This window comes from Serratia grimesii NBRC 13537, from assembly GCF_001590905.1.
GTDB classification, from domain to species: domain Bacteria; phylum Pseudomonadota; class Gammaproteobacteria; order Enterobacterales; family Enterobacteriaceae; genus Serratia; species Serratia grimesii.
The window spans coordinates 57,672-115,342 of record NZ_BCTT01000002.1 but is presented as its reverse complement, the minus strand read 5'-3'; the positions used below and the strand labels follow the sequence as shown (position 1 = coordinate 115,342).

At 52.4% G+C, this 57,671-nt stretch carries 49 protein-coding genes and 1 riboswitch (2 of these 50 cut by a window edge); of the genes, 32 read left to right on the top strand and 17 right to left on the bottom strand.

The features are described from left to right. The 4 genes in view from SGR01S_RS01445 to SGR01S_RS01430 are tightly spaced (at most 8 nt apart) and all read right to left on the bottom strand, a layout consistent with a single transcriptional unit that may run on beyond the window. Window positions 1–504 carry the 5' portion of an ABC transporter ATP-binding protein gene (locus SGR01S_RS01445; protein ID WP_061806325.1) on the bottom strand. The gene continues 210 nt to the left of window position 1, outside the view, so 504 of the gene's 714 nt are visible here — the first part of the coding sequence; the start codon lies at window positions 502–504; its stop codon lies off the left edge, out of view. Continuing rightward, window positions 497–1,267: an ABC transporter ATP-binding protein gene (locus SGR01S_RS01440; protein ID WP_061806324.1), complete on the bottom strand. Its 771-nt coding sequence runs from the start codon at window positions 1,265–1,267 to the stop codon at window positions 497–499. The genes SGR01S_RS01445 and SGR01S_RS01440 overlap by 8 nt, the downstream gene beginning before the upstream one ends. After that, window positions 1,264–2,376: an ABC transporter permease subunit gene (locus SGR01S_RS01435; protein WP_061806323.1), complete on the bottom strand. Its 1,113-nt coding sequence runs from the start codon at window positions 2,374–2,376 to the stop codon at window positions 1,264–1,266. The genes SGR01S_RS01440 and SGR01S_RS01435 overlap by 4 nt, the downstream gene beginning before the upstream one ends. An 8-nt stretch (window positions 2,377–2,384) precedes the next feature. Beyond that, window positions 2,385–3,335 carry a branched-chain amino acid ABC transporter permease gene (locus tag SGR01S_RS01430; protein ID WP_061806322.1) on the bottom strand — a complete coding sequence of 317 codons (951 nt, stop codon included), beginning with the start codon at window positions 3,333–3,335 and terminating at the stop codon, window positions 2,385–2,387. Window positions 3,336–3,507: 172 nt separating this feature from the next. Here SGR01S_RS01430 and SGR01S_RS01425 point away from each other — a divergent pair, with 172 nt between their 5' ends. Further along, window positions 3,508–4,416 carry a LysR substrate-binding domain-containing protein gene (locus SGR01S_RS01425; RefSeq protein ID WP_037415516.1) on the top strand — a complete coding sequence of 303 codons (909 nt, stop codon included), beginning with the start codon at window positions 3,508–3,510 and terminating at the stop codon, window positions 4,414–4,416. Between the two features lie 21 nt (window positions 4,417–4,437). Here SGR01S_RS01425 and SGR01S_RS01420 read toward each other — a convergent pair whose 3' ends face one another. Both SGR01S_RS01420 and SGR01S_RS01415 read right to left on the bottom strand, forming a co-directional pair. Continuing rightward, window positions 4,438–5,754: an ABC transporter ATP-binding protein gene (locus SGR01S_RS01420; RefSeq protein WP_061806321.1), complete on the bottom strand. Its 1,317-nt coding sequence runs from the start codon at window positions 5,752–5,754 to the stop codon at window positions 4,438–4,440. A 12-nt stretch (window positions 5,755–5,766) separates the two neighbouring features. After that, entirely contained in the window at window positions 5,767–7,506 is a 1,740-nt protein-coding gene (locus SGR01S_RS01415) for an ABC transporter permease (RefSeq protein ID WP_061806320.1), read from the bottom strand. Between the two features lie 254 nt (window positions 7,507–7,760). On the opposite strand from SGR01S_RS01415, the gene SGR01S_RS01410 reads away from it, so the two are divergent. Both SGR01S_RS01410 and SGR01S_RS01405 read left to right on the top strand, forming a co-directional pair. After that, window positions 7,761–9,641 (top strand): potassium transporter Kup, encoded by a 1,881-nt coding sequence (locus SGR01S_RS01410; protein ID WP_037415512.1) that lies wholly within the window; start codon window positions 7,761–7,763, stop codon window positions 9,639–9,641. Between the two features lie 101 nt (window positions 9,642–9,742). Next, on the top strand, window positions 9,743–10,045 hold the full coding sequence (locus SGR01S_RS01405; RefSeq protein ID WP_061806319.1) for a cupin domain-containing protein: 303 nt from the start codon (window positions 9,743–9,745) through the stop codon (window positions 10,043–10,045). Here the strand turns inward: SGR01S_RS01405 and SGR01S_RS01400 are convergent, their stop codons facing one another. Further along, window positions 10,046–10,639 carry a TetR/AcrR family transcriptional regulator gene (locus tag SGR01S_RS01400; RefSeq protein ID WP_037415507.1) on the bottom strand — a complete coding sequence of 198 codons (594 nt, stop codon included), beginning with the start codon at window positions 10,637–10,639 and terminating at the stop codon, window positions 10,046–10,048. Window positions 10,640–10,780: 141 nt separating this feature from the next. Here SGR01S_RS01400 and SGR01S_RS01395 point away from each other — a divergent pair, with 141 nt between their 5' ends. From SGR01S_RS01395 to SGR01S_RS01385, 3 genes are read left to right on the top strand one after another with little or no spacing between them, the layout of a single operon-like run. Then, window positions 10,781–11,836 carry a sugar phosphate isomerase/epimerase family protein gene (locus SGR01S_RS01395; RefSeq protein ID WP_061806318.1) on the top strand — a complete coding sequence of 352 codons (1,056 nt, stop codon included), beginning with the start codon at window positions 10,781–10,783 and terminating at the stop codon, window positions 11,834–11,836. A 29-nt stretch (window positions 11,837–11,865) separates the two neighbouring features. Further along, a complete protein-coding gene (locus tag SGR01S_RS01390; protein ID WP_061806317.1) occupies window positions 11,866–12,762 on the top strand; it encodes an alpha/beta fold hydrolase in 897 nt (298 codons plus the stop codon). Further along, window positions 12,752–13,660 carry an alpha/beta hydrolase gene (locus SGR01S_RS01385; RefSeq protein WP_061806316.1) on the top strand — a complete coding sequence of 303 codons (909 nt, stop codon included), beginning with the start codon at window positions 12,752–12,754 and terminating at the stop codon, window positions 13,658–13,660. The genes SGR01S_RS01390 and SGR01S_RS01385 overlap by 11 nt, the downstream gene beginning before the upstream one ends. Before the next feature lie 47 nt (window positions 13,661–13,707). On the opposite strand, the gene SGR01S_RS01380 is transcribed toward SGR01S_RS01385, so the two are convergent. Continuing rightward, window positions 13,708–15,141, bottom strand: a complete 1,434-nt coding sequence (locus SGR01S_RS01380) for an NAD-dependent succinate-semialdehyde dehydrogenase (protein WP_061806315.1) — start codon at window positions 15,139–15,141, stop codon at window positions 13,708–13,710. 213 nt (window positions 15,142–15,354) lie between these two features. Between SGR01S_RS01380 and SGR01S_RS01375 the strand changes: the two genes are divergently transcribed. Next, window positions 15,355–16,182, top strand: a complete 828-nt coding sequence (locus tag SGR01S_RS01375) for an AraC family transcriptional regulator (RefSeq protein WP_061806314.1) — start codon at window positions 15,355–15,357, stop codon at window positions 16,180–16,182. 102 nt (window positions 16,183–16,284) lie between these two features. Continuing rightward, window positions 16,285–17,250 carry a DMT family transporter gene (locus SGR01S_RS01370; protein ID WP_061806313.1) on the top strand — a complete coding sequence of 322 codons (966 nt, stop codon included), beginning with the start codon at window positions 16,285–16,287 and terminating at the stop codon, window positions 17,248–17,250. 32 nt (window positions 17,251–17,282) lie between these two features. Here SGR01S_RS01370 and fusA read toward each other — a convergent pair whose 3' ends face one another. From fusA to SGR01S_RS01350, 4 genes are all read right to left on the bottom strand, one after another. After that, window positions 17,283–19,388 carry an elongation factor G gene (fusA, locus tag SGR01S_RS01365; RefSeq protein ID WP_061806312.1) on the bottom strand — a complete coding sequence of 702 codons (2,106 nt, stop codon included), beginning with the start codon at window positions 19,386–19,388 and terminating at the stop codon, window positions 17,283–17,285. A 225-nt stretch (window positions 19,389–19,613) separates the two neighbouring features. Beyond that, the gene (locus tag SGR01S_RS01360; RefSeq protein WP_061806311.1) at window positions 19,614–20,651 is read right to left on the bottom strand and encodes an ABC transporter ATP-binding protein; all 1,038 of its coding nucleotides are present in this window, start codon (window positions 20,649–20,651) and stop codon (window positions 19,614–19,616) included. Then, window positions 20,648–22,231 (bottom strand): ABC transporter permease, encoded by a 1,584-nt coding sequence (locus SGR01S_RS01355; protein ID WP_061806310.1) that lies wholly within the window; start codon window positions 22,229–22,231, stop codon window positions 20,648–20,650. The genes SGR01S_RS01360 and SGR01S_RS01355 overlap by 4 nt, the downstream gene beginning before the upstream one ends. A 33-nt stretch (window positions 22,232–22,264) precedes the next feature. Next, the gene (locus SGR01S_RS01350; RefSeq protein ID WP_037415484.1) at window positions 22,265–23,281 is read right to left on the bottom strand and encodes an iron ABC transporter substrate-binding protein; all 1,017 of its coding nucleotides are present in this window, start codon (window positions 23,279–23,281) and stop codon (window positions 22,265–22,267) included. A gap of 362 nt (window positions 23,282–23,643) precedes the next feature. Here SGR01S_RS01350 and SGR01S_RS01345 point away from each other — a divergent pair, with 362 nt between their 5' ends. The 11 genes from SGR01S_RS01345 (at window position 23,644) to SGR01S_RS01300 (ending at window position 36,228) form a co-directional block, all read left to right on the top strand. Further along, window positions 23,644–24,414: a COG4705 family protein gene (locus SGR01S_RS01345; protein WP_051922519.1), complete on the top strand. Its 771-nt coding sequence runs from the start codon at window positions 23,644–23,646 to the stop codon at window positions 24,412–24,414. A 22-nt stretch (window positions 24,415–24,436) separates the two neighbouring features. Further along, complete coding sequence (locus tag SGR01S_RS01340) at window positions 24,437–25,105, top strand: response regulator (RefSeq protein WP_061806309.1); 669 nt, start codon at window positions 24,437–24,439, stop codon at window positions 25,103–25,105. Further along, on the top strand, window positions 25,081–26,406 hold the full coding sequence (locus SGR01S_RS01335) for an ATP-binding protein (RefSeq protein ID WP_061806308.1): 1,326 nt from the start codon (window positions 25,081–25,083) through the stop codon (window positions 26,404–26,406). Before SGR01S_RS01340 ends, SGR01S_RS01335 begins: the two co-directional genes overlap by 25 nt. Before the next feature lie 190 nt (window positions 26,407–26,596). Beyond that, complete coding sequence (locus tag SGR01S_RS01330) at window positions 26,597–26,992, top strand: VOC family protein (protein WP_037415479.1); 396 nt, start codon at window positions 26,597–26,599, stop codon at window positions 26,990–26,992. Window positions 26,993–27,153: 161 nt separating this feature from the next. Further along, a complete protein-coding gene (locus SGR01S_RS01325) occupies window positions 27,154–28,776 on the top strand; it encodes an ABC transporter substrate-binding protein (RefSeq protein ID WP_061806307.1) in 1,623 nt (540 codons plus the stop codon). A 147-nt stretch (window positions 28,777–28,923) separates the two neighbouring features. Continuing rightward, window positions 28,924–29,097, top strand: a riboswitch (M-box (ykoK) riboswitch). A 30-nt stretch (window positions 29,098–29,127) separates the two neighbouring features. After that, on the top strand, window positions 29,128–30,192 hold the full coding sequence (gene mgtE / locus SGR01S_RS01320) for a magnesium transporter (protein WP_073963398.1): 1,065 nt from the start codon (window positions 29,128–29,130) through the stop codon (window positions 30,190–30,192). A gap of 142 nt (window positions 30,193–30,334) precedes the next feature. After that, on the top strand, window positions 30,335–30,427 hold the full coding sequence (gene mgtS, locus SGR01S_RS24120) for a protein MgtS (RefSeq protein WP_147284273.1): 93 nt from the start codon (window positions 30,335–30,337) through the stop codon (window positions 30,425–30,427). Between the two features lie 110 nt (window positions 30,428–30,537). Continuing rightward, window positions 30,538–30,717 (top strand): hypothetical protein, encoded by a 180-nt coding sequence (locus SGR01S_RS01315; protein ID WP_037415475.1) that lies wholly within the window; start codon window positions 30,538–30,540, stop codon window positions 30,715–30,717. Between the two features lie 27 nt (window positions 30,718–30,744). After that, entirely contained in the window at window positions 30,745–32,127 is a 1,383-nt protein-coding gene (locus SGR01S_RS01310; RefSeq protein ID WP_061806306.1) for a cation diffusion facilitator family transporter, read from the top strand. A 307-nt stretch (window positions 32,128–32,434) separates the two neighbouring features. Continuing rightward, a complete protein-coding gene (locus SGR01S_RS01305; RefSeq protein ID WP_061806305.1) occupies window positions 32,435–35,539 on the top strand; it encodes an efflux RND transporter permease subunit in 3,105 nt (1,034 codons plus the stop codon). 41 nt (window positions 35,540–35,580) lie between these two features. After that, on the top strand, window positions 35,581–36,228 hold the full coding sequence (locus tag SGR01S_RS01300) for a TetR/AcrR family transcriptional regulator (RefSeq protein ID WP_061806304.1): 648 nt from the start codon (window positions 35,581–35,583) through the stop codon (window positions 36,226–36,228). Here the strand turns inward: SGR01S_RS01300 and SGR01S_RS01295 are convergent. Together SGR01S_RS01295 and SGR01S_RS01290 are read right to left on the bottom strand one after the other, a co-directional pair. Further along, the gene (locus SGR01S_RS01295; protein ID WP_061806303.1) at window positions 36,189–36,641 is read right to left on the bottom strand and encodes a GNAT family N-acetyltransferase; all 453 of its coding nucleotides are present in this window, start codon (window positions 36,639–36,641) and stop codon (window positions 36,189–36,191) included. The two genes, SGR01S_RS01300 and SGR01S_RS01295, sit on opposite strands and share 40 nt — an antisense overlap. Before the next feature lie 46 nt (window positions 36,642–36,687). Continuing rightward, a complete protein-coding gene (locus SGR01S_RS01290; protein ID WP_061806302.1) occupies window positions 36,688–38,415 on the bottom strand; it encodes an ABC-F family ATP-binding cassette domain-containing protein in 1,728 nt (575 codons plus the stop codon). A gap of 500 nt (window positions 38,416–38,915) precedes the next feature. On the opposite strand from SGR01S_RS01290, the gene SGR01S_RS01285 reads away from it, so the two are divergent. Beyond that, a complete protein-coding gene (locus tag SGR01S_RS01285; RefSeq protein WP_172479783.1) occupies window positions 38,916–41,342 on the top strand; it encodes a DUF3772 domain-containing protein in 2,427 nt (808 codons plus the stop codon). Between the two features lie 47 nt (window positions 41,343–41,389). Here the strand turns inward: SGR01S_RS01285 and SGR01S_RS24320 are convergent, their stop codons facing one another. Beyond that, window positions 41,390–41,563 carry a hypothetical protein gene (locus tag SGR01S_RS24320; protein WP_165392866.1) on the bottom strand — a complete coding sequence of 58 codons (174 nt, stop codon included), beginning with the start codon at window positions 41,561–41,563 and terminating at the stop codon, window positions 41,390–41,392. A gap of 174 nt (window positions 41,564–41,737) precedes the next feature. On the opposite strand from SGR01S_RS24320, the gene SGR01S_RS01280 reads away from it, so the two are divergent. Continuing rightward, window positions 41,738–42,007 (top strand): PTS sugar transporter subunit IIB, encoded by a 270-nt coding sequence (locus SGR01S_RS01280; protein ID WP_061806300.1) that lies wholly within the window; start codon window positions 41,738–41,740, stop codon window positions 42,005–42,007. On the opposite strand, the gene SGR01S_RS01275 is transcribed toward SGR01S_RS01280, so the two are convergent. Beyond that, window positions 42,008–42,943, bottom strand: a complete 936-nt coding sequence (locus tag SGR01S_RS01275) for a LysR family transcriptional regulator (RefSeq protein ID WP_061806299.1) — start codon at window positions 42,941–42,943, stop codon at window positions 42,008–42,010. Window positions 42,944–43,066: 123 nt separating this feature from the next. Between SGR01S_RS01275 and SGR01S_RS01270 the strand changes: the two genes are divergently transcribed. The 9 genes from SGR01S_RS01270 to SGR01S_RS01235 all read left to right on the top strand — a co-directional run bounded on the left by SGR01S_RS01270 (window position 43,067) and on the right by SGR01S_RS01235 (window position 53,858). Then, complete coding sequence (locus SGR01S_RS01270) at window positions 43,067–44,332, top strand: ABC transporter substrate-binding protein (RefSeq protein ID WP_061806298.1); 1,266 nt, start codon at window positions 43,067–43,069, stop codon at window positions 44,330–44,332. A 39-nt stretch (window positions 44,333–44,371) separates the two neighbouring features. Continuing rightward, the gene (locus SGR01S_RS01265) at window positions 44,372–45,364 is read left to right on the top strand and encodes a carbohydrate ABC transporter permease (RefSeq protein WP_061806297.1); all 993 of its coding nucleotides are present in this window, start codon (window positions 44,372–44,374) and stop codon (window positions 45,362–45,364) included. Then, window positions 45,361–46,206, top strand: coding sequence for a carbohydrate ABC transporter permease (locus SGR01S_RS01260; RefSeq protein WP_061806296.1), 846 nt, complete (start codon window positions 45,361–45,363; stop codon window positions 46,204–46,206). Before SGR01S_RS01265 ends, SGR01S_RS01260 begins: the two co-directional genes overlap by 4 nt. 32 nt (window positions 46,207–46,238) lie before the next feature. Next, the gene (locus tag SGR01S_RS01255; protein WP_037415442.1) at window positions 46,239–47,600 is read left to right on the top strand and encodes a family 4 glycosyl hydrolase; all 1,362 of its coding nucleotides are present in this window, start codon (window positions 46,239–46,241) and stop codon (window positions 47,598–47,600) included. A gap of 64 nt (window positions 47,601–47,664) precedes the next feature. Further along, window positions 47,665–48,780 (top strand): ABC transporter ATP-binding protein, encoded by a 1,116-nt coding sequence (locus SGR01S_RS01250; protein WP_061806295.1) that lies wholly within the window; start codon window positions 47,665–47,667, stop codon window positions 48,778–48,780. A 19-nt stretch (window positions 48,781–48,799) separates the two neighbouring features. Next, window positions 48,800–50,494 carry a glycoside hydrolase family 13 protein gene (locus tag SGR01S_RS01245; protein ID WP_061806294.1) on the top strand — a complete coding sequence of 565 codons (1,695 nt, stop codon included), beginning with the start codon at window positions 48,800–48,802 and terminating at the stop codon, window positions 50,492–50,494. A 1,130-nt stretch (window positions 50,495–51,624) separates the two neighbouring features. After that, window positions 51,625–52,902 (top strand): lysine N(6)-hydroxylase/L-ornithine N(5)-oxygenase family protein, encoded by a 1,278-nt coding sequence (locus SGR01S_RS01240; RefSeq protein WP_061806293.1) that lies wholly within the window; start codon window positions 51,625–51,627, stop codon window positions 52,900–52,902. Next, entirely contained in the window at window positions 52,899–52,958 is a 60-nt protein-coding gene (locus SGR01S_RS24635; RefSeq protein WP_370452812.1) for a hypothetical protein, read from the top strand. The genes SGR01S_RS01240 and SGR01S_RS24635 overlap by 4 nt, the downstream gene beginning before the upstream one ends. A gap of 21 nt (window positions 52,959–52,979) precedes the next feature. Further along, window positions 52,980–53,858 carry an ATP-grasp fold amidoligase family protein gene (locus SGR01S_RS01235; RefSeq protein WP_061806292.1) on the top strand — a complete coding sequence of 293 codons (879 nt, stop codon included), beginning with the start codon at window positions 52,980–52,982 and terminating at the stop codon, window positions 53,856–53,858. A 106-nt stretch (window positions 53,859–53,964) separates the two neighbouring features. On the opposite strand, the gene SGR01S_RS01230 is transcribed toward SGR01S_RS01235, so the two are convergent. After that, the gene (locus SGR01S_RS01230; protein WP_082797589.1) at window positions 53,965–56,097 is read right to left on the bottom strand and encodes a TonB-dependent siderophore receptor; all 2,133 of its coding nucleotides are present in this window, start codon (window positions 56,095–56,097) and stop codon (window positions 53,965–53,967) included. A gap of 203 nt (window positions 56,098–56,300) precedes the next feature. Here SGR01S_RS01230 and SGR01S_RS01225 point away from each other — a divergent pair, with 203 nt between their 5' ends. Further along, window positions 56,301–56,762, top strand: coding sequence for a GNAT family N-acetyltransferase (locus SGR01S_RS01225; RefSeq protein WP_037415430.1), 462 nt, complete (start codon window positions 56,301–56,303; stop codon window positions 56,760–56,762). 299 nt (window positions 56,763–57,061) lie between these two features. Beyond that, on the top strand, window positions 57,062–57,671 hold the 5' portion of the coding sequence (locus SGR01S_RS01220) for a GGDEF domain-containing protein (protein ID WP_061806291.1). 833 nt of this gene lie beyond the right edge of the window; 610 of the gene's 1,443 nt are visible here — the first part of the coding sequence; the start codon lies at window positions 57,062–57,064; its stop codon lies beyond the right edge, outside the window.

Sequence of the window (57,671 nt, the reverse complement as noted above, 5' to 3'; positions counted from 1 at the left end):
CAAGCCCATCGAGGGTTCATCCAACACCAACAGCCGGGGACGGCTGAGCAAAGCTCGGCCCATGGCGACCATCTGCTGTTCGCCGCCGGAAAGAAGTCCGGCCTGCTGTTGAAGCCGTTCACGCAGGCGTGGAAAAAGAGTGCAAACTTGCTCCAGATCTTGTCGTACCGCTGCTTTGTCGCGCCGCGAATAGCTACCAAGTTGCAAGTTTTCCAGCACCGTCATGCGAGCGAAAATACCGCGTCCTTCCGGCACCATGACGAGCCCTTGTTGCAATAACTGATGCGGTGGCACACCACGAATAGAGCGGCCATCAAACAAGATTTCACCGTCGAAGGGCTGTAGGCCTGTTAGTGCACGCAGGCTGGAGGTTTTTCCGGCACCGTTAGCACCGATCAAGGTCACCTGTTCGCCGCTGTTTACCGTAAAATCGATGCCTTTAACGGCATGAATGCCACCGTAGGACACCTTTAACTGTTTGACTGACAGTAAAGATTCAGACATGGGCTGCGCCTCCCAGATAAGCGCGAATCACGGCAGGTTCGCGTCGGACCTGCGCCGGTTCGCCTTCAGCAATGACTTTGCCGTAGTCGAGCACGGTCAGGCGGTCACACAATCCCATTACCAGCTTGACGTCATGTTCGATCAACAGCAGGGTTTTGCCGCTTTCACGGATACGTTGCAACAGCTCGCGTAGGGCGACTTTCTCTGCGGCATTCATACCGGCTGCCGGTTCATCCAGTGCCAGCAATTTGGGTTCGGTGGCCAAGGCGCGGGCGATTTCCAACCGACGCTGATGGCCATAGGACAGATCGCCGGCGCGATAATCGGCGAATTGGCTGATGCCGACGTACTCCAGCAGCGCGTAGGATTTCTCCCGTGTTGCCTGTTCTTCCTGCCGGGCGCGACGGTGGCGTGAAATTGCCGCCCAGAGCCCATTGTGAGTACGCAGATGGCAGCCGACCATCACGTTTTCCAATACGCTCATCTCATTGAACAACCGCAGGTTCTGGAAGGTGCGTGCAATACCGGCTTGCGCCACTTTATCTATGGCCTGTGGTTTGTAGCGGCGATCCTGTAAGCGGAACTCGCCACTGTCAGCGCGATACAGACCGGTGATCAGGTTAAAACAGGTGGTTTTTCCCGCACCGTTCGGCCCAATCAAACCGTAAATCTCCCCCTGGTGAATACTGATGCTGACGTCATCAACAGCGGTGAGCCCGCCAAAGCGTTTACTGACGTGGCTGAGTGTAAGGAGTGGCGTCATGATGTTGCCCCCTGTTGATGACGTGCCGGCCATAAGCCCGCAGGGCGATACAACATCACCAGAATCAATGCCAGCCCGTAAAACAGTTGGCGGATAATTTCTGGATCGATCCACACCTGTCCAAACAACGCCTGTTGCAGAGGTCCCATGGTGCTACGCAGTAATTCAGGCAGGGCAGCCAGCAGCAAAGCGCCGAGGATCACACCGGGTATGTGGCCCATACCGCCTAATACCACCATGGCCAAAACGGCGATCGACTCTTGCAAGGTAAAGGACTCTGGCGAGACAAAGCCTTGAAACGCGGCAAACAGCGCCCCAGCTATACCGCCAAAGGTGGCACCGATGGCAAATGCCAACAGTTTGAAGTTACGTGTGTTTATCCCCATTGCCCGTGCTGCATCTTCATCCTCGCGAATGGCGGTCCAGGCACGGCCAACCCGTGAATGTTGCAGACGGAGGCAGATAAACAGGATCAACAACAATAAAGCGGCGAACAGGTAGTAATAGAGGTACAGCGACGAAAAGCGGATACCAAACCATTGGTGCATGCCGGAAAACTTTAGGCCAAACAAAGAGACCGGATCGATGCCGGAAATCCCTTTCGGGCCGTTGGTTATGTTAAGTGGGCGGTCCAGGTTGCGCATCAGAATACGGACGATTTCGCCAAAACCCAGTGTGACTATGGCTAAATAGTCACCGCGTAGTCGCAGCGTTGGTGCACCCAACAAAATGCCACACAACGCCGCCAGCAGTGCGGCTAAGGGGATCAGCAACAGGATCGACAGATGCAGGCCATCCGGGAACCATTGCAATAACAATGGGAACTGCTCGGTCAGGTGTGGGGATGACAACAGCGCGGTCAGATAGGCCCCCACCGCATAAAAGGCGATAAACCCCATGTCCAGCAGGCCGGTGAGGCCGACCACGATGTTCAGTCCCAGAGCCAACATCAGGTACAACAGCGCGAAATCGATCACCCGCACCCAGTAGTTACCGCCTGCAGCACCCGCCACCCAAGGCGCCAGCAGTAGGCCGAGCATAAACAATACTACGCCGAGTTTGGCGCGGTGTGGGCTTTCGGTGTTGATCGTTGTGGTTAGAATAGTCATTTTTGTCCTCAGGCGCGGGTAGCGACGCGTTCGCCTAACAGCCCGGATGGGCGGAATACCAACACGGCAATCAAAATCAGGAAGGCAAAAACATCCTGATAGTTGCTACCGAAGGTCCCGCCGGTCAGTTCACCGAGATATCCGGTGCCCAGGGATTCAAACAGCCCTAACAGTAATCCGCCGAGCATCGCACCACGCAGATTGCCGATCCCACCCAGTACAGCAGCTGTAAAGGCCTTGATACCGGGCAAGAAGCCCATGGAAAAACCGGCATTGCCATAGTTACTGGCCATCATGATGCCTGCCACTGCCGCCAGTGCACCGCCAAGGGCAAAGGTCAGAATGATGATGCGGTTGGGATCGATACCCATCAGGCTGGCGACCTGTGGGTTTTCCGCGGTTGCGCGCATGGCGCGACCAAAGCGTGAATGTTCAACCAATAAGAGCAGCCCGATCATCACCAGCACGGCAACGACCAATGTGGCGATACCCGTCCCGGTGATCACGGCCGGTGCGTGCTCGGCGCTACCTTGAGTGAGGGCGATAGGTGACATGGGTAACAGTTGTGGGAACATCAACGGATTACGCGACCAAATTAGCATCGCCAACGTTTGCAGCAGCAGCGAAACCCCAATTCCGCTGATCAGCGGCGCCAGGCGTGGCGCATTACGCAGGCGACGATAAGCCAGACGTTCAATACTCATCGATACCAAGGCGCATACCGCCATGGCGATAAGTGCCGCCAGCAGCAACACGACGTACGGTGACAGACCAGGGAAATGGTGCTGCAACACACCGATGGCGGACAGTGCGCTAAGTGCACCAACCATCAACACATCGCCGTGGGCAAAATTGATAATGCGCAGGATGCCGTAAACCATGGTGTAACCCAGGGCGATCAGCGCATAAATGCTGCCGAGCATCAGGCCGTTGACGGTCTGCTGTATCAGCGTATCCATAGGGGAGAGTCCCGAAAAATAATGATTCAGGACGCTCACAGTAGAGAATTAAAAAAAATTGTAAAATACGGAAAAATAATTTCTTATACAAAAAACGTGTGTTTTTAATTGTTTGATTTATTTGTATATTAAATTATAACCCTTACAGAATTTTCACCAAAATTATCAATATATGAAAAAAACAGAACAATATGCAGTGTCGTTACCGAATGATCCTCCGCTTCGTGCTGTACGGGCGTTTGAGGCTATTGCTCGCTTGGGCAGCGTTACCGGTGCTGCGAAAGAACTGGGGATTTCTCCCTCGGCGGTGAGCCATCAGCTCAAAACACTGGAAGCATTTCTGCAGATGCCACTGACCGAGCGCCAAGGGCGTAAGCTGATCCTGCGTAATGAAGGGCGGGAATATTACCGTTCGATCCGCTCGGCATTTAACGTACTGCGTCAGGCGACGGAGCAGGTGCGTGAACAGTCAGCATCCAGACAGGTGACCATCAGTTTGATCCCTCTGTTTGGCATGGGGTGGTTTATTCCCCGGTTACACGGCTTTCTACGTGAGAACCCCGAGATTGACATTAATGTGGTGTACGCTAATCACCGTAATTATCTCAGTGATGCTGCTGATATTTCGATTCGTTTTGGCGCGGGGCAATGGACCGGTTATCGCAGTGAAAAGCTGATGTCCGGTAAAATGGTACCCGTGTGCAGCCGTAGTTTTATCAAGCTTCACGGAGTGCTCGATACGCCAGACCAACTCTCACCACTGCCGCTTTTGCATGATGAAGAACGCACGACCTGGATGCAGTGGTTTCAGTTGGCCGGAGCCAGGCGTCCATTGCGCAGCACTGGCCCAATGTTTGAGGATGGCTTATTGACGTTAGCGGCAGTGCAGGCAGGACTGGGGTGCGCCCTGATGCGTGAGCCCTTGATCACCCCTTACCTTAACAGTGGCGAGCTGGTTAAGCTGTTCGATCTGCCGATCGATGATGGCCGGGATTACTACCTGTGCGTGCGGCAAGACAATGAACTGTCCCCTGAAGGACTGAATCTGCAACGCTGGCTGTTGAAAGAAGCCGGGGTTTGAATACCCCGCGCCGGATGTGATTCAGAATTCGACGTCTTCCAGGCTGAAAAACTCGGTCTGATCGTTATAGGAAAAGATTTCCGCATAACGGCCCCAGTTAATGACGGTGTCCAGCGTTTCTTTCGCTGCGGCGTCGGACAGCGAATCTTCCAATTCCTGCTCGAAGCGCATACGGGGCGCCCGGTGACCTGGACGTTCGTCCAACACACTTTTGATCAACGCGGCCAGCGGCAGGTAGCGCAGTAAATGCTCGGCGAACATGACTTTACGCGCCTGGACATCGTACTCAGCAAAAGTTCGCGCTGAAGGTGTCAGAAAGATATCCCCTTCACGGACATCTGCGAACCCCAAGAATTGCAGGACTTCGGCAATCGGGAAAAGGTCATCCACTTCCAGGTGCAACGAATGGGCGATGTCCGGCATGTCGGCACGACCAAAATAAGGCGCGGCAGCCAACGTTTCGATCAGACCGGCAATCAGGTTGGTGGAAACATGCGGTAAACGCGTGCCGAGCTTCAGGCCTTTTTTAACGCTCTCATCCATCGGTCGGGCGGTCATTTTGGCGTAAACGTCGTCTACCAGGCGACGGAATAAAGGATCCAGCCGATTACGCGGGTGGTTGAAGGGGACTTTTATTTCGGCTACCACACGCCCAGGGTTGGAGGACAGCACCAGGATCCGGTCACACATAAACACCGCTTCTTCAATGTTATGCGTCACGATCAACACGGACTTAATCGGCATACGGCCTTGATTCCATAAATCGAGCAGGTCGGTACGCAGTGTTTCCGCCGTCAGCACATCCAGCGCGGAGAAGGGTTCATCCATAAGCAGCAGCGTTGGATCCACCACCAACGCCCGGGCAAAGCCTACCCGCTGACGCATGCCGCCTGACAGTTCACGGGGGTAGGCGTTTTCAAAACCGTCCAGACCGATCAGGTCAATAGCGGCCAGTGCGCGCTCACGTCGTTGATTGGTTGCAATGCCCAGGGCCTCCAGCCCGGCCTCCACGTTTTGCAATACGGTGAGCCAGGGGAAAAGGGCAAAGGTCTGAAACACCATGGCAATGCCTTTGGCCGGACCATTTAACGGTTTGCCAAGATAGTCTACCGCGCCTGATGTAGGCTCGATCAACCCGGCAATAATACGCAGCAACGTTGACTTACCGGAGCCAGACCGCCCCAGCAAGCCGACAATCTCCCCGGCCTGCAAAGACAGATTAACGTCATTGAGGATCAGCTGTTCGCTGTGTGCCTTGTTAAAACCGTGGTTGATGTTTTTTACTGCTAAGATTTCCGTGCCGGCGACTGGCGCAACCCTGTTTTTTGGATCTGACATCTGAACGCTTCCTTAATCGATGCGGAATCGGGATTCGGCGTAGGCATACAGCGGACGCCACAGCAGGCGATTGAACAGGGTGACAAATAACGACATCACGGCGATGCCCAAAATAATTTTAGGGAAGTCGCCCGCGGTGGTGGTTTGTGCAATGTAGGCACCGAGCCCATGTGCTGTTACCTGCGTGCTGCCCCATTGCACAAATTCTGCCACGATACTGGCGTTCCATGCGCCACCTGAGGCGGTAATGGCCCCGGTGATGTAATAAGGAAAAATGCCCGGCAACATGACCTGACGCCACCATTGCCAACCACGAATATGGAAGTTGGCAGCGGCTTCGCGGTAGTCGTTGGGAAAGGCACTGGTTCCCGCGACCACGTTGAACAGGATGTACCATTGGGTGCCGAGCACGATCAGCGGAGACAGCCAAATATCCGGGTTAAGGTGGAAGTGCACAATGGTGATGACGAACACTGGGAACAACAGGTTGGCTGGGAAGGCGGCCAGAAATTGGGCAACAGGCTGAATTTTACCGGCCAGCGCGGGGCGCAGACCAATCAGTACCCCGAGAGGAACCCAGATCAGTGATGAGATCGCAATCAATATGGTGACGCGCAGCAGCGTAATGAGCCCCAGCATCAACACATGACCGACGTCCGCCAGCGTCACCCCAGTCTGCACATAAAGGATCACATGATAAGCAATGGCGATCGTCAGCAGGATTACCAGGCCGTTCCAGCAAAGATCGATAAGGCGTGAACGTTTTTGCCGTTGTGCGTTGCTGACACGGCGGCGTCTTATTGCGGGCAGATTTAGCCGCAGGCGTGCAGTCTTGGCCAGGAGTGCACCCAACGGTGTCAGCAGCAGGTGAATGAGCCGGGTGCGGCGCATCAGGTTCAATACCCAGGAGTTTGGCGCATTGGCTGAACGGGTGGTTTCCATACGGAATTTGTCTGCCCAGGCCACCAATGGGCGGAACAACAACTGGTCATAAGCCAAAATCACCACGGTCATGGTGACCAGCACCCAACCTACCGCGTGCAAATCCTTGCTCAATATTGCCTGAGCGAGATAGGCGCCAATACCGGGTAGCGTAAAGGTGTTATTACCGACAGTAATGGCTTCTGACGCCACGATAAAGAACCAGCCGCCAGACATTGACATCATCATGTTCCAAATCAGACCCGGCATTGAGAACGGCACATCCAGCTTCCAAAAACTCTGCCAGGGGCTCAAATGAAAGCCGCGTGACACCTCCAGCAAATCACGTGGCACGGTACGCAGTGATTGATAAAAACTGAAGGTCATATTCCAGGCTTGGCTGGTAAAAATCGCGAAGATGGCGGCAAGTTCGACGCCTAACACCCGGCCGGGAAACAGAGCGATAAAGAAGGTCACGGTAAAAGAGATGTAACCGAGTACCGGCACCGACTGAAGGATATCGAGAATAGGTACCAGCACTTTTTCCGCACGACGACTCTTGGCTGCCAGTGTGCCGTAAACCAAGGAGAACACCAGCGCGGCAACCATAGCGATAAGCATGCGCAAGGTGGTGCGCAGGGCATATTCCGGTAGATTAGCGGGATCAAGGGAGATGGCCTGGGTTTTTAGCGTCATGATAGGCTGCATCGTTTGATGCAGGCCAACAGCCATCATCGCGATAGTGCCGATAATCATCGGGAAGGCGATAACATCCCACCCGTTGGGCAGCAAACGCCGGGCGGAGACGTGCGTATTGAGCCTGACGTTCATCTAACCTCTCTTTAAACCAGAATGGGGAGAGTTTTGAGAGTAATGGCAGCACAACGACTATAGCCCATTATCAGCCAGCATTTTTAAACCGTTACTCAGCAGACGCCATTTCTGTTGCTGTCATGCCACACTGTACCGGTGACAGATGACAATTCTGATTATCGTGGCCCGTGCAGTAGCTTTGCTGGGGGGAAGCGATAATAATTCATAGACTAAGACTGGATAGCCGTTCGATTTTCAAAGAGGATTACGTTATGTCTGCCGGCAGTGACACGGAACAACCCAACAAATCGAGTTTAACTCTGTTGGCAGGCGGCGCACTGGGTGTGGTGTTTGGCGACATTGGTACCAGCCCGTTGTATACCTTCAAAACGGTGCTATTTCTCTCTGGTGATGCACCCTCCGTACCCGTGATTCTCGGTTTGTTATCGCTGATTTTCTGGACACTGGTGATTGTCACGTCGCTAAAGTACGCGATGTTCGCTATGCGTATTGATAACCGCGGCGAAGGCGGCATCATGGCCTTGATGTCGCTGTTGGTCAGTAAGACAAGCACCCGCCCAATGGTGCTGTTTGCCGGCCTGTTTGGTGCGGCATTGATCTATGGTGATGGGGCGATCACCCCGGCGATCTCGGTACTGTCGGCGTTGGAAGGGTTAAATATTGTTCTGCCTGAATCGCAGCCCTATATTTTACCCGCAGCGGTGGTGATTCTGGTCAGCCTGTTCGCTATTCAACCGCTGGGCACTGCACTTATCGGCAGGGTGTTTGGGCCGATTATGGCACTGTGGTTTTTTTCCATCGCTGCCTTGGGCATCTGGGGGATTATCCAGCATCCTGCGGTGCTGATGGCGTTGAATCCTTTGTACGGCATTAACTTCCTGTTCTCTAATGGGGTGACCAGTTTTCTGGTGCTGGGCGGCGTTTTCCTCTGCGTCACCGGTGCAGAAGCGCTGTACGCCGACATGGGGCATTTTGGCAAAAAGCCGATATGGCTCGCGTGGTTTGGCATTGTTTTCCCCAGCCTCTTGCTGAACTATGCCGGGCAGGCTGCACTAATCCTGTCGGGCGCTGACGTGACTCAAAATATCTTCTTCCGCTTGTGTCCGCCGTTACTGCAAATCCCTCTGGTTATTCTGGCGACCTTGGCCACCATCATCGCAAGCCAGGCTATTATCAGCGGGGCTTTTTCAATGACCCGTCAGGCGATCCAGCTTGGCTGGCTGCCACGCTTGCAGGTGAAACAGACCACAGAGGAAAGTTACGGACAAATTTATATTGGTGCCATCAACTGGTTGCTGATGGCGGTAACGGTGTTCCTGACGGTGTTCTTCAAGTCGTCCGATAATTTGGCTGCCGCTTACGGTATCGCTGTGTCGCTTACCATGATCATGACCACTGGGCTGCTGTTTGTGGCGATGCGTGAGGTATGGCGATGGGGAGTGGTCACCAGTTTGCTGGTGGCAGGCGGCTTCTTTATCGTTGATCTCAGCTTCCTGTTGGCCAACCTTAGCAAGGTGATGCAGGGCGGTTATGTCCCATTGCTGTTGGCCACCCTGGTGTACGGCGTGATGCTAATCTGGCATCGCGGGGTGCTCGCGGCTTCTCGCACATTGGGAGAAAAGAGCGTGCCGCTGACGGATTTTCTGGCACACCTTGAAGAGCAAAAAATCCCTCGAGTGCCGGGCACGGCAATATTTCTTACTCGTACGCTAAACGGCACACCGCCGGTGATGAAATGGCACGTTAAGCGTAATGGTTCGCTGCACGCCACCGTGTTGACACTGAATATCATGATCGTCAACGAACCCCGTGTGGCAAATGCTGAACGGCTGGTCATCCGACAACAGTCGCCGGGTTTCTGGTGTGGTATCGCCAGCTACGGTTTTATGGAGCGGCCTCATATTCCCCGCTTATTACGCCATGTGGAGGCGCAGAAAACCGGGCTGAATTTTGATGACGCGACCTATTACCTGGGGCATGAAACCGTGGTACGCCGCGAAGCCAATGACCGATTACCAGCGTGGCAGCGCAACATTTTTGCGTTGATGGTGCGTAATGGCATGCACGTGACCGATTATTACTATCTGCCCAGCGATCAGGTTGTTGAAATCAGCCGCAGAGTGCCAGTTTGAGCCGCTTGGCTATAGGTTAAAAGTATTGGTTATTTAACTGTTTGCGCGTGAGGGCGTAAATTGCGGTAGCGCGATGGGCGCTGCTTGCGAGTGAATAATTTATGTCATTGTTCGATCTTACCGCGTTGGCTGCCGATTTACCGCAGGCATGGCGTTCCCGCGTATTGGGACGCGTCGGTTCGGCCAACATCAAAGTGTTACGGATGGATAAGCAGGCAATTGCCGATGAAGTTCATGATTATCATGAAGGATTGTTGGTGATCGCTGGGCAGTTGCGGCTTGAAGTGCAGGGCGAGGCTATTACGGTCAACGCCGGCCAATTGTATCAGGCAGCCGCTGGTGTACCTCACCGGGTGCTGGCGGGCAGCCACGGCACCCTGGTGATTTTTGATATGCCGGAGTGATTAACGGCTGCTTTCCAATGGCGATAGCGCAATTTTCACCGCGGCGTCTAATCTGGCCCGACTGACACCATCACGAGCTTGTACCGACAAGCCGTGCAGGAAGACGGCAAAATAATCACCGAGGCTTTCGACATCGGTGTCGGCTGGCAGTTCGCCCGCGGTTACCGCAGTCTGTAGGCGTTCAATAATGCCCTGAGTGCGTAGCCGGCGGTGTTCTGCCAACCAGGTTTTGATATCGGCGTTTTCGTCGCTGACACTGGCCGCAGAAGAAACCACCATACAGCCTTGTGGCAAATCAGCACGACTGTAGAGCGCCACCGCGTCGTATAACATGCGTTTTATTGCCGTATGTACACGGCTTTCCTCACTGAATGCACGATCGGCAAACCCGCCTTCATGGCTTTCGTAACAGGCGATTGCTTCACGGAACAACAGCTCTTTCGAGCCAAACGCTTTGTAAATACGTGCGGAGGCAATGCCCAGCTCGGCCACTAAATCCGACATCGATGTGCCTTCATATCCCTGCCGCCAAAAGAGGTCGCGTGCTTTAACTAATGCCTGTTCGCGGTCGAACTCACGTGGTCTGCCTGCCATTCATCTGCCCTTGTTTATCGAACTTTCAGTGAAATAGGATCGCTTAAATCCACTGTAACACCAACGATTTTTTAAAATTCGCTTGCTGAAGAATTCATTTGAGCCTATTGTTTGTCAATCGACAAACAATGGGAGTTTACGATGAAAACCCTGAAAGGTCCAAGCCTGCACCTCGCACAATTTAGTGACGATGCTGCACCTTTTAACAGCCTGCCGACGATTGCCGACTGGGCCGCAAAAACCGGTTTTAAAGCCCTACAGATCCCTGCGTGGGATAGCCGCCTGTTTGATTTGGCTACTGCCGCAGAAAGCCAGACATATTGCGACGATCTGGTCGGTATGTTGGCAGAACACGGACTTGAGGTCAGCGAACTGACCACCCACATTTTTGGTCAGTTGATGGCGGTACATCCGGCCTACGATGCGCTATGTGACAGTTTTGCGCCACCGGCTTTGCACGGCAATCCAAAGGCACGCGGTGAGTGGGCGCACCAGCAGTTGCTGTTGGCGGCTAAAGCCTCTGCACGACTGGGGCTGAGCGAGATGGGCACGTTTTCAGGCTCACTGGCCTGGCCCTATTTATTCCCGTTCCCACAGCGGCCGGCGGGGTTGATTGAAACGGCTTTCGATGAGTTAGCCAAACGCTGGTTGCCGGTGCTCAATGCCTGTGACGAGCAAGGGGTGAACTTATGTTATGAAATCCATCCCAGCGAAGACCTGCACGACGGTGTGACCTTCGAAATGTTCCATCAACGCGTTGGCGGTCATCCGCGTTGCCAGATACTGTTCGATCCAAGCCACTTTGTGCTGCAACAGCTTAACTATCTGGACTACATAGATATTTATAAGGATTTCATTCGTATGTTCCACGTTAAGGACGCGGAGTTTAACCCGACCGGGCGACAGGGTATTTACGGTGGTTATCAGTCGTGGACTGAACGCGCGGGGCGTTTCCGTTCGTTGGGCGACGGACAGGTGGATTTCAAGGGTATATTTTCGCGACTGACACAGCATGGTTACCAAGGGTGGGCAACGTTGGAGTGGGAATGCTGCCTAAAACACCCGCTGGATGGGGCGCGCGAAGGGGCGGCCTTTATACATGACCATATCATCAATGTTACCGACAAGGTGTTCGATGATTTTGCCGGTGCGCCGGTTGACCAACAGCAAATCAATACGTTGCTTGGCCTGCGCTGAGCCACAATATTCCTTCACGGAGAACACCAATGACACTGCAAAATAACGGGTCCATGCAACATGGACCTGAACACGAACACGTCTATGTGCGAGTAAATGGCAACCGTATTCACTGTGTCACGCTCGGCGAAGGTCAACCGGTGCTGTTGATTCCCGGCTGGCCACAAACCTGGTACACCTGGCGTTATGTCATGCAGGCACTGGCGGCGGCCGGTTTTAAGGCCATCGCGGTGGATCCCCCGGGTATCGGGGATTCAGACAAGCCTCGTGGCGGCTATGACACCGGCAGCGTCGCAGCCACGTTGCACCAAACCATGTTGCAATTGGGGCATGCGCGTTATCAATTGGTCGGACATGATATAGGGATGTGGATCGGCTACGCGATGGCAAGTGACTTCCCACAGGCGGTTACGGGGCTGGTATTGACGGAGGCGGTGATCCCTGGGCTGGCGCCCGCACCGCCGATTTTTGTGCCCGCGGAACAAAACATTTTTCTGTGGCATTTCATGTTCAACCAACTGACGGATCTGCCGGAGGCATTGACGTTGGGCCGTGAGCGAGAGTACCTCAGCTATATCTTTAATCGTTGGTCTTATCGCCGTGATCGGGTCGCGGCGGAAACCTATATCACAGCCTATTCGGCACCGGGTAGCTTACGAGCCGGTTTTGATTACTACCGCGCCATTCCGGAGACCATTCGGCAAAATCTACGCCGCGCAGAATCTCAACTTACCATGCCGGTAATGACCATAGGAGCTGAGCATGCTACCGCTGATGCGCCTTTTTTAACGTTGCGCGATAACGCGACTAACCTGCGTGGTGAAACGGTCGCTGGGTGTGGACATTTCATTACCGAAGAGTCTCATGAGGCGTTTATTGCGTTGGTGGTACCTTTCTTGCTGGAGGGTAACGCTGATGCCGCTTAATCCGCAGATTGCCCACTTCTTGTCCGTCGCGGCGCAGGCAGCGGCACCGGAGTCTCTGTCTGAGATGCGTGCTGCGGCAGAAAGCGGGCTGTTACACTTGCAAGGCGAGGCGGAAGCCAGTGGGGGGATTAAAAATGGATGGGTCACTGCCAACGACGGTCACGATATTGCCATTCGTGCTTACACGCCGCTGGGAGTGGACACCGGTGAGTCCATACCGGCAATGTTGTACGCCCACGGTGGCGGCTGGTGTCTGGGCTCACTGGCGTTGTATGACCGGCCTTGCCAGGCGCTGGCCAATGCTACTGGCCGAATGATCCTGTCGGTTGATTATCGTCTGGCGCCGGAATACCCCTACCCACGGCCGTTAGATGACGTGTATCAGGCGTTGTGCGGTGTGATTGAACAGGCGGATGAGTGGGGGTTCGATGCCACACGTATCGCGGTTGGTGGTGACAGTGCGGGTGGCAACTTGGCTGCGGCCGTTGCGTTATTGGCCCGTGACCGGGATGGCCCGCAGATTGATCATCAGTTATTGCTGTACCCGGCACTGAGCCGGGCTATGGATACGACCAGCTATGCCGATTACGCACAAGGCTATTTCCTGACACGGGAAGTGATGGCATTTTGCTGGAGTCAGTATCTGCCTGAAGAGCACAATAATTGCGATCCTTACGCAGAACCCTTGCATGCAGCAACGTTAAGCCGATTGCCACCGGCAACCATTTTGAGTTGCGAGTATGACCCGCTGCGCGATGAGGCGGAGCATTATGCCAGGCGTTTGCAGGAGGACGGGGTCGCGGTTCGCTGTGAACGGCTGCCGGGCATGGTACATGCCTGCATTCATATGCTGGGTTTAACCCCGGCGGCACGAGAACTGTTCGACAAAGCCCGATGATAAAAATGCCCCGTAAGAACGGGGCATTTTTTTGTCGCTTACATTAATTAACGGCCAGCCACGGTGACAAAGCGGGTTTCCAGATAGGACTCGATCGCTTCGCTGCCGCCTTCGGTGCCGTGACCGGAGTCTTTGACCCCGCCAAACGGTGTTTCAGGCAGGCCAAAACCAATGTGATTGATGCTGAGCATGCCGCTTTCCACATCGCGTCCCAGCGCGTTCACGGTCGCAATGCTGCGGCTGTATGCATAGGCCGCCAAACCGTAAGGCAAGCGATTGGCCTCCGCGATAGCTTCCTCATAGGTCGCAAATGACCGCAGCAGGGCGACCGGGCCAAACGGCTCTTCGGACATCGCACGAGCACTCAAGGGGACATCGCGCAACACTGTCGGTTCAAAGAAATTGCCGGGACCCGTTACACGTTTGCCGCCGGTGGTGGCTTTGGCCCCTTCGGAGATGGCATCTTTCACGAAGGCTTCAATGGCATCTACGCTGCGTTGCAGCACCATTGGCCCCATGGTCACACCTTCTTGCTGACCGTTGCCCAGCTTGATGTCGCGTACTGCTGCTGTGAATTTCTCGACAAAGGCTTCATAAACGCCTTGTTGGATCAGGAAGCGGGTCGGGGCAATACAGACCTGTCCGGCATTGCGGAACTTGGCCAGTGCCAGCTCTTTAGCGGCGGCATCGAGATCGGCATCGTCAAAAATCAGTACTGGGGCATGACCGCCCAGCTCCATGGTGGCTTTTTTCATATGCTGACCGGCCAGCGCCGCCAGATGTTTGCCCACGCGGGTGGAACCGGTGAACGAGATCTTGCGAATGGTTGGGTGTGGGATCAGGTATTCGGAGATTTCTGCTGGGGTGCCGTATACCAACGCGATCACGCCAGCAGGAATGCCCGCATCGGCAAAGGCGCGAATCAGCTCAGCCGGTGAGGCTGGGGTTTCTTCCGGACCTTTAATAATGATTGAACACCCGGCTGCCAGCGCGGCGGACAGTTTGCGTACAATCTGGTTAATCGGGAAGTTCCACGGCGTGAATGCGGCAACCGGTCCTACCGGCAGTTTCAGCGTTTGCTGCTGAACGTCCTGGCTACGAGATGGGATAATCTGGCCATAGGTGCGGCTGGCCTCGCCAGCAAACCAGTCAATTACGTCCGCCGAGTTAAGGATCTCAACCTTGGCTTGTGCCACCGGTTTGCCTTGTTCCTGACTCATGATCACGGCAATTTTCTCTGCACGTTCACGCAATAATGCTGCGGCTTTACGCATCAGGTTTGCCCGCTGATAGGCAGAGGTTTCACGCCAAATCTTGAAGCCGCGCTCGGTTGCGGTCAGCGCCAGATCGAGATCGGCTGCTGTGGCGTGTGCCACACTGCCAATAACCTCATCGGTAGCGGGATTAGTGACGGGTGTGGTTTTGCCAGCAACTGCGTTGCGCCATTGTCCATCAATATAGAGTTGAGTATCTGGATACATTGTTGCCTCTTACTTTCAGGGGGTTAAAGACTGTGTTCCCACTCTGCGGCGGGATAATCGATAGGCCGGTACTCAATTGCAGGTACCAGACACTGGGTAAAATACCCTACGCTGAATGCGCCGCAGCGTCCAGAGTACCGGGCGGTACACTACTCAAACTACGTCACTTTGACTATCATACAACCACAAGTGGCATACAGACGGGGCGGTACGGTGCAGGGTGTTCCTCAGCAATTTCCTTTCGAAAAAGATAACGCACAGTTCCGACAGTTGTCTCAGGTGCCGGGCGTAGAGCTTTATCACGCGCATATTGAGCGCTATGCTTTTGAACCACATACACATGACGCTTTTGCCATCGGGACCGTCGATTTTGGTGCCGAGCGTTTCCGCTACCGTGGGGCGCAACATCTGGCAGCGCCGGGGTCGCTGGTGTTGATGAACCCGGATGAACTGCATACCGGCGAGGCGGAAACCGTTGGCGGCTGGAATTACCGCATGCTCTATTTGGAACCGGCGACACTGGAACTGTTGTCCGGTGAGCAGGGGTTTTGGTTCACCGATGCGGTGCGTCAAGACCCTCAGGCGGCACGGCAATTGTCCGCCACGCTGGCAGCACTGTGGCAAACTCATGATCCGCTTACGATTGACAGTCTATTATTGCAGGTTATCGCTATTTTTCGTCCTCATATCCAGGTAGCCAAATCATTGAAGGCGGAGCCGGCGCACCGTTTTGAGATCGTCAAAAGTTACCTGCACGACAACTTCTCCGCTGTTATTACCTTGGACCAATTGGCATCGTTGGTCTCCCTCAGTCCCTATCATTTTCTGCGTAAATTCAAAGCTGAATACCATGTGTCGCCCCAGCAGATGCTGATGGCAATTCGTTTGTCACAGGCCAAACAGATGCTGGGACGCGGTATGCCTGCGGCACAGGTCGCCGCAGCGACAGGGTTAACCGATCAGGCACATTTAACGCGCGCCTTTGCTAATCGTTACGGTGTCACACCTGTGCGTTATCAAAAACAGGTTACGACCCGCTAAAACAGCAACCTGATACAATATTTCCTCGCATCAGTGGGCTAGGCTGACCCCAGGTTTTTTCACGGGCTCAGACTGATTCGCCCGGTTGTTGATGGAGTCACTATGTTTGTTGGCGTGTTATTTGCCTTATCGGCTGGGCTGATGTGGGGGTTGATCTTTGTCGGCCCAGTATTGATCCCTGAGTATCCTGCGGCGTTGCAATCTACCGGGCGTTACCTGGCTTTTGGCCTGATAGCGTTACCCCTGGCGTGGTTGGATCGCCATCGGTTAAAAAAGTTACGACGTAACGATTGGTTGGCAGCGTTAAAACTGACCGCTATCGGTAACTTGTTGTATTACCTGTGTCTGGCCAGTGCAATACAACGTACTGGCGCACCGGTTTCCACCATGATTATCGGCACATTGCCGGTGGTGATTTCGGTAACTGCGAATCTGTTTTACAGCCGGCACGATGGCCGACTTTCGTGGCGCAAACTGACACCAGCCTTGGTGTTGATCGCCTGTGGATTGGCGCTGGTTAATGTTGCCGAACTGCAAGGCAATACGACGCCGATCGACGTTTGGCGCTATAGCAGTGGCCTGGGACTGGCGTTAGTGGCAGTGGCGTGTTGGACCTGGTTCCCGCTGCGCAATGCCCGCTGGTTGCGGGAAAACCCAAATCAAAGACCTGCAACCTGGGCGACGGCGCAGGGGGTGGTGACGTTGCCGCTGGCGCTGGTGGGCTATCTGTTGGTTTGTGGGCAGTTGGCGATGACCCAGCCAGCATTTGCATTGCCGTTTGGTCCAAGACCGGGTGTGTTTATTCCTTTGATGATTGCTATTGGCATGCTGTGCTCGTGGATTGGTGCACTGTGCTGGAATGAGGCGAGCCAGCGTTTGCCAACAGTGTTGGTAGGGCCGTTGATCGTATTCGAAATTCTGGCAGGGCTAGCCTATACCTTTATGCTGCGTCAGGCGTGGCCACCGTTGTTGACTGTGGGTGGCATTGCCTGCCTGATCATTGGCGTGGTGTACGCGATGCGGATTAAGCCACAGCCGGTGGTGGTGTCACTGGCTGCTAAGGAGTAGCACCTGCCGTGGTACCACGGCAGGCACTGATCTTAACGTTTACTGTGGTGGATGATCTCTTCGGCCACATTCCGGGGGGCTTCAGCGTAATGGCTGAACTCCATCGTGTAGGTTGCGCGGCCCTGCGACATCGATCGCAGGGTGGTTGAATAGCCGAACATCTCGGACAGCGGCACCTTGGCGTGAATTTCCTTGCCACCGCCGCCCGGGAGATCCTCCATCCCTTGCACCATACCGCGCCGAGACGACAGATCACCCATCACGCTACCGGCGTAGTCCTCAGGCGTTTCTACTTCTACCGACATGATCGGCTCGAGGATGACCGGGTCAGCCTGACGGCAGGCTTCTTTGAAGCCAAAGATCGCCGCCATGCGGAAAGCTTGCTCTGAAGAGTCAACGTCGTGGTATGAGCCGAAAGTCAGGTGCACTTTAACATCCACCACCTGATAACCGGCCAATACGCCATTGTTCAGTGCTTCCAGTACGCCTTTTTTTACCGCCGGAATAAATTCCCCCGGGATCACACCGCCTTTTATTTCATCGATAAACTCGAAGCCTTTGCCCGGTTCATTGGGTTCTACTGTAAACACCACGTGACCGTACTGGCCTTTACCGCCAGACTGACGCACGAATTTACCTTCTACGTCGGTCACGCGTTTACGTAGGGTTTCACGGTAAGATACCTGTGGTTTACCGGTGGTGGTTGCTACACCAAATTCGCGCCGCATGCGGTCAACGATGATTTCCAGGTGTAATTCTCCCATGCCGTAAATAATGGTCTGGCCGGAGTCTTCATCTGTGCGCACGCGGAAAGAAGGATCCTCGGAGGAGAGTCGTTGCAGCGCAATCCCCATTCGCTCTTGATCGGCCTTGGTTTTCGGCTCAATGGCTTGTGCGATAACCGGTTCTGGAAACACCATTTTTTCCAGCGTGATGATGGCGTTAGGATCGCACAGGGTGTCACCGGTCGTGACGTCTTTGAGCCCCACACAGGCGGCGATATCACCGGCGTGCAGTTCTTCGACATCTTTGCGATCGTTGGCGTGCATTTGCACAATGCGGCCAATACGCTCTTTTTTACTTTTGATCGGGTTGTAGACACTGCTGCCTTTGGTGAGCACACCGGAGTAGACGCGCACGAAGGTCAGTTGACCGACAAAAGGGTCGGTCATCAGTTTAAACGCCAACGCAGAAAATTTTTCGTCATCAGACGCCCGGCGGATAACAATATTGTCGTGCTCGTCATGGCCTTCCATAGGGGGAACGTCGAGCGGTGAGGGCATCAGTTCGATCACCGCATCGAGCATGCGCTGCACCCCCTTATTGCGGAATGCTGAACCGCACAACATGGGCTGGATTTCCCCCGCTACGGTGCGCAGGCGCAGGCCGCGAACGATCTCTTCTTCGCTCAACGGCATCTGATTGAGGTATTTATCCATCAGTTCTTCCGAACCTTCGGCAGCGGCCTCGATCATTTTATCTCGCCACTCTTGGGCCATGTCGCGCAGTTCAGCGGGGATCTCTTCAAAGCTGAAGCTCATGCCTTGCGTTGCCTCGTCCCACAAAATGGCCTTCATTCGGACTAAATCCACCACGCCGGTGAAGTGATCTTCGGCGCCAATGGGGATGACGATCGGAACGGGGTTCGCCTTCAGACGCTCGATCATCATTTTACGTACGCGGAAAAAGTCAGCACCGACGCGGTCCATTTTGTTGACGAACGCCAGACGTGGCACTTTGTATTTATTGGCTTGGCGCCAGACGGTCTCTGACTGCGGTTGCACGCCGCCCACTGAGTCATACACCATGACCGCGCCGTCCAACACGCGCATGGAACGTTCGACCTCAATGGTAAAGTCCACATGGCCTGGGGTGTCGATAATATTGATACGATGTTGCGGGTAATTATGCTGCATGCCGTTCCAGAAGCAGGTTGTTGCCGCCGAGGTAATGGTAATACCGCGTTCCTGTTCCTGTGCCATCCAGTCCATGGTGGCTGCGCCGTCGTGCACCTCGCCCAGCTTGTGACTGACCCCGGTGTAAAATAGAATCCGCTCGGTGGTGGTGGTTTTGCCGGCATCAATGTGCGCCGAGATGCCGATATTGCGGTAGCGTTCGAGGGGGGTAGTGCGTGCCATAATTAACCTTTCTTAGCCGCGTTAAAGAGATGCGACTCAAACAACATGAATAATTATGATAATCCTCTGTGGGTTATCTCCGGACGGGTGAATGCTTGCACCGGTCACAGATTAATCGTAGTTGATGAAAGGGTTTTTACTCAACGATGGCTGCGATAGGTTTTTTCGTTCGGGCGTGTCGGCACAAGATTAAGGATTAAAGGGGCGGTAAGCCCCCTTGAGTGTCTACTCGGCAAAGATGTGCGCCTGGCCGATGATGTTCAGATTGACGTGAGAACCGGTACGGAGACCTTCGCGGCTGATGGTTTTAATCTCTATCGCCATATTACTGCCGGTCATGTGCAGATTTAAGGTCGAGACAAAACCGGCGAAATCAATACCGGTCACCACCGCCTGACTCTGCTGTTGTGCCTCAGACTGGCTGATTTGGACTTGCTCAGGGCGCAGCATAATGCGAGCAGGCCCGCGGCGCTGATGATCGTCCACGGCAATTCGCCCCAGTGCACAATCGGCCCAGCCTTGTTCAAGCTCAGCGGACAGCACCAGCGTTTCCCCTAAAAAGGTGGCGGTCGGTTCGTCAACTGGCCGCAGATAGAGGTCTTGCGGCGGGCCGACCTGCGCCAAACGACCATTACGCATCACCGCGACCTGATCGGCAAACGACAGTGCTTCGGTCTGATCGTGGGTCACCAGAATTGACGCAACTTTAGCTTCCGCCAGTAATTCTGCCACGGCTTTGCGGGTCGCGGCACGTAGGCCGGTATCGAGCGCGGAAAAGGGCTCATCCAACAGCATCAGCTTGGGCTGCTGTGACAAGGCACGCGCCAATGCCACCCGCTGCTGCTGCCCGCCGGATAGCTCATGCGGCCACAGTGCGCCCAGACGGCGATCCAGCGCCACCATATCCATCAATGCATCGATGCGCAGTTGCTTGTCACGTTTGCTTCCCTTGAGACCGAAACCAATATTGCCGGCCACGGTAAAGTGCGGGAATAACGCGCCGTCCTGGGGCACAAACCCAATGCCACGCAGGTGTGCCGGTACCCAACCGTTACCGTTGGCCATCGCCTGGCCCTGCAACATAACTTGGCCGCTGTCCGGTATTTCAAAACCCGCGATGATGCGCAGCAAGGTGGTTTTGCCAGAGCCGGAAGGGCCGACAATCGCGGTACGGCTGCCTTGTTCGACCTGTAAATCAATATGCTCCAGCACCTTAACTGCGTTATAGGACTTACTGATGCCGTGTAGTTCAAGCGTACTCATAATCCCGCCGTGCGTTTGGATTGAGAATAAAGAAGCCAGGTCAATGGCAGAGACAGCACCACCATAATCAAAGCGTAAGGGGCCGCCGCTACATAGTCGATCTCGCTGGTCAATGCCCAGAAACCGGTAGCCAACGTGCGCGTCCCGTTTGGTGCCAGCAGCAGTGTGGCGGTCAGTTCATTTGAGATGGCCAGAAACACCAGTGCCGCACCGGCAGCTGCACCCGGGGCAGCCAAACGCAGCGTGGTACTCCATAGCGCTTGTGCCGGTGAACGTCCGAGGCTGCGAGCCACGTTTTCCAGCTCAACCGGTGCCTGAGCAATACCGGCGCGCAGGTTGATCAAGGCCCGTGGCATAAACATCAACAAATAGGCCAGCAGCAAGGTAATTTCAGTTTGGTAAATGGGGCGGAAGCTGTGAATGGTGATGGTCACCAACGCCAACGCCACCACAATGCCGGGCAGTGAACTGGTTACATAGTTACAGCCTTCCAGCATCCGATACAGCCGTGCCGGATAGCGTACCGACAGCCAGGCCATTGGAATGGCACACAGGGTGATCAGTAACGCGCCGCTGGCGGCCAGTGACAATGTTTGCAGCAAGGCAGGCAATAACTCGGCGTTACGCCATACCTCAAGCCCACCGAGAGCCAGCCATCGGGCCAGTGTAATAAAGGGCACACCCAGCGCCAGCGCCGTGAGACACAGTGGCAGTAGCAGGCCGAATAGGGTGGTCACCCTCCCAAGCCGATACGCGGTCTGACTGCGGGCGCTGCCAGAGCCGACACGGGCATAACGCGCCCGACCGCGGCTGGCAGCTTCCAGCATCAACAACCCCAGACAGCACAGTACCAGCACACCGGCCAACATGTTAGCGGCTGGGCCGTTAAAGGTTGACTGGAATTGATCGAAAATGGCGGTGGTAAAAGTATCAAAACGGATCATGGCGTACAGACCGTATTCCGCCAGTAAATGCAGTGCGATCAGCAGTGAACCGCCCCAAATGGCCAGTTTTAGCTGTGGTAACACCACACGGAAAAAGACCGCCAACGGTCGGCTACCCAACGAGGTGGCGACGTCTTCAATACCGGGATCCAAGCGGCGCAATACCGCGGCAGCCGGCAGATAAATAAACGGGAAGTAGGCAATCACTGAAATAAAGACACCCGCGCCCAGTCCGTGCATTGAGGGCACCAAACTGATCCAGGCGTAACTTTGCACGAACGCGGGAACTGCCAGCGGTGCTGTTGCCAATAAAGACCAGATGCGGCGCCCCGGCAACGTCGTACGTTCAGTCAGCCAGGCCAGCGTCACGCCAAGCAGGGCGCAGATGGGTAATGTGAAAACCACTAACAGCAGAGTATTCAACAGCAATTCGCCCACGCGGGGGCGAAATACCAGAGTTTTAACCGTTTGCCAACCGGTTTCAAATGCCACGCTGATGACAAACCCCAGCGGCAATAGCGCCAACAGGGAAAGTAAAATGGCCGTTGCCACGATAAACAGTCCCGGCCGATGATGGCGCCGGGTCGAAGCGTACCGCGGGGCTGAGCCCGCGGCATTGAAACCTATATTCGACATAGGGTTAAAAGCTCTCTGTACTGATAAACCGGCTTACAGCAGCCCGGCTTCGGTCATCAACTCGACCACTTTCTTGCCATTCAGCGATGAAGCGTCAACTTTTGGTGCGTCCAGTTCTTTCAGGGGGACCAGTTTTGGATTGGAGGCAGCATTCACACCGACGGCATATTCGAAGGCGTTGTTGGTGCGCAGAATCTCTTGGCCGTTTTTACCGGTGATCCACTTAACGAACTCTTGTGCTTGTTTTTGGTGCTTGCTGGATGCCAGAACACCGCCACCTGAGATGCTGACGAACGCGCCTGGATCCTGGTGTTTGAAGTAATAAAGCTTGATGTTCTTGCTGTTTTCGCCCGTTTTTGCACCATCGACGAACGGATAATAGTGATAGATAACGCCGCTGTCGATTTGACCGGCATTGACCGCTTTCATCACGGTACTGTTACCTTTATAGGCGGTGGCGTTAGTTTTCATCGCTTTCAGCCATTCCAATGTGGCTTTTTCGCCTTTCAGCTCCAGCAATGCGCTGACGATTGCCTGGAAGTCTGCACCTGAAGGTGACGCGGCCCAACGACCTTTCCATTCTGGCTTGGCCAGATCCAACAGTGACTTAGGTAACTGTGCCTCAGTCAGTTTCGCCGGATTGTAGACGAACACCGTTGAGCGGGCAGCAATACCAATCCAACGGCCGTGCTGTGGACGGTATTGCGGTTCAACCTGTGCCAGTGTCGCAGCATCCAGAGGGGCGAACAGCTTGGCGTTATCTACCAGCACCATCGCAGGGGAGTTTTCTGTCAGAAAAACATCGGCTGGAGATGCCGTGCCTTCTTGCACCAGTTGGTTGCCTAATTCGCTGTCGCCGCCGTTCCGCAAGGTCACTTTTATGCCGGTATCTTTGGTAAAACCGTCAACCCAGGATTTCACCAGATTTTCGTGTTGCGCGTTATAAATAACGATGCCTTCATCCTGGGATGCTGCATTGGCCGAAAATGCCAGCATCATGGACGATGCCAACAAGGCAATCGGGCCGAGAGAAGAGAAACGCAGCTTCATACAGTCATCCTTTGTTTAGAGAGTGCAGAGAATAAAAGCGAAATATGCCTAACGGGCGTTGGGCTGCCCTGATTGTATATAAGAACATTAATAATGATAGTGAAAACGATTCGTATTAATTTATTTTTATATTTTGCTCACTAATTATCTCACCCTAAGGAAAAATTAAGTTTCAGCCTGAATAATCTGCCCTGATGCCTGATTTTCATCAGTATTTATTATGTTTAAGCACCAGGCGCCAATTCATGCACAAGGTATTCGTGGGCTAAGAAAGCACGCTGCCACAAAACTCGCGCCCTAAGTCAGCGCTAAGTGTGGGTTGCGATACTGGCTCCTGTATTTTTCATTCACAGGAGTTGGATATGTCCTTAATCACTGAAAAACCTGCCATTAATTGGCTGAATAAAGTGCCAGAAGTCACCTTGTTTTTCTGGCTGATCAAAATGATGTCCACCACCGTGGGGGAAACTGCGGCGGATTACCTCAACATGGATCTCAACTTTGGCTTGACCAATACTTCACTGATAACGGGTGGGTTGTTATTGGTGGCGCTGTTTTTCCAAATTCGCGCCAGACGCTATGTTCCCGTGTTGTACTGGATCGCCGTGGTGCTTATCAGCGTATTTGGTACGTTGATTACCGATAACCTTACCGATCACTTCGGTATTTCGTTGGCATTTTCCACCGCCTTGTTCAGCGTGATGTTGGTCGCTACCTTTATGGTTTGGTACAACGTCGAACGTACGCTGTCGATTCACGCCATCGATACGCCGAAACGGGAGCTGTTTTACTGGGCGGCAATCCTGTTTACCTTTGCCCTTGGTACTGCCGCCGGTGACTGGGTTGCTGAAGGGTTACAACTGGGATACGGCTATTCAACACTGTTGTTTGGTGTATTGATTGGTATCACAGCAGCGGCACATTATCTGTTTAACGCCAACAGTGTGCTGTGTTTCTGGATCGCCTATATCTTGACGCGGCCACTGGGCGCCTCTTGCGGTGATTTGTTATCGCAGCCCGCTGGTAATGGCGGTCTGGGGCTGGGTGCAGCCGGTACCAGTGGCCTGTTTTTGGCGATCATTATCAGCCTCGTCACTTACCTGACGCTGATGCAAAAGCGATTACAGTACTAATACGGAAAGTGCGGGAGCCTGCATGAGGGTGTTACTGGTTGAGGACGACGGCATGATCGGCGAAGCCATTCAAGACGCGTTGAAGGACGCCGCTTATGCCGTGGATTGGGTCAATGATGCACAGACCGCACTCACGTCGTTGGCTTGCCAGCATTACGACGCGTTACTGCTGGATCTCGGTCTGCCGGATAAAGACGGCTTCAGTGTGTTGACCGCGTTGCGTGCTAAAGGTGACACATTACCGGTACTGATCATTACCGCCAGAGATGCACTGGATGAACGGTTAAAAGGGCTGGACAGCGGCGCTGACGACTATTTACTCAAACCTTTCGATATTTCAGAACTCCTGGCGCGTATGCGCGCCGTTTTACGTCGCAAGGGCGGTAATGCCGCGCCAGTGCTCACTAATGGCCTGCTTTGGCTGGATCCCGCGTCACATGAAGCTTGTGTGATCAACGATGACCTGCGCTGTCGCTTGTCGAGCCGTGAGTTTGCCCTGTTATACGCGCTGATGCTGCGCCCTGGCAGCATACTTTCACGCAGCGAGCTTGAAGAGCGGATTTATGGTTGGGGGGAAGAGGTGGAAAGCAACGCTGTGGAATACCTCATTCACGCACTGCGCAAAAAACTGGGCGGAGAAGCGATAAAAAACATCAGGGGCGTAGGATGGATGGTTGCAAAAAACGCGTAATGGATTCCCTGCAACTCAAGCTTTCTTTGGGTCTGAGCAGCGCGATTGTTGTGGTCGCTCTGGCGGCAGGGATCTTTTCTTTTTATGCCTCCTTTGAGGAAGCCCACGAGCTGCAAGACACTACGCTGGCACAGATTGCCAGGTTGGTCCGCAGCGATACGCTTTCTGGCCTGCGGCAACCTGATGCGACCGCGCGTCAGGAGGATGACGCTGCGGTCATCGTGCAGTTACTCCCTTCGACAGGAGTGACAACGGCACATTTTCTACCAAACGTACCGTTAAACGAAGGTTTCCAGACGCTGTCGGTTGACGGTGTTTCTTTTCGCGTACTGGTACGCACCCTCTCGCCTGAAACACGGGTTGCGGTGGCACAGCGTACATCTGAGCGTGACGAGATTGCGATGGAAAGTGCCTGGCGAACGCTGATTCCTTTGCTGGTTTTAATTCCGATACTGTTGCTGGTCGTGGCTGACTTGATTAAAAAAAGCATGCAACCCATTCACCGCCTTGCCCATGCGCTGGAACAACGTGGCGAACAAGATTTAACGCCGTTGCCAGTCAATGAATTTCCTCGAGAGATTGCGCCCTTTATTGCAGCCATAAATCGTTTATTTGGCAAAGTTGCCGGCGGTGTTGAAACCCAGCGCCGATTTGTCGCCGATGCGGCTCATGAACTGCGATCTCCGTTGACGGCACTGTCCTTGCAGGCGGAGCGCTTGAGTACAGCAGAGATGCCGGAAGTTGCTCAGCAGCGCCTTGGGCGGATGCAACACGGCATAAAACGCACCAGACACCTGCTGGAACAATTACTGTCGTTGGCACGGGTGCAGCAAAATGTGCTACGTCCGATGACGCCGGTGTCGGTGCAGTCCGTATTCCGTAGTGTGATCGAAGATTTGTTGCCGCTGGCAGAGGCCAAGGGGATTGATCTCGGGGTCTGGCAGCCGACCGAGGTTCATTTAACCCTGAATGAAGCTGACATGTTTACCCTGCTGAGGAACCTGGTAGAAAATGCGCTACGTTACGCCCCGCATGGTGGCATTGTTGATTTACAGGTCCGGGTAGTGGGCAACAAGGCCATTGTGACGGTCGAGGACAACGGGCCGGGTATTGCCGTTGAAAATCGCCAACGGGTGTTGGATGCGTTTTATCGAATTGAAGGGAGCGGGCAGCACGGCTCGGGCCTGGGGCTTTCCATCGTCGCAGCCACACTGAGCCATCTGGACGGGAAACTCACCTTGGCGGACAGCCGCCGCCATGCCCATGGATTACGGGCAATCATTATCCTGCCACATCGTTGACAGCGGGTTCTGCTTCGCTGATTGCCATCCGTACCGACAGCCATGACGTCTATCGGCGGCAGTGGCCTTGATGAATTCTTTTCACCCTTAGCTGAAAACTATGACTTTGAAAAAAGGCATGGCGGCGCGATATCTTCTTTCTTGAGCTTAAAAAATGAACATTATTCAGCCAGGTGCCCGGGAGATAACCATGTCTACATCATCGGTAAAACAGCTTCGTCTGGTGATCACCACCGACGATTTTGATAACGCCTTGTCTTTCTATCGCGATCGGTTGGGGCTGACTCAGGTTGACGCCGTACCGCCGGACAACGGCAGGGTAGCTATCCTGGAAGCGGGCAAGGCTACGCTGGAGCTGGTAGAGCCGACGACAGCGGCTTATATCGACAGTATTGAAGTGGGGAAACGTGTCTCCGGCTGGGTGCGGGTGGCGTTTGAGGTGACAGATATTGCGGCTACCACGGCCAGTTTGGCTCAAGGTGGAGCGCAGGTTTTGTCTGATCCCCGTGTCACGCCGTTTAACTCAATCAATAACCGACTGGAAGCCCCGGCCGGGTTACAGTTGACGCTGTTTCAGTCATTGTAAAAAAGCCCGCCGAGATGGCGGGTATTTATTTGATTATGAAAGAAATTCATGTTGTTTGGCTTGTGCTTTTTTGGTTATGAGTCATAGCTTTTAATCATTTAATTTATTCAACTGCTTCGCTGTATATATACGTCGACAAAACACCAATAAGGGATATCGACGTGAAGTATTCATTCAAACTTAATGGATTGGCCGGTCTAATCATCTTCTCTTTACAGGCAGTAGTGTCGGTTAACGCTGCTGACGTACCTGCCGGGGCTCAACTGGCTACTGTCCAGGAATTGGTTCGGGCCAATGGTTATGAGCCGGCAACGCTTGATCCGAATCTGGCAGAAAGTAACGTGGAGTTTTATATCTTCAATGACGTATTTGAAGGGTTACTGCGGGTGGGTAAAAACGGTGAGGTGATCCCCGCGCTGGCGACAACATGGACGCAGCAAGGCAATGTCTGGATCTTCCATCTGCGGCCGGAGGCCAAATGGTCAAATGGCGATCCGGTGACTGCTGATGATTTCGTCTATAGCTGGCGGCGCCTCACTGATCCCAAAACAGCATCCCCCTACGGGAGTTATTTGGCTTCGGCTTATGTGTTAAACGCGTCAGAGATTAACGCCGGCAGCAAACCGCCAACCGAGCTGGGTGTAAAAGCGTTGGATGCCAACACACTACAAGTCACACTGGCTGAACCGAACTCCTATTTGCTTAAGCAGTTAGTGCATTTTCCTGTGCTGCCGGTAAACCAAAAAGTGGTGGAGAAATACGGTAAAAATTGGACTCAACCGCAGAATTTTGTTGGCAACGGGGCGTTCAAGCTGACGCAGTGGGTGGTGAATGAGAAAGTGGTGGTGGAACGTAATAGCCAGTATTGGGATAACGCCCACACGGTGCTCAATAAAGTGACGTTCCTGCCGTTACAGGGGTTCCCTGAAGTGGCCCGTTTCCGGGCCGGTGAAATTGAATTGGGCTACAGTGCGCCGCCGGAATTGTACCAACAGTTAAAAAGCAGCCTGGGTGATAAGCAGCTGATCACCTATCCACTGCTGTCGACCAGCTACTTTGCCTTTAACAACCGACAGGCTCCCTTCAATGATATTCGGGTGCGTCAGGCATTAAATCTGGCATTGGATAAAGAGATCATAGCCACCAAAGTGCTGGGTTATGGTCAGCAGCCAGCCTGGACTTTTACGCCAACCGGTGCTGGGGGCTTTACACTGCAAGCGGGTCAAGAGGCGGGGTGGTCACGCGAGCAACGTATCGCACAAGCAAAAAAATTATTGGCGGAAGCGGGCTTTAATGCGGAGCATCCGTTGCGTTTCACACTGCTGTACAGCAACGACGCCACCATCAAGAAAATAGTGATCGCCAGCAGTGCGATGTGGAAAAAGAACCTGGGCGTGGACGTCACCTTGCAGAATCAGGAGCGAAAGGTAGTGCTGGACAATATCAACAACGGACAGTACAGCGTGGCTTTCAGCCGTTGGTTGGCGGACTACAATGATCCGTCCACGTTCCTGAACGTGTTCCGATCGACCAGCAGTGAAAACTCAGCCAAATACGCCAACGAAAATTACGATCGCTTGTTGCACCAGGCGACCGCGGCGCAGACGCCACAGCAGGTACAACAATACTTCCAACAGGCTGAAGACGTGCTGGCGGTAGACACTCCGGTGGCACCGGTTTACTACGAAGCAAACGCCACACTGGTCAAGCCCTACGTGAAAGGCATCGACTTTACCCGACAGGGGCCGCTGTACGACAAGAATGCGTATATTCTTGCTCATTAACGTCAGAATAAAGCGTGGGTCGGGAGGGTGCTGGCCCGCACTTTATTATTCCGCCGCGAAACTTTTTTCTAAATGTTTCATAAACGGTTAGCCAACTTTCTCCTCAGTGATAAAAAACCGCGCCTATACTGCCCCCGTAGTTTATATGCAGTATCTCGTTTGGCGAGGCTCCTATACAAACACAGGTTACTGATCTGACGACATCGAGAGATGCCCAAGGTTAAGACAGGCTTTATCGGATTAAGGTTCAGCCCAAGGTAACTTCTGATGAATACATCAGATACGTTGTATAGTGCTAAAACCTGGACGCGGAGATAGGCTGTCTGCACTCCCTCTGTGGTTAACGCCCCTATGCGATTCGCTGTTGAAGTTCAAACAGAAATAGGGACTAACATAATGAAGTTACATCAAAATCACCCATCTCAGGCGCTAACCTCTGCTGAAACTCTTGATGAGTCTTCGGTTGCAGGTTATATGAATGCCGATTTTATTACTATTCCAGGAAATATGACGGTTAATAAAGCAAAAGAATATTTTCTTTCGCAACTAAAAACCGAAGAAATTCCGACGCAGCTGTTTGTTACCGCCGACGATTATCATTTGCGTGGCACACTGTCGGTTAAAAAGTTATTGCAGTGTGAAGATCATGATAAAGCCGTTGGGGTGATGATCAATCACAGTTATTTCCAGGTATCCCCCGATGACGATCGCAATGATGTCGCCCATTTACTGGCTAAGGGCGGGTTGGATGTGGTACCGGTGGTCGTGAACAATACGTTGGTAGGCGTGCTGGGTGAACGAGAAATTGCCCGGCTGATTGAAGATGAGAACACTGAAGATGCACAGCGTCAGGGGGCCAGTCTTCCACTGGATAAACCTTATCTGGAGACCAGCCCTTGGGCGTTATGGCGCAAGCGTTCGGTATGGTTGCTGATGCTATTTGTCGCAGAAGCCTATACCGGCAATGTATTAAAGGCGTTTGAAGAGCAGTTGGAAGCCGCGATCGCATTGGCGTTTTTCATCCCGTTACTTATCGGGACTGGCGGTAACAGCGGGACTCAAATCACGTCTACATTGGTACGTGCCATGGCGTTGGGCGAGGTGAGTCTGCGCAACCTGGGGGCGGTGATTCGCAAGGAAGTGTCCACCTCATTACTGATAGCCATCACCATTGGTGTTGCAGCCTGGGTGCGGGCCTGGATTATGGGCGTGGGGATGGACGTGACGCTGGTCGTTAGCCTGTCATTGGTGGCGATTACCGTCTGGAGTGCCATTGTTTCCTCGATTATACCCATGCTGCTTAAACGCCTGGGTATCGACCCCGCAGTGGTCTCGGCACCGTTTATTGCCACCTTTATTGATGGCACCGGTCTGATTATTTATTTCAAAATCGCCCAGTACATTCTGGAGATTTAAACACCTATCCGCTCCGTGTCGCTGCCGGAGCGGGCATTTTATCTGACAAAACAGGAGGCGCGTAAATATCCATGAGCAATGACCTAATCCGCTTTTTAATTAAAGAGGCTTTTATCGATAATAATTAACCGAGGACGAAATAATGGGAAACATGACAATTTTTGTAGGATTCCTGAGTGTTATCAGCTCACTGGGCTTGTTAGCAGCCTATATGAGCACGAAATGGGATGATTAATGAACGCTAAAGATCCGCCTGGATGCATCCTCCACGACGTGTTGTATTTACGACGGGGAGGATGCGCTTAAATACTGACCGCTGGATGCGGGTTTCGGAGTATAATGATAATGATTATTTCTATTCTTGGCTTACTTTATGCCATTTTGATGATCTCTGTCGGTGTGAATGAGATTTATTTTTATTCAACCGGAAAATCAGAATTCCTTTCTAGTTTAATGCTGACATTCTCGGGTACTATGCTGCTGGTTGCTTTTGTCTGGCAATGGTCTACTAAAATAAAAAAATGAATTACCCATTTGAATGTGAGTCGTAATATGCAAAATGAAAAGCAATCCGTTGCCAGAAATTCCATGATAGCCAGCGGGCTATTGGCAGTCGGTAAATTTACTGCCGGTATTTTTACCGGGAGTATTGGTCTTATTTCAGAAGGGATCCACTCTCTTACCGATTTTGTTGCCACCAGCATTACCTGGCTGGCGGTACGTATCAGCGATAAACCTGCCGATGATGACCACCATTTTGGCCACGGCAAGGTCGAAAACCTGGCGGCACTGTTTGAGGTGTTGCTGTTGCTGGGGGCGGCAGGCTGGATTGTTTATGAGGCGGGCAAAAGCCTATTGGGTGAAGCCCATGAAATAGTCGCCGCGCCAGTGGTGATCGCTGTGCTGTTGATCTCGATCGTGATCGATTTTTTCCGCGTCAAGGCGTTGAACCGTGTCGCAAAGGCGACAGACAGTGCGGCATTGGAAGCCGATGCGCTGCACTTTTTCTCCGATATGCTGGCCTCTGCCGTTGTGCTGCTGGGGATGGTCTTTGTTCTGTTGGGTTTCAACCGTGCAGATGCCATTGCGGCGTTGATCGTGGCCTGTTTTATCGTGGTCGCGGCGCTAAAACTGGGCAAGCGTTCTTTCGATTCTTTGATGGACACGGCACCTGCCGGCGCCAAGGAAGAAATCAGTGCATTGCTCGACATCTTCCCAGCGATATTGGCGACCGAGAGTATTCGTATTCGTAACGCAGGGGCCAGCCTGTTCATTGAAGTGACTGTCGCCGTCTGTCGTACTTTACCTTTAGAACGCATTAATGCGTTAAAACAGTCTATTGCTGAACGCCTGGAACAGCAGTACGCACATGCCGAAGCCACGGTGATTGCCAACCCACAAACTCGCAGTGACGAAGACATGGCGACTCGCATCCGGGTGATTGCTGCCAACCACGGCGCCGTAGTGCAAAATCTGGCGCTACAACAATTGCCTGAACGGATGTCGATCAGTATGGATCTCGCGGTCCCGGCCAGCGCCAGTGTGGCGCAGGCACACGACATCGCCAGCGAAATTGAAACGTTGTTACGACAGGCGATTGGTGAAGACACAGAGATCGAGACTCATCTGGAGCCTCAAACACATCACTGGATTGCCAGCGAGGATGTTGCACCGGATGAATTGGCCAATATTCGTCAGATACTGCAAACGGTAGTGGAAAGTGGCGACATGGTGCAGGACGTGCATAACATTCGCGCACGTAAAACCACCGGCGGTATCATCGTCAACTTCCATTGTCGGGTATCCCCGGCGGCCTCCATTGTGTCAGCTCACGCTGCGGTAGACAGCATCGAACGTCAACTGCGCGCACGCTATCCGACGATTTCGCGGGCAGTGGGGCATGTGGAACCCATTAAGCCTAAGCCCGGTATTTGAATCTGACGGCTCCTCGCGTATATCTGATGTGGGCTGTTGCCTGATGTGTACCCGGCAGCAGCCTGTTTCGTCATTAATTGTGTGACAGCGTCACTTAAAGTCTCCTGGGAAGTCTAGCGTGTTTACCGCCGATGATGTTTTTCGGTCTCTTGTTTATCCAATTTATTTACTTTACTGTAAAGTAAATAAATTGGATAAACCGGTGAGACACGCGATGAATATCCCTTCTCAGTTGTCCGTACAGTACTGCCTCCTGAAACGGCGTCATTTGCCGTTTACTCCTTTCATTCAGAGAGGAGATTGAGCCATGCTGGCGCATTTCTTTGTTTTTCGCCCGGTATTTGCCGCCGTTTTGGCTATTTGCATTATGGCGGCGGGCATTCTGGCATTGCTGACACTGCCGGTGGAACAATATCCGGATATCGCACCCCCTGGTGTTACCGTCACGGCTAACTATCCTGGGGCGGCGGCCAAAACGGTGGAAGACAGTGTGACCCAGGTAATTGAGCAGCAAATCAAGGGGATTGATGGACTGCTGTACTTTTCCTCGACCAGCAGTTCCGCCGGGCAGGCGCGCATTAGCCTGAGTTTTGATCAGCAAACCAATCCGGATATCGCACAGGTTCAGGTTCAGAATGCGGTGAACCAAGCCAATTCGCGTTTACCCCAGGAAGTGCAACAACAGGGGATCACCGTCACTAAGTCACAGGGCGACAGTTTGATGGTGGTGGCGTTGTACGACACCAGTGGGCAAATGGATAACGTCGACATCAATGATTATCTCGTCAGTGCCTTGCAGGACCCACTGAGTCGGGTGGACGGGGTTGGCGAGACAACGGTGTTCGGGGCGCAATATGCCATGCGCATTTGGTTGGACCCGCTCCGTTTAACCAGTTATGGACTGATGCCTTCAGACGTGCAAACGGCAGTAGAGGCGCAGAATGCACAGGTCACCAGCGGTGAACTGGGATCGCTGCCTACGCAACCGGGCCAGGCAATGAATGCCACCGTTACGGCACAATCCAGGCTGCAAACGCCAGAGCAGTTCAGCAACATTATTTTGCGTACCAACACTGACGGTTCGGCGGTTTATCTGCGGGACGTTGCCCGGGTTGAAATAGGTGCAGAGAATTATCAGAACCAAACCCGCCTGAACGGCTATCCGGCCGCGGGTATTTCCATTCAGTTGGCATCTGGCGCTAATGCGTTGGCCGTCGCGGAAAGCGTGCGCGCCGAAGTTGAACGTATGGCTCCGCAGTTTCCGGCCGGGTTAAACGTGGCTTACCCTCGTGACAGTACGCCTTTTGTCACCGTTTCAATCGAAGGTGTGGTGCAGACGTTGATCGAGGCCATTATCCTGGTTGTAGTAGTGATGTACCTGTTTCTACAGAACTGGCGCGCCACGCTGATTCCGGCGATCACCGTGCCAGTCGTCTTGCTAGGGACGTTTGGCATTCTGGCGCTGCTGGGTTACAGCATTAATACCCTGACGTTGTTTGCCATGGTATTGGCGATCGGCCTGTTGGTTGATGATGCCATCGTGGTAGTTGAGAACGTCGAGCGGGTGATGGAAGAGGACGCATTGCCCCCGCAACAGGCAACGCTGCGATCGATGAGCGAGATCAACAGTGCGTTGATCGGCATCGCACTGGTCCTGTCTGCGGTGTTTATTCCTATGGCATTTCTGGGTGGATCAACCGGGATTATTTACCGTCAGTTTTCGATTACCATCGTTTCATCCATGGTGCTATCCGTGTTAGTCGCGTTGACGCTAACGCCCGCATTGTGCACCGGTTTACTGCGTCCAGCATCCCATGGCAAGCGCGGTTGGTTTTTCATTCGTTTTAATCGCGTCGTCGATCGCAGCCAGCAGGGATATGGCCGCGGGTTAACGCATATTTTGGCGCACAAAGGGCTTTACAGTCTGGTGGCGCTACTGATTACCGGTGTCATGATATGGCAATACTTCCGCATGCCGACGGGATTCCTGCCGGTAGAGGATCAGGGTTCTGTCATGGTGCAATTTACGTTACCGCCTGGTACGCCAATGGCGCGAACACAACAAGCCGCAGATAACATTGCCAACTATTTTATGACCGAAGAAAAAGACAATCTGAGCGTTATTTTTATGGTGGTCGGACGTAACAATGCGGGGAGTGGCCAGAATGTCGGCATGGCGTTTGCGGAGTTGAAAAATTGGGATTTGCGTAATGGTAGCGAGAACACCGCTCAGGCGATCATTGCGCGTGCCAACCAGTATTTTAAAGGTGCCCGGGATGTGCAGGTTAATGTCTTGTCTCCTCCTGCGGTGCGCGGCTTGGGGCAATCCAGCGGCTTTGAGCTATGGCTACAGGATCAAAGCAATGCCGGTCATGATGAGCTGCAATTAGCCCAGCAGCAGGTGATTACCGCTGCCAGTGCGAATCCATTATTGACCGCAGTGCGCGTGAATGGCCTGGAAGATAAAGCGCAGCTCCAGGTGGATGTTGATCAGCAGAAGGCCAGTGCGCAAGGGTTGCAGCAGGCGGATATTAACAACACCTTGTCTGCTGCCTGGGGCGGTGCCTATATCAATGATTTTATCGATCGTGGACGGGTGAAGCGCGTCTATATGCAGGGTGAGGCCAGTTCGCGATCTGCACCTGATGACATCAATCAGTGGTTCGTGCGCGGCAGTAGCGGCAGTATGGCGTCATTCGCCAGCTTTGCTAACACGCGCTGGCTTTCTGGTCCGCAAATGCTGCAACGTTTCAATGGGCTATCAGCGACCCAGCTTCAGGGCTCTTCCGTATTAGGGGAAAGCTCAGGCACGGCCATGGCTCAGATGCAGGGCATTATTGCCAATGTAACGGGGTTTGGGCTTGAGTGGAGTGGATTGTCCTATCAAGAACAGGTAGCTGCGGGCCAAACACTGTGGATTTACCTGGCGTCTGTGCTGTTCATCTTTCTGTGTCTGGCTGCGCTGTATGAAAGCTGGTCAATTCCGATTGCCGTGATGCTGATTATCCCCTTGGGTATTGTTGGTGCCGTGCTCGCAACACGACTGGCCGGCTATGAAAATGACATCTATTTTCAGGTGGGTATGCTGACGACTATCGGGCTGTCCGCGAAGAATGCGATCCTGATTATTGAATTTGCTGAAGCGCAGATGAAATCGGGGCAGGCTCTGATGGCGGCAACGCTGGAGGGGGCGCGTCTGCGCTTACGTCCTATCGTTATGACGTCACTGGCATTTGTCGCTGGGGTCATCCCGTTGGCGTTGTCGGTCGGGGCCGGTGCATCAAGCCGTCGTGAAATAGGTATTGCGGTGATCGGTGGCATGATTTCTGGCACACTGTTGGCGTTGTTATTTGTGCCGTTGTTTTTTGTGCTGGTGAAACAAGGGCTAGCACGCATAAAAAGTAAAAAATAACCCTTTCGTAATGATATCTGCGGGGCAGGAGTAAATTCACCATGAACAACCGCCAACCAGGGCGCCCGATGAAGGCTAAACCGCGTATATTAGCCGCTGCCAGCGAGTTGTTTTTGACTCAAGGGTTGGATATTTCGTTGGATGTGATTGCCACCGAGGCCGGCACGACGCGGCAAACGCTGTATAACCATTTCCCCGGGAAAGATGCACTGGTGCTGGAGACCTTCAATTACATGAAGGACATGATGCAGCCCCCGATCAACGCGATTCTGGCGGGTGATACGCAGGATATTCCTTTGGTTCTGATGCGTTTTGCGACCGTGGTGCAGGATCATTTTTTCCAAACCAAAAATCTCCATTTTCAGCGATTATTGATCCAACTGTTACAGCAGCGTCCGGAGTTATACGCTACGTTGCAACAACGCGATTCTGGGCGTGTATTGCAAGGATTGGTCTCGTTATTACAACAGGCACAACAACGAGGAGCTTTGGACGTCAAAGACGTTGAACTTCAGGCCAAGGCGTTTTTGGGGGCCGTGATGGGGTACCCATTACCTGCGGCGTTGTTGACTGACGACATACCGGATAAGGCCCATTTACACCGGTTGGCGACAACTACGATTGCGCTATTTTTGCGTGCATGGGGTTATCAGGACGTCATATCTACCGAAAATGTCAGTCGCCAATGAGGCCGATTACCCGCTTGCTCAATCCACGCACGGTACGCTGTCGGGGGGACCACTGACAGCCAAAAGGCGAGACCGCCGGGATTATCTGCCAGCACGGACAGCTGCCAATGGCCCGGGTGCAGCCTAAACAATGCCCGCACAGCACTTTTACCAATGCCGTATTTGCGACAGGGTTTAGTGATGTAGAACTCTGCCATTTCCATTGTCGGGGTGGGATCCAACGTGCGGACCAAAGCAAACCCTGCTGGCTGTTCCTGATTTAAAATCAAATAGGGATACCGGCCGTTTTCGCGCCAATAATGTGACAAATGCGGGTAGTCGACATCTGCGCCTAATTCTTGCAGGTAGTCGGGCAGCATGACCGCCAGCAGTGGTTGTTCCTCACGGGTTGCCAGCCTGAGATTAAGATTCATATCACCTCCTAAAAGGAATAGGCCGCCTATAGGCGGCCTGTGAAGGTTAGTCCAGATTCAATCGGGCGGTGAGGGTTGCGATTTCCCCGCGCCACTGTTGCTGCAAGTGCATTTTTTGATGCTTAGGCTTACGGGCCAGATCCTCTTGCAGTTTGCTTTCCAGTTCAAACAGCGCGGCAAGAAGCATTTCTTCGTCATCATGGTGTAACTCACTGGTGGCGATAGCTCTGTCCGGCGTTGTCATTGCCACTACCTCAGGTGTTTCAGCCATTCGGGAGTAGACCGGTTCCAGATCGTGCCATTCTTCCAATTGCTGGTTATCAATCAGCAAGAAACGGTTACAACTGCTCTCGATCAACATCCGGTCGTGAGTGACCAACATCACGGCGCCTTCAAACTGTCGCAGGGTATCGGCCAGTTCTTCCTTACCTTCCATATCCAAATGGTTGGTCGGTTCGTCGAGTAACAATAACGAATGGTTAGCCAGTGTCAGTCCGACAAACAGCAGGCGCGAACGCTCACCGCCGCTCAGTGTACTGATACGTTGTTGATGACGCAGGTAAGGGAAGCCGGCACCAATCAGGGCCATTTTCCGCTGTTCTTCGGTCAGTGGCGCGAAATGGGTTAATGCTTCGCTCAGCGTGTCGTTATCGCTCAGTTGTTGCAGGCTTTGATCGTAATAACCGAGGCGCACCCGAGGATGGAAAACCGCGTCCCGGCGGGTCGCACCTTGGTATTCCCGCCACAAATGATGCAGCAGTGAAGACTTGCCACAACCGTTACGTCCGACGATGGCAATACGATCACCGCTTTTGATCCGCAACTGCTCCAGACGGAACAGCACCGGTGCATGAGCAGCCGGACGGACGTCCAACTGCGGCAAGGCCAGCAGGCGATCGGCATCGAGTGCCTCACCTTTAAGCCTAAGCCGCCATTGGCTGCCCGCAGTCAACGTAGTTTGCTCTTCTTTCATCCGATCAACGCGTTTTTCCATTTGTTTAGCCTTGCGAGCCAGGTCTTCGTTATCGTAAACCTTGCCCCAAATGGCCAATCGATGGGCGCTTTTGGCTACCCGGTCGATCTCCTTCTGCTCGGCCTGACGGCGATGCGCATCTGCGGCATCCTGTTCCTCTAACGCCTTGCGAGCTGCAGAGCAGGGTAAGCGGAAGAATTGCAGCGTGTTGTCGCGCAAAATCCAGGTGCAGTTGGTGACCTGATCCAACAGGTAGCGATCGTGAGAGACCAGTACAAAGCTGCCAGACCAGCTTTGCAAGAACCGCTCCAGCCACAGCAAGGTAGGAAGATCCAGATGGTTGCTGGGTTCATCCAGCAGTAGCAGGTCCGGTTGGCGGATTAACGCACGTGCAAGCAGCAGACGAGTATGTTGGCCACCGCTCAAGGTGCCGGCGGTTAGCGTCCATGACGGTGGCGCAAATCCCAGGCTGGTGAGCAGGACTTCTCCCTGCCAACTTTCGCTGACGCGTTGGTTTTCTGGCAGTCGCGCCAGTACTGCATCAAGCAGTGTGCAGCCGTGCAGTTCATCAGGCAGGTGTTGTTCTACCCGTGCCATCAGACACTGGTGGGCAGGCGTCACGCTGCCGGTACTGGCAGGCAGATCACCACTAAGGATTTTTAGCAGGGTACTTTTGCCACAGCCGTTGTGGCCGATTAAACCGATGCGATCGCCTTTTTTCAGGCTGAAAGAAACCTCAACCAACAGAGGGCCGAACGCGTTGTCGAAACCGACAGATTGTGCAGATAATAATGTGCTCATTGCTTACTCAAGAGTTACAGGCATGCAAATGCCTATCGTCAAACATCGCTGACGACAACCCGGTAAGCCGGAGGGAAGGGACTCAATTTTAGTAAGCTTCGCTCAAGCCTGGGTTATCGCAGCACGATACCGGTAATGCTTGAGCGGCGGCAATTACTATAGAAGTGTGAGTAAAAAAACAATTCACACATCGGCATAGTAATCCTCCTTTTATAATGTTGGTTAATGAGTGAGCTGAGTATAAAACGCATTGGTAGGTTATGCCACTGTGAATCATTCGAATTATCAGTAGAGTAAGCGGAAAAGCGGGCTGTAATTCAACATGTTGGACGCCGCGTGGTTCGACGGCATCAATAATCGTGCTGAATGGGAGTAATACTGATATTTAAGCGGAGATTAAGCAGTTATCATAACTACAGTTTATGATTAGCCAGGCGGGTCGGTGAATACCGACCCGCCTGCTTCGTCTGTCTATCATGCAAACGTCGAGCACCGAATTTATGTTAAAGCCCCGTCAAATTGTGTTTTTCCTGCTTCTACTGCTTGGCTTGCAGTGGGCGCCGTTGACCAGTGTTGCCGCACAGGATGATACTCCGGTTGCCGAAAGCCCACCGGACAGCGCGGCTGCCCTGAAAAACTTCCAGAAGCAGTTAGACAGCATTAAACAGCAGGTTTCGAAGGCGGGTAACGATAACCAACTCAGCAAGTTGAAGTTGGCGACTGACGATCTGGCGGCAGGCCTGGAGAAACTGGCTACCGACCTGCAACCGGCGCAGGAGAAGCTGCAGGGGCAATTGGACGTATTGGGTCCGCAACCTGCTGCTGGGGCGCTGGCTGAAACCGCAGCCGTGGTGCAACAACGTAATGCGTTGAATAGCAGCAAAAAACAACTCGATGATGCTGTAAAACGGGCGCAGGCCATGAAAGCCAGCGTGATCGACCTGGGACAACAAATCAGCGATCTGCGCCGTGTGGCGTTCAAAACACAGTTGGCGTTGAACACGGGGAGTGTGCTGGGCGCCAAGTTTTGGTCGCCTGTGGTGCAACCTTCCGACAGTGACATGCAGCGATTGGATGAGTTTAATGCTGCAATGAAACAGGCCTGGGATGCCAGTTGGCAAGAGGACTCGCGTTACGGCACTCTCGGTTTACTGGTGCTGGCCGTGGTTATCTGGTCATGGGGGCGTTACTTCTCCGAGCGTTTTCTGGCTTGGGCCAGCATTCGTTTTCTGCCTGACGGGCGTTTGCGCCGCAGTTTTATGGCGATGATGACCGTCACCGTCACCGTAATCACCACCAGTATCGCGTTGAATTTGCTGTATCTCACGTTCACCCGCGTAGAGCCGCTGCCCGTGATGCTGGAAGATTTCGCCGAAGGTTTTTACCGCTTAGGGATCTTTTGTGCGCTGATTGCCGGACTGGGTCGTGCGTCGTTGTCACTTAACCGTCCTTCATGGCGTCTGGCTTCGCTGGATGATGCCGTTGCCGCCGGGCTGCGTTATTTCTCACCACTATTGGCCGGGTTGGCTCTGGCGTTTGGTTCCGTAGAGCTGATCAACAATGTGGTTAGCGCCAGCCTGGCAACCACCATCTTCGGTAATGGTTTGGTCGCTGGCTTAATCGGCATGGTGTTACTGGCGATGCCGCTGCGTTCTCAGCGTATCCGCCGTAAGTTGGAACAGCAGGGCGAACACGTAGAGAAACGTTCTACTATCAGTGGATTGCTGCACATGAGCACCCTGGTATGCTCGATAGTGATCTTATTTTCATTGTTAGTGGGGTATATCGCTTTCGCCCGTTTCCTGACCTATCAGGTGATCTGGATAGCCCTGGTATTAATGGCGTTTTATTTTCTGTTGCTGTTCGCTACCGATTTGTGTGGCGCAATTTTTTCGCCGCAGACCGCCAGCGGCAAGATGCTCAAAAAGTCCTTTAACTTTAAAGACCGTCATCTGGAACAAATGGCAATCATCTTTACCGCCATTGCCAAATGTTCTCTGCTGTTGTTGATGATTGTCTCGCTGTTTAACGGTTCTTTCGGTACCACCACGCCCAACTCGCTACTCGATAAAATTATCGCCATCCTGAGTGGTGAAGGGCTGCAACGGCTGAATATTGTGCCGGGTAATCTGATTAACGCGGTAATTTGCCTGGCTATTGGCATCTATATTCTGCGGGTGACGCAGCGTTGGCTCAGTCAGGAGTTACTGCCAAAAACCATTTCAGACATCGGTATTCGCGCCTCGTTGGTCACGTTATTCAGTAACGTTGGTTATGTGTTACTGATCCTGATCACTCTGGCAGCACTGGGTATTCAGTGGAACAATCTGGCGTGGATCGTGAGTGCGTTGTCGGTCGGTATCGGTTTTGGTTTGCAGGAGATCGTAAAGAACTTTATTTCCGGTTTGATCTTACTGACCGAACGACCAGTGAAAGTCGGCGATATGATCGGTATTGGCGGTGTGGAGGGGGATGTGCGTCGTATTAACGTGCGTGCCACCGAGATCCAACTCAGTGACCGCTCGACAATGATTGTGCCTAACTCCCAGTTAATCTCACAAAACGTCCGTAATGCGACGATGGGGAATGCGCAAGGGGTGGTGACGATTGCACTGACCTTCCCAACGGATATCGATCCGGAACAGGTACGCAATATTTTGCTGAGTGCCTACCAGGAGTATGACGCTATCCTGGAGGCGCCTGCGCCGTATGTGCGTTTCAGCCAGCTCGGTCCGGACGGCATTATCCTCAGTGTGACCGGCTATGTGGCCAGTCCGCGCATGGTGGGGGCAACCAAAAGTGAGCTGTTGTTTAATATTCTCAAACTGCTGCGCGCGCAACGGGTCAATATGTCCAGCCCGCAGGAAGTGGTGTTTATGAAGCAACAGGCGAAAAATATGGCCAACGACGAAGAACAGTCGTCGTAATCGGTGGGTGGCACAAAGGCCCACCATGTACGGTGGGCCGATGTCATTCAATGCATGGCTGGTACTACAGATTGGGAGCAATCGCTGTTGGCGCTGGCGTCAGTATTATTGCAGGTCTGTGGATCATTATGCACCGGTGGTGGTGGCACGTCTTGCGGGCCACCTTTACCGATGCAGCCAGAAAGCATCAGCATCAAAAACAGGGGGATCATTGCCTTCATCTCACTTACCTCCGATCTGAACACTCTCTTAAGTATATGCACTGTAAGGCGCTGAGAGCGTCCAATCATGCGTTATAGAACGTATCTATATCACCCCGGAATAAACCAATTTCACTTTGGCCGCTCAGCGGCCCTATGCTGCGGTGGCATAGGGCTATTTTTTGAGGAGGCATCATGGAAAAACATCCGTTGGCAGCATCAGTACTCGCCGCGTTTGGCGGCGCTGAAAATCTGACCAAACTGCGTTACTGTGCCAGCCGTATTAGAGCAGAACTGCGTGATAGCTCAGGGTTGAAACGGCAAAGCATGACGCAACTGCCAGGCGTAAAAGCATTGCTGGAGGTGGAAACGCCGCAACAGACCACCGAGTATCAGTTGGTGGTAGGTCCGGGGAATGCCCGGCCGTTATACCAGGCACTGGTCGCATTGAGCGGCGAAAAATAATTACACCAACAGAGGGCGGATCTGCTCCAGGTGCTGCTGCATTAATGCCTGCATCTGCATCAGGTGGGGGGCATCCGCTTTTTCGCGCATCAGGTAAATACCGACGGTGCAGCGGTGGCTATTCTGCGTCAATTGCAGCGGTTCAATGCCGTAATCGGCAAAGTAGCCCGCCATACAGGAGGGATACGCCAACAAAATTGCATCAGAGTCATTAATCATATCTACAGCCGACATCATTGAGTTGGTTGAGCAAATCACCCGTTCCGCCAGATGCAGACGGTTCCGTGCCAGCTTTTTCGGCTGCATATCCTCCACGATATGATGATAGCGGCTTTCATCCGGCGTCAGCTCAACACAGGGGTAATCCAGCAGCGCATCCGGGCCTACCGGTTTGCCCAGCAGCGGGTGCCCACACCGGACAAACATACTGTCAGAGGTACTGAATAGCGGCAAAAAACTGATGCCGGCCTTGGGGTTCAATCCCTGAATTTCATGGCCGATAAACAGATCGATATCGCCTCCCAACAGCAGATCCATCAAACGCAGATGATTGCCCAGATCGATATGAATATTCACCATTGGGTGCAACTTACGGTAGGCATTGAAGCTGTCGCGCACGAACATGTACCACCACGCATGACCCGTGCCCATTCGCAGACTTTGCTCTTGGCGTGCTTTAATAAACGCCATTTTAATCAACGTATTATCGTAAATACGTTGCATCATTTGCGCCTGTTCCAGCAGCAAATCACCGTATTCGGTAGTTTTCACGCCCGTAGAGGTGCGTTCCAGCAGTTGGACTCCCAGATTCTCTTCCAGCTTCTTCATGTTGTGGGTCAATGTTGGTTGGCTTAAACACAGTTTGTTTGCTGCATGACTCACATTTTTGAACATTGCCACTTCGATAAACTGCCGCAGAATTTTGTCCACGATCATATTTTCCACTGGTGGTATAGAAAGTTTCTATATCGTAGCGATGAAAAACGATTTCCGCCAATGACCCGCCTTCGATAGCTTGCTCCTATGCCGGTATTCCCAGTCGCCACCAGAGAGGACGCAATGAGAAGACTGATTCCGAGTATGGTTGCCGCCACATTGGCGCTGATGTCCGGTCAGACGCACGCCGATACGTTGCGGATGCAATGTGCGCCCAGCAAAGAAGGGCGCCAATATTGCAATGAGATCAAGCAGCGTTTTGAGGCTCAGACCGGCCATACCCTGGAATTTATCGATCTTCCCCCGGCCTCTGATGAAAAACTGTCGTTATTTCAGCAACTGTTTGCTGCCAAAGATGCCAGCGCAATTGATCTGTTCCAGGCTGATACCGTGTGGATCGGCGTACTGAACAAACATCTGCTGGATCTGACCGACAGCGTGAGTGACATCAAACAGGATTTCTTCCCTGCTGCCTGGCAAAACAATGTGGTTAATGGCCGGGTTAAAGCGGTACCCGCCTATCTGGACAGTGGCGCACTCTATTATCGCAAAGACTTATTGGAAAAATACGACGAGCAACCACCGGTGACCTGGGCTGACTTGACCCGTATAGCAACGCGCATTCAACAAGAGGAGCGTGCCGCCGGTCATAAAAACTTTTGGGGATTCGTGTTCCAGGGGAAATCCTATGAGGGACTGACGTGTAACGTGCTCGAATGGGTAGCCTCGCAAAACGGCGGCAGTTTTATTGATGCCCAAGGCAATATCACAATCAACAATCCACAGGCGGCACAGGCGTTAAATATGGCGGCCGGATGGATCGGCAAAATTACGCCAAAGGGCGCGCTCGGTTATATGGAAGAAGAGTCCCGGGCAGTGTTTCAAAATGGGGATGCGCTGTTTATGCGTAATTGGCCCTACGCCTACGTATTGGCGCAGGACAGCAGCAGTGCCATACGTGGCAAAGTCGGTGTAATGCCGCTACCGAAAGGCGCAGAGGGTGAATCCGTCAGTGCATTAGGTGGCTGGCAGTGGGCAATCAACGGTTATACCAAAAATCCCCAGGCGGCGATCGCGCTGCTGAAAATTGTCAGTGATGCTGAATCGCAAAAGAGGGCGCTGGCATTAATGGGCCAGGCACCTTCACGGGTCGCGTTGTATGACGATCCGCAAGTCTTGGCGCAGGCGCCTTATTTAGCCGATTTCAAAAGTATCTTCGCGCAGTCGATGCCACGTCCGGCGACCCAAACCAAAAGGCAGTACGCCCAGGTATCGAGGGCGATCTACAACGCCACTTTTAACGTATTACGCGGAGATAGTGACGGTGTCACGGCCGTGGCGGATTTACAGCAGCGACTGGAACGGATTAAAGCCAGAGGATGGCGTTGAAGGCAGTGCAATCACCCATTAACCGCTGGAGTCTGATGCATGAAACGCGATACGCACGCTTTATCCCTAACGGCCACCCCAGCACCAAAGGTGGTACGTTCCGCCAGACGCAGCAAGCTGAACCACCAGCAACGGCGTAGTCGCATCGCCTGGTTATTGGTGGCCCCGGCAATGTTGTTGCTGGCCGCAGTCGCAGGCTGGCCGCTACTGCGCACGCTGTTTTACAGTTTTACCGACGCCATGCTGGATGCGCCAGATGAGTACCGCTTTGTCGGTTTCGCCAATTATCTGGACCTGGCCGAAGGGGGGCACCATTACGGCGTGCTGGCGGATCCACTGTGGTGGTTGGCCGTGGGAAATACGCTGCGGTTTAGCTTGCTGTCTGTGTCATTGGAGCTGGTATTTGGCATGTTGTTGGCGTTGCTGATGCATCAAAAATTTCGTGGGCAAGGGTTGGTACGTACCGCCATCCTGGTGCCTTGGGCTATCCCGACCATTGTGTCCGCCAAAATGTGGGGGTGGATGTTCCATGATCAGTACGGTGTGGTGAATGACCTGTTGCTCAAGACCGGGATCATCGCGACCCCATTGGCCTGGGTGGCCGAGCCGGGGTTATCAATGTGGGCGGTGGTAATTGCCGATGTCTGGAAAACCACGCCCTTTATGGCCTTGATGCTACTGGCAGCGCTGCAACTGATTCCAGGTGATTTATACGAAGCTGCGCGAGTCGATGGTGCCAATGCCTGGCAGCGGTTTCGCCGTATCACGTTGCCCCTGATTATGCCGGCGATGATTGTCGCACTGATTTTTCGGGTGATGGACGCATTGCGGGTGTTTGATCTGATCTATGTGCTGACCTCCAACAGCGAGGCTACGGTGTCCGTGTCCGGCTATGCTCGCGATCGCATGGTCAGCTATCAGGAGATGGGATCCGGTTCGGCTGCCTCCGTGCTGGTATTTATGATGGTTGCGGGTATCGCTGCGTGTTTCCTCACGTTGGGGCGCCTGAATGACAAGGGGAAACAGGCATGAAACTGAACCGCCAACAGCAACACTACGGTCATAAAATGCTGATATTTGCCAGCGCCACATTGGCCAGCGTGATCTGCCTGTTCCCGTTCTACTACGCGCTGATCACTTCACTGCGCTCGGGGCAGGATCTGTTCCAGGTTGCTTATCTGCCAAGCAACCTGCATTGGGGCAATTACGTGACAGCGTTGATGGATAACGGCATTGCCCGCAGCCTGCTCAATTCCATCGCCGTGGCAACGTTGACGGTGGGCATTTGTTTGTTGGTCTCTATTACCGCCGCTTTTGCCCTGGCACGTATTCGTTTTCGCGGTCGTAAATACCTGCTGTTCACCATTTTGTGCGTCTCGATGTTCCCGCAAGTGGCAGTACTGTCCGGCATGTTCGAGTTGGTACGTTTTATGGGGTTGTATGACTCACTCGGGGCGTTGGTATTGTCCTATACCACCTTCTCATTGCCATTTACCGTTTGGGTGCTGACCACCTTTATGAAAGCGATCCCGGCAGAATTGGAAGAGGCGGCAATCGTCGACGATGCAAGCACCTGGATCATCATCACCCGTATCTTTGCGCCAATTATGGGACCGTCGCTGGTGACCACCGGGTTACTGGCATTTATCGGTGCCTGGAATGAGTTCATGTTTGCCCTGACGTTTGTCATCTCCAGCGGCAAGCGCACTGTTCCTGTGGCAATCGGCATGTTGCAGGGCGCCTCTCAGTTCGAACTTCCCTGGGGCACCATCATGGCGGCCTCGGTCATCGTCACACTGCCGATCATCGCACTGGTTCTGATTTTCCAGCGCCGTATCGTCAGCGGATTAACCAACGGCGCAGTAAAAGGCTGATTTTCGATTAACCCTGAAGCAGGAGAAAAGCAATGGCTACAAAAATCGTTTTAGTGGGGGCGGGCAGCGCGCAATTCGGCTACGGCACACTTGGGGATATCTTCCAGAGCAAGACACTGTACGGCAGTGAGATTGTGCTGCATGACATCAACCCTGCGGCACTGGCGGTGACCGAGAAAACCGCCCGAGACTTTTTGGCAGCGGAAGATCTGCCCTTTACAGTCAGCGCCACGACCGATCGTAAAACCGCACTGAGCGGTGCGGAGTTTGTGATTATCTCCATCGAGGTGGGCGATCGCTTTGCGCTGTGGGATCTCGACTGGCAAATCCCGCAGCAATATGGCATTCAGCAGGTGTACGGTGAAAATGGCGGTCCTGGCGGCCTGTTCCATTCACTGCGGATTATTCCACCGATCCTCGATATCTGTGCTGACGTTGCCGATATTTGCCCAAATGCCTGGGTATTTAACTACTCCAACCCGATGAGCCGCATTTGTACTACCGTGCATCGTCGCTTCCCGCAGCTTAATTTTGTCGGCATGTGTCACGAAATAGCTTCTCTGGAACGTTATTTACCGGAAATGCTCGGCACCACGTTCGAAAATCTGTCACTGCGTGCTGCCGGGTTAAACCACTTTAGTGTCTTGCTAGAGGCCAGCTACAAAGACAGCGGTAAAGATGCGTATGGCGACGTGCGTGCCAAGGCACCGGACTATTTTTCCCGTTTGCCGGGCTACAGCGACATTCTGGCCTACACCCGTACTCACGGCAAATTGGTGCAAACAGAAGGCAGTACCGAGCGTGATGCGCTGGGTGGCAAAGACAGTGCCTATCCTTGGGCTGATCGTACACTGTTTAAAGAGATCCTGGAGAAGTTCCATCACTTGCCGATCACCAGTGATAGCCACTTTGGTGAGTACATTCGTTGGGCAAGTGAAGTCAGTGATCATCGCGGTATTCTCGATTTCTACACCTTCTATCGCAATTACCTGGGGCATGTGCAGCCGAAAATCGAACTGAAACTGAAAGAGCGTGTGGTGCCGATCATGGAAGGGATCCTGACCGATGCCGGCTATGAAGAGTCGGCGGTTAATATCCCCAACCTTGGGTTTATTAAACAGTTGCCGGAATTTATTGCCGTCGAGGTGCCGGCCATTATCGATCGCAAAGGTGTGCATGGCATAAAAGTGAATATGCCAGCAGGCATTGGTGGTTTGCTCAGTAATCAGATTGCTATCCACGATCTGACCGCCGATGCGGTGATTGAAGGCTCGCGCGATCTGGTGATCCAGGCGTTACTGGTGGATTCGGTCAACGACAAATGCCGCGCAATCCCCGAACTGGTCGACGTGATGATTTCACGTCAGGGGCCGTGGCTTGATTACTTGAAATAAGCCGGATAACGGGGCGTGAACTTGCGCCCCGTGAGATGCCTATTGTGGTGCGAACGGGAGGGGTATGGCGCAACTAACGCTAGAAAAACTGCAAAAACGCTATGGTGCTAATGCAGAGGTTATCAAGTCATTGGATCTGCATATCAATAGCGGGGAGTTTGTGGTGATCGTGGGCCCATCCGGCTGTGGAAAATCCACCTTGTTACGGATGATAGCGGGGCTGGAGGAGATCAGTAGCGGTGGCATGTATATCGATGGGAACTACGTCAACGACGATACACCGGCAGAACGCGGCATTGGCATGGTGTTTCAGTCTTACGCGCTTTATCCGCACATGAGTGTCTATAAGAACATGGCGTTTGCACTGGAATTAGCGGGCCATTCGGCAAAAGAGATCGACCGACGAGTGCGTGAAAGCGCCCGTATTTTGCAACTTGAACCGCTGTTGGAACGTCGGCCAAAAGACCTTTCGGGTGGACAACGGCAGCGGGTCGCGATTGGCCGCGCCATCGTGCGTGAGCCCAAACTGTTTTTATTCGATGAACCGCTATCCAACCTTGATGCTTCCTTGCGGGTACAGATGCGCATGGAAGTGGCGTCGCTGCACAAGCGGTTAAGATCGACCATTATTTATGTCACTCACGATCAGGTCGAAGCCATGACGTTAGCGGATCGTATTGTGGTGCTGAATCAGGGGCATGTTGAACAGGTAGGAACGCCGCTGGAACTGTACGATCAGCCGGCCAATGAATTTGTCGCCCAGTTTATTGGTTCGCCCAAGATGAACCTGATTCCGGCAATTCTGCACCGCGCCGGTGAGCGTCAAAGTGTAGTGGAACTGGACAACGGTAAGGCATTGATATTGCCGATCGCTACACCCACTGAGGCCGAGGGGCAAAGTGTCAACGTTGGTATCCGACCGGAGCATATTCGCGGCGGAGAGCAGGCACAGTGCGAGTTTCAGGGGGAAGTGATGTTTGTTGAGCATATGGGCAATGAAACCTATCTCTATCTGGATAACGGCAATGCCAGCGAACCCTGGGTATTGCGTAATCCTGAACGTTCGACTATTCAGGCCGGTGATACCGTGGGCGTTCGCCTGCCGGTGGAGTGTTGTTATCTGTTCGATCGCCAGGGGCGGGCATTTCAGCGCATTCTGGCGTCAGAACAGACGCATTAATTGATTAAAGGAAATGGGTATGGGCGACGGACAAACGGTGCGGTGGTGGAAACAGGCGGTGGTTTATCAAATCTATCCACGCAGCTTTATGGATTCCAACGGGGACGGTATTGGCGATCTGAATGGCATTACGACCAAGCTGGATTATTTGCAATGGCTGGGCATCGACGTGATTTGGATCTGTCCGATGTACCGCTCGCCAAACGACGACAATGGCTACGATATCAGTGATTATCAAGCCATAATGACGGAATTTGGCACCATGGCGGATTTTGACCACCTGCTGGCGGAAGTGCATGCGCGGGGCATGCGGCTCATACTTGATTTGGTGGTGAACCATACCTCGGACGAGCATCCGTGGTTTATTGAGTCCCGATCATCCCAATCCAGCGCTAAACGTGACTGGTATATCTGGCGCGACGGTAAAAAGGGTGCAGAACCCAACAACTGGGAAAGCATTTTTAACGGTTCTGCCTGGAAGTATGATCCCGGCAGCGAGCAATACTTTTTGCATCTGTTCTCAGAACGTCAGCCGGACCTGAATTGGGAGAACCCACAGGTGCGTGCGGCACTGTATGACATGATGCGCTGGTGGCTGGATAAGGGTATTGATGGTTTCCGCATCGACGCCATCTGCCATATGAAAAAACAGCCGGGGCTGACCGACATGCCCAACCCACAGGGCCTACGTTACGTTCCGTCGTTCGAACGACACCTTAATTACGACGGCCTGCTGGATTATGTCGATGACCTGTGTGAACAGGTGTTTAACCGCTATGACATCATGACCGTGGGGGAAATGAACGGTGCTTCGGCGGAACAGGGTGAAGATTGGGTGGGCGAACAACATCACCGGTTGAACATGATCTTCCAGTTTGAGCACGTCAAATTGTGGGAAACCCGGCATCAGCAGACGCAGGATGCCGGGATGGACGTTATGGGGTTAAAAAGCATTTTTACCCGCTGGCAGACATTATTGGAAGGCAAAGGATGGAATGCGCTGTATGTCGAAAATCACGATATTCCCCGCGTGGTATCGAAATGGGGCGACGATAAGCACTATTGGCGTGAAAGTGCCACCGCCATCGCAACGATGTATTTTTTGATGCAGGGAACGCCATTTATCTATCAGGGACAGGAGCTGGGGATGACCAACACTCGCTTCGACAGCCTGAGCGATTTTAACGATATTGCTGCCAGAAATCGCTTTGCCATGTTACGTGAGCAGGGGATGGATGAGGCGCAAATCCTGGCGTTTTTGGGGCGCAGTGGGCGTGACAACTCTCGAACGCCGATGCAATGGGACGACGGACCAAACGCCGGTTTCAGCTGTGCCGAACCGTGGTTTGCGGTAAATGCGAACTATGCACAAATCAACGTGGCCCGTCAGCGAGAAGAATCGGATTCTGTGCTTAATTTTTATCGGGCATTAATTCGACTACGTAAACAGGATCCCGTATGGGTCTATGGCCGTTACCAATTACAGTTGGCGACGCACCCGCAAATATACGCCTATACCCGCACCCTGGACGAACGGCAGGTATTGGTGCTGTGCAATTTGAGTAGTAAATTACTGCAAATAGCGCCACACGTGTTGGCATTGGAAAAGGGGCAACGGTTATTAGGCAATTATTGTCATGATGAGGAGCAACAATTCCTTCGCCCTTATGAAGCCAGGATATACCAATGGCCAGACAATCTCAGTATTGATTGAATCATTAAAAATTTCCCCCGAATGCAGTGATTGTGTTCGGGGAATAACCTTCAGAAATTTACCTATAATTCATCACAACTCTGCAATAGGTACCACATCAGAGAGCCGTTCACCCAGCCAACGTCTTATACTAAAAATTAAAATATAGGCTGACTACCCAGAAAGTTCAAAACTCCTTTGACAAAAACGACGAAAATTAAAAATCCTAACCCCAAGTGTCTGATCAAAAACCGCACGAAAAGCGCCTTTTTGAACTTGTCATTATTCCTCTTTTTTATCGGAACAGGTTGTGCTCGTTTTATTGTTGTCAATTAAGTACGTGTTCACGGCGCATATTGCATCCAGCCACGAGAAAATTTTGGATAATGTGCTCACGAAAAGGTGAACTGGGCCAGTGAGTACTATGTTGAATATCAAATCTTGCAAAATGTTGAAGACGATGACGTCAGTGAGCAGAATCTATACAGATCTCGTGATGTCGCGGGATGCGGGTTCCATTGGTTATGTGCTTAAATTTTTATGTCATTGATGTTAAAGGATTATATTTTCATTGTGGTGTATTTTATTGATGGGGCCTAGCTGCAATGGAGCTTAAACGAAAGTGAAGTTTTATGATTTTTTTACGATTTCACTTTTAGTTTTACATTAACAACGCTCGTGCGTGCTTTGATATTATCTTTTTTCACATGCCAGAATGCCGCTTTAGCGCTAGTCTGGTCAGGCAATGTCTCATTAAGGATGATGCTATGTGGAATATGGAGATTAACATAGGGACATGTTATGAACTCCTTTGTTAACCTATTTGTTTTATTTCCTCGAGATTCTTTTCCTAAGCATTCTTTTTTTATGACTCTGCAACGTCTATTTAAAATGAAAGTGAGTTATCAAAAGTAAGATATGTTGGCTCTTTTATGAGCGAGAGATGACGGAACACTGTAACCATTATAATAATCCTGCCCTATGACCGTCATGGTGTGACGTCTGGGTTGAAGGGTAATGGTGTCGATTTTAATTGGGCATTTAGTTTTGATGGGTAATTATCCTAATGTCATGAATGATTGCATTTCCGTTATTTTCAAGACTAAAAATAGAGCGCTATAAATCTAAGTATTCACTCAGGAGCACACACAATGAACCAGTGTTTGGACTTTATCGGTATTGGCATCGGTCCGTCCAACCTCAGTATTGCGGCACTTGGAAGCGAAATCGCAGGGTTTAATTGCAAATTCCTCGAGCGTAAACCGCATTTTTCTTGGCATCCAGGCATGATCCTGGCGGACTGCAGTATGCAGACCAACTTTTTGAAAGATTTGGTGACGGCCGTTTCCCCAACCAACCCTTATAGTTTTCTCAACTATCTGGTGAAAAGAAAGAAATTCTACCGCTTCCTCAATACAGAACAACATACGGTGTCGCGTGAAGAGTTTGCCGATTATCTCAGTTGGGCTGCAACGGGCTTGGATTCGTTAGCGTTCAATCAGGACGTCCACGCAGTGAACTTTGATGAGAATCAGCGGCAGTTTGTTGTTACCACCCAGAACGATGTGTTTTACGCGAAGCATGTCTGTGTAGGTATTGGCAAAAAAATCAAATTGCCAGACTGTGTGACCCAGCAAAATGATCAGTGTTTTCACGCCAGCGAAATGATGTTCCGCAAACCCAATCTGAGTGGGAAGCGCGTGGCAATTGTAGGCGGAGGACAAAGCGGTGCCGATCTGTTTCTCAATATTTTTCAGGGGGAATGGGGTCAGCCAGAACAACTGAATTGGATATCTCGGCGTAACAACTACAACGCGCTTGATGAAGCTGCATTTGCTAACGAGTACTTTACGCCTGATTATGTCGAGAATTTTTACACCCTCGGCAGCTCAGCCAAACAACACATGCTGCGTGAACAAAAAATGACGTCTGATGGGATCACCAGTGAGTCGCTTTTAGCCATTTATCGTGCCATGTACCACCACTTTGATGTCCTTCAAAATAAACGATGGGTACGCCTGCTTCCCAGCCGTTCAGTGACGGCCCTAAACACCAAAGATAATTTTTATCAGTTAGAGACGGAGCATCATCTTGATCAGGGACGAGAGGCTTTTGATGTAGACGTGGTGATCTTTGCCACGGGCTACGAACAGGCCCGCCCAGAGTTTCTTGACGCCTTATCTGAACGTTTTTCAACAACGGATGATGGGCAGTACCGTATTGCCTCTGATTTTACCCTTGAGCGAGAAGGGGCGCATGAGAACTGTTTGTTTGCCGTCAATGCGAGCATGCACCACCACGGTATTGCCGATCCTCAACTCAGCCTGATGGCCTGGCGAGCTGCCCGCATTCTTAACCGGGTTCTCGGTGAAGACCAATTTGATTTGAGTACGGCCCCGGCGATTATTCAATGGCGCAGTGAGTTATAACGGTTAATCGTTTTGACATTATTGGGCTCCTGTCGGGAGCCGTTTTAATATTTTGATCAAATGATGAGACAGGTTGTATGAGAAAACACATTAATAAATTTATCATGAATCAATTGGCAACATTTTCGCCGACCTTTAAAGCGAAATACATATACAAAAAGGCCTTCGGGAAATCGTTAAATTTAAACCCTCCGGCCACATGGAACGAAAAGATAAACTACCTGAAGCTGAACGATTACAGCAACAATGCACTGATCACGCAATGTGCAGATAAATATGCGGTTAGGGAATATATAAAAGAGAAAGGGTGCGAGGAAATTCTTAATGAACTCTATTTCGCCTGCGATTCGGTTCATGAAATTCCTTGGGATTCGTTGCCTGAAAAATTCGTGATTAAGGGCAATCACGGTTCCGGTTACAATTTGATTTGCCAGGACAAGCGCTCACTAGACATTGTGCAAGCCTCTAAAACCATTGAAAACTGGATGGAAAGTGACTATTGGAAAGTCTATGCAGAGTTAAACTATAAGAATATCAATAAAAAAATCATAGGCGAAAAATTCATCGAGTCATCGAGTGGCCACGGTCCTGATGACTATAAAATATACTGTTTCCATGGTGTTCCATACTGCACACTGCTGTGTGTGGGCAGGGATTCCGGCATGCCGAAATATTACTTCTTTGATAAAGACTTTAAATTTTTGTTTTATAGCCAAGACTGTCTGGCGCTCAGCCAGGAAGAAATTGACGCGTTTGTGAAACCTGATGGTTATGACGAGCTCTTTGAGTACGCGAGAAAATTATCTGAACCCTTTGAGTTTGTACGCGTTGATTTCTATATCTCCAACGGCAAAGCTATTTTTGGCGAGCTGACCTTCACACCTTCCGCAGGTATTGATACGGACATGCTCGAATCAACAGATGTTTTGCTCGGGAAAATGCTTAATCTGAAATAACACCGTACCCACGGATGATATTTTGTCACCCTGTGTACCCACAGGGTGTTTCTTTAGGCTCTGCTGACAGAAAAAGATTCCCCGGACAGCGTCCGGGGGATAACGATCAGAAATCTACCGTTGCCTGTAGACTCAGGCTGCGCGGTTCACCTTCAATCACACGCAGATTACCTGCACTGGACTCATAATATTCGCGGTTGAAGAGATTTTTGACGTTCAGCTTGATCTGGGTGTGTTTACCAACCAGCTTACTGTCCCATGCGATAAAGGCATCTGCCACGGTGTAGGCCGGCATGGTAAAGCTGTTTTCCGGATCGCCTGCGCGGCGGCCCACATAGCGACCACCGCCACCCAGTCGTACATCACCAGGCACCAACGGTAGCGTCATGCGATGGCTGAGATACAGGCTACCCATGTTGGTGGGCGCATTAACCAGGCGGTTACCGACGTTATCCGGGTTGAGGTTATCTTCGACGATCTCGGTTTTGTCGTAACTGTAGTTGGCGGTCAAATCCCAATTGCGTGCGACTTCTCCGTTCAGCTCCAGTTCAACGCCGGTAGAACGCGCTTTTGGAATGCTGCGAGTTACGCCGTTGATAAAGATCGACATGTTGTTTTCGTCTATGCGGTACAGCGCCAGCGTCGCATCTACCACCGGAGTCACTTGCCATTTACTGCCGACCTCGTAGGTAGTGCCGGTTTCAGGTGTAGCAACATTCCCGTTGTCATCCACGGCCGTAGATGGGGTGAAAGAACGACTGTAGTTGGCATACAGAGAAACAGCAGGCGTCAGCTTATACACCACACCGGCCTGTGGCAGGAATTTATTATCCTTATCATTCAGCGTGTTTTTTGGGTTCTGGAAGCCGTTACTGTTTTTTTGGTAGTAAGACTGGTAACGGGCCCCGAGGACGGCAATCCACTGGTCCGTTAAATGAATACTGTCTTTGGCGTAGACCGAACGACTGTACAAGGTGCTGCGTAGATTACTCAGGGCATCATTGTAAGTACTGCTGTTGGTCACAGGTGTTTCACCGTAGACCGGGTTGTACATATTAAAGGTTTTTGACACCTTACCGCGGTAGGAGTAGGCCTTGTAGGTTTCATTTTTCTCATAGTCTACGCCTACCAACAGGTCATGTTGCATGCCAAGTGCGGTCGGTGACCCGATCACATCCCAGGCGTAATAGTCGGTCTGGTGGTTGAAGCCGCGATTAGCATCCGCACGGCGCGAAACAATGCCTGTTGCGGTGTCGATCGCAGTGGCACGTACCTCATTACTGTCGTAGCGACGTTGCATCCAGGCATAGTTGAAACGGGTGGTCCAGGTGCTATCGAGTGCGTAGTCATAATGTGCGTTGAGGCGTTTGTTCTTGCCCCACGCATGGTTGGCGTAATCGTCCAGCCGACGGTTATAAGGAATATCGACAGGCTTGCCATTGATAAAGGCCGTGCCACGGTCATATGGGATGTCGTACTTGTATTCGCTGTAGGCAATGTTGAATGACGCTTTATCGCCAAACCAACTGAGCGAGGGCGCAATCAACGTATGCTCATCGGTGCCAAAATTGCGCCAGTAATCTTCGTGTTGACGTTCGGCAATAAAACGAAAAGCAAAACCATTGCCGAGTGGCCCGGTGACGTCGACAGTCCCGCTGCCGCCGCCAAAACTGTTAGTGGCACCGCTAATGCGGGTGTTCCAGTCATATTGCGGTTTTTTGCTGATGAGGTTGATGATGCCACCCGGGCTGAGAATACCATACAGCAGCGAAGCTGATCCTTTGAGCACCTCAACACGGTCAGTGGTGGCATCCATGCTCAAGCCCTGATTACTACGCACACCGTCGATGAATACTGATCCGTCCGAGTTGACACCAAAACCACGTTTGACGAACCCGTCTTCAGTGCCGCCCAGCGTGTTGCCCTGTGTCACGCCACTGACGAATTTCATGGCATCGTTGACACTTTTGACCTGGAAATCGTTAATGATCTCGGGTGTGACAACACTGACAGATTGCGGTACTTCGCTGAGTGGTGTGTTGGTTTTACTGGCAGTGGAGGCAGTATCCGTGCTGTAGCCTTCTGCGGGTAATGCGTTGGTTGTGACGGTGAGTGAATCCTCCTCTGCCAGGGCTGCGGTAAAAGGCAGTGCCGGTAAGACGCTGACAAGGAAGGGGAGTGAACGAAGAGCCTGACGCTTTTTTGTTTTATTCAGACGATGACTTTCTACCTGGTGCATACAATTCCATATCAAATTAATAAATAGAAACGATTATCATTATTATTATAATTTGCGTATGTACCATTTGGATAGTGAATGTTTGTCTGATTGTGGTGAGGACAATCAGGCGACGTCGAACACAAAACCTTTTTGCACCGCGCCGCTCTTTTACTCTTGGTAGTCTATTCTGAACATTGAACATCAATAAACAGAGGAAAATCATGAGCGAAGCGATTAAGGTCAGGGCACTGGAGCGACGAGATTTTGACGCATGGAATCGATTGTGGCAGGGCTATAACGCATTTTATGGCCGTAAAGGTCATACGGCATTGCCGGATGAGATCACACAAACAACCTGGGCGCGTTTTTTTGATGCCTATGAACCCATGCAGGGATTGGTGGCGGAATATCAGGGCGATTTGGTTGGACTAACTCATTTCATCTTGCACCGCAGCACCATCCAGCTCCAGCCCAATTGCTATCTACAAGATTTGTTCACCGTCGAAGCTCTGAGGGGAAAAGGAGTGGCGAGAGCATTGATCACGGCTGTTTATGAAAGAGCGAAAAGTCTTGGATTACCGCGTGTTTACTGGAACACGCATGAAACCAATCTGACCGCCATGCAGCTGTATGACAAGCTGGCGGATAAATCAGGCTTTGTCGTCTATCGCAAAATGTTTTGATGTCTGGCTCAGACAGATTGCGCCACGGCGGAGCGCAATCTGGCAATATCTTCATTCCATAGGGTTCTACGATCTTCAGACGAAGGGTGTACGAATCAGGCCACGCCATGACGCTACAGATTGATACATAATAGTATTTTGAAACCGTCAATTAACGGGTGCTCAGTCCGCTAAAAGTGGCAATAATGTGAGTCTGGCTGCTCACTTTACGTGCACCGCCGGGCATGATGGACGGGCTATCCGCTGCCATTGTGCAGGCAGGATTTTATCCGTACTCTTCGCAAGCTTCTGGAAGCAAGATGCACACCACCGAGTTATCTGGCGCGACAAAATTACAGCATGCAGTGATCGTTCTTTTGCTGGTGTTCGCTACCTGTATCTTTGGCATTGAAAGCCGGCCTACCGGCCTTTTGGCGACATTCTGGCCGACCAATGCCGTGTTGCTGGCCGTTCTGGTGCGTTACCCTAAACTCGCCAGCCCTGTGGGTTGGTTGATGGCGATACTGGGGTATTTGGCAGCGGATCTGATCACCGGCAGTACGCTGGACAAAGCTATATTGCTCAATGGCGCCAATATTGCGGGTGTGGCGGTCGGATTTTATCTGTTTATGCGTTTGTCGCCGCAAATACGAGCCCTGGAACGTACCTCATCCAGCATTTACCTGTTCGCTATCTGCCTGGCGAGCGCGACCGCTACAGGATTGCTGGGGGCAGGCGCTTCAGTGTTGCTGTTTGGTCGTCAATATCTGCCTTCACTGGCGTTGTGGTTGTCTTCTGAGTTCACCAATTACATCACTTTGATGCCGTTTATTCTGGCTTTCCCGGTGGACTGGAAAGGGTACTTACGCGGCATTACGCAGGCAGTGACCTTGCGCAGTCAGTGGTACAACACCTGTACAAAAGTGGCAG

Bases quoted from the DNA above. Each gene is read 5' to 3' on its own strand.
- SGR01S_RS01440 (WP_061806324.1), bottom strand. From the start codon at position 1,267: ATGACGCCACTCCTTACACTCAGCCACGTCAGTAAACGCTTTGGCGGG.
- SGR01S_RS01435 (WP_061806323.1), bottom strand. From the start codon at position 2,376: ATGACTATTCTAACCACAACGATCAACACCGAAAGCCCACACCGCGCC.
- SGR01S_RS01430 (WP_061806322.1), bottom strand. From the start codon at position 3,335: ATGGATACGCTGATACAGCAGACCGTCAACGGCCTGATGCTCGGCAGC.
- SGR01S_RS01425 (WP_037415516.1), top strand. From the start codon at position 3,508: ATGAAAAAAACAGAACAATATGCAGTGTCGTTACCGAATGATCCTCCG.
- SGR01S_RS01420 (WP_061806321.1), bottom strand. From the start codon at position 5,754: ATGTCAGATCCAAAAAACAGGGTTGCGCCAGTCGCCGGCACGGAAATC.
- SGR01S_RS01415 (WP_061806320.1), bottom strand. From the start codon at position 7,506: ATGAACGTCAGGCTCAATACGCACGTCTCCGCCCGGCGTTTGCTGCCC.
- SGR01S_RS01410 (WP_037415512.1), top strand. From the start codon at position 7,761: ATGTCTGCCGGCAGTGACACGGAACAACCCAACAAATCGAGTTTAACT.
- SGR01S_RS01405 (WP_061806319.1), top strand. From the start codon at position 9,743: ATGTCATTGTTCGATCTTACCGCGTTGGCTGCCGATTTACCGCAGGCA.
- SGR01S_RS01400 (WP_037415507.1), bottom strand. From the start codon at position 10,639: ATGGCAGGCAGACCACGTGAGTTCGACCGCGAACAGGCATTAGTTAAA.
- SGR01S_RS01395 (WP_061806318.1), top strand. From the start codon at position 10,781: ATGAAAACCCTGAAAGGTCCAAGCCTGCACCTCGCACAATTTAGTGAC.
- SGR01S_RS01390 (WP_061806317.1), top strand. From the start codon at position 11,866: ATGACACTGCAAAATAACGGGTCCATGCAACATGGACCTGAACACGAA.
- SGR01S_RS01385 (WP_061806316.1), top strand. From the start codon at position 12,752: ATGCCGCTTAATCCGCAGATTGCCCACTTCTTGTCCGTCGCGGCGCAG.
- SGR01S_RS01380 (WP_061806315.1), bottom strand. From the start codon at position 15,141: ATGTATCCAGATACTCAACTCTATATTGATGGACAATGGCGCAACGCA.
- SGR01S_RS01370 (WP_061806313.1), top strand. From the start codon at position 16,285: ATGTTTGTTGGCGTGTTATTTGCCTTATCGGCTGGGCTGATGTGGGGG.
- fusA (WP_061806312.1), bottom strand. From the start codon at position 19,388: ATGGCACGCACTACCCCCCTCGAACGCTACCGCAATATCGGCATCTCG.
- SGR01S_RS01360 (WP_061806311.1), bottom strand. From the start codon at position 20,651: ATGAGTACGCTTGAACTACACGGCATCAGTAAGTCCTATAACGCAGTT.
- SGR01S_RS01355 (WP_061806310.1), bottom strand. From the start codon at position 22,231: ATGTCGAATATAGGTTTCAATGCCGCGGGCTCAGCCCCGCGGTACGCT.
- SGR01S_RS01350 (WP_037415484.1), bottom strand. From the start codon at position 23,281: ATGAAGCTGCGTTTCTCTTCTCTCGGCCCGATTGCCTTGTTGGCATCG.
- SGR01S_RS01345 (WP_051922519.1), top strand. From the start codon at position 23,644: ATGTCCTTAATCACTGAAAAACCTGCCATTAATTGGCTGAATAAAGTG.
- SGR01S_RS01340 (WP_061806309.1), top strand. From the start codon at position 24,437: ATGAGGGTGTTACTGGTTGAGGACGACGGCATGATCGGCGAAGCCATT.
- SGR01S_RS01335 (WP_061806308.1), top strand. From the start codon at position 25,081: ATGGATGGTTGCAAAAAACGCGTAATGGATTCCCTGCAACTCAAGCTT.
- SGR01S_RS01330 (WP_037415479.1), top strand. From the start codon at position 26,597: ATGTCTACATCATCGGTAAAACAGCTTCGTCTGGTGATCACCACCGAC.
- mgtE (WP_073963398.1), top strand. From the start codon at position 29,128: ATGCGATTCGCTGTTGAAGTTCAAACAGAAATAGGGACTAACATAATG.
- mgtS (WP_147284273.1), top strand. From the start codon at position 30,335: ATGGGAAACATGACAATTTTTGTAGGATTCCTGAGTGTTATCAGCTCA.
- SGR01S_RS01315 (WP_037415475.1), top strand. From the start codon at position 30,538: ATGATTATTTCTATTCTTGGCTTACTTTATGCCATTTTGATGATCTCT.
- SGR01S_RS01310 (WP_061806306.1), top strand. From the start codon at position 30,745: ATGCAAAATGAAAAGCAATCCGTTGCCAGAAATTCCATGATAGCCAGC.
- SGR01S_RS01305 (WP_061806305.1), top strand. From the start codon at position 32,435: ATGCTGGCGCATTTCTTTGTTTTTCGCCCGGTATTTGCCGCCGTTTTG.
- SGR01S_RS01300 (WP_061806304.1), top strand. From the start codon at position 35,581: ATGAACAACCGCCAACCAGGGCGCCCGATGAAGGCTAAACCGCGTATA.
- SGR01S_RS01295 (WP_061806303.1), bottom strand. From the start codon at position 36,641: ATGAATCTTAATCTCAGGCTGGCAACCCGTGAGGAACAACCACTGCTG.
- SGR01S_RS01290 (WP_061806302.1), bottom strand. From the start codon at position 38,415: ATGAGCACATTATTATCTGCACAATCTGTCGGTTTCGACAACGCGTTC.
- SGR01S_RS01285 (WP_172479783.1), top strand. From the start codon at position 38,916: ATGTTAAAGCCCCGTCAAATTGTGTTTTTCCTGCTTCTACTGCTTGGC.
- SGR01S_RS24320 (WP_165392866.1), bottom strand. From the start codon at position 41,563: ATGAAGGCAATGATCCCCCTGTTTTTGATGCTGATGCTTTCTGGCTGC.
- SGR01S_RS01280 (WP_061806300.1), top strand. From the start codon at position 41,738: ATGGAAAAACATCCGTTGGCAGCATCAGTACTCGCCGCGTTTGGCGGC.
- SGR01S_RS01275 (WP_061806299.1), bottom strand. From the start codon at position 42,943: ATGATCGTGGACAAAATTCTGCGGCAGTTTATCGAAGTGGCAATGTTC.
- SGR01S_RS01270 (WP_061806298.1), top strand. From the start codon at position 43,067: ATGAGAAGACTGATTCCGAGTATGGTTGCCGCCACATTGGCGCTGATG.
- SGR01S_RS01265 (WP_061806297.1), top strand. From the start codon at position 44,372: ATGAAACGCGATACGCACGCTTTATCCCTAACGGCCACCCCAGCACCA.
- SGR01S_RS01260 (WP_061806296.1), top strand. From the start codon at position 45,361: ATGAAACTGAACCGCCAACAGCAACACTACGGTCATAAAATGCTGATA.
- SGR01S_RS01255 (WP_037415442.1), top strand. From the start codon at position 46,239: ATGGCTACAAAAATCGTTTTAGTGGGGGCGGGCAGCGCGCAATTCGGC.
- SGR01S_RS01250 (WP_061806295.1), top strand. From the start codon at position 47,665: ATGGCGCAACTAACGCTAGAAAAACTGCAAAAACGCTATGGTGCTAAT.
- SGR01S_RS01245 (WP_061806294.1), top strand. From the start codon at position 48,800: ATGGGCGACGGACAAACGGTGCGGTGGTGGAAACAGGCGGTGGTTTAT.
- SGR01S_RS01240 (WP_061806293.1), top strand. From the start codon at position 51,625: ATGAACCAGTGTTTGGACTTTATCGGTATTGGCATCGGTCCGTCCAAC.
- SGR01S_RS01235 (WP_061806292.1), top strand. From the start codon at position 52,980: ATGAGAAAACACATTAATAAATTTATCATGAATCAATTGGCAACATTT.
- SGR01S_RS01230 (WP_082797589.1), bottom strand. From the start codon at position 56,097: ATGCACCAGGTAGAAAGTCATCGTCTGAATAAAACAAAAAAGCGTCAG.
- SGR01S_RS01225 (WP_037415430.1), top strand. From the start codon at position 56,301: ATGAGCGAAGCGATTAAGGTCAGGGCACTGGAGCGACGAGATTTTGAC.